Here is a 57,156-nt window from a genome sequence, read left to right as displayed (position 1 = left end):
AAACGGGCTGCAAGCGCTTTGTGATCGGTCATCGGATAGGCCCTTTCGTCATCCATCGAGCGTCAAAAGATGGAGAGCGGTTTAGACCAAGTCAGCAATGAGGTACAGCCGCAGGCACGCAAAATCTGCAACGTTTCAGCAGCGCGGTTAAGATATCCAAAGCGCTTTAGGTACACGAAAGTCGCCGCAACGGTTTCCCGGCGGCGGGAGAAACGACAGCCCGGCAAATGCGGATGGGAGTTGAGTGTGGTGGAAAGTCTTGCATCTGCCGGGCCACGCCTTGTTCGACCGGAATGCCGGTCCATCGGTGACAGACTTTTCACGACACCTACCGGATCGGCCCTTCCCGCTGCTGGCAATTGCGGGACGCCTTTCCGGAACGCGGTTTGCCAGAACCACGCTTGTCGATGCCGGCAGCCGGTCCGCGAAAGGCGCCGCGCGTATCGCCCTTCCGTTCCGGTTGCAGGGGAATGATGCAGCAAAATGGACGGGTGGGGACATGCGGGGAAAGGTTTTGCGGTAAGTGACTGGAAAGAAAGGAGGGGTGGCGCGGAAATGTTCTCGCCTTTGGCAGCAGACGGCGAGCATGCCCTCTAATCCGGCTATCGCAACCTTCTTAGTCTCATTTTATGGAATGTTATCTGCAGCATCGGGCCCGGAGACCGCACGGGGGCCGTACACCGCAGATACGACGTCATCCTCGGGCGTGTCGCGAGGATGACGGAGGAGAGGTTTTGCGGCTTTAACCAGCCTCTAGACGGGGGATGCTCCCCCGTCCTTTGTTTATGAACGTACCAGCCCGTCAAACGTAACGATTGACGACGTTCTCCAGATATTCCTGACGACCGGACTTCGGCTCGGGGTTGATATCCTGGCGCTCGACCAGCGCTGCGATTTCTTCGAGCTTCAGCTCGCCGCGCAACATCTTCTGGGCTTCAGGTGCGTCCCACTTCGCGTAACGCTCCGAAAGCGGCTTCGACAGCGCGCCGTCCTCGATCATCTTCGCCGCCGCCTTCAGACCGCGGGCGCAGCAATCCATGCCGCCGATATGGCCGATCAGCAGGTCCTGCGGATCGAGCGACTGGCGACGCAGCTTGGAATCGAAGTTGGTGCCGCCATTGGTGAAGCCGCCGCCGGCCAGTACGTGGTAATAGGCCAGCGCCATTTCAGGTACGTTGTTGGGGAACTGGTCGGTATCCCAGCCAGACTGGTAATCGTTGCGGTTCATGTCGATGGAGCCGAAAATGCCGAAGGCATTGGCCATGGCCAGTTCGTGTTCGAAGGAATGGCCGGCGAGGATGGCGTGACCCTGCTCGATATTGACCTTCACTTCCTTTTCGAGACCGTTCTTCTGCAGGAACGCATAAACGGTTGCGACGTCGTAGTCGTACTGGTGCTTGGTCGGCTCTTGCGGCTTTGGCTCGATCAGGATCGTGCCTTCGAAACCGATCTTGTATTTGTATTCCACAACCAGATTGAGGAAGCGGCCGAGCTGGTCCAGCTCGCGCGAAAGATCGGTATTGAGCAGCGTTTCGTAACCTTCACGACCGCCCCATAGTACGTAATTGGCGCCGCCGAGCCTCTTGGTGGCATCCATGCAGGTCTTCACCGTTGCAGCCGAGAATGCGAAGACATCCGGGTCCGGATTGGTCGCGGCACCCGACATGAAGCGGCGGTTGGAGAACAGGTTCGCCGTGCCCCACAGAAGCTTTACGCCGGTATCAGCCTGCTTCTGCGCGAAGTAGTCGACGATCTCGTTGAGGTTCCTGGTGTTTTCGGCAAAGTTCCTGCCTTCCGGGCGCACATCGGCGTCGTGGAAGCAATAGAACGGCGAACCGAGCAGCGAGAAGAATTCAAAGGCGACATCGGCCTTCAGCTTGGCGGCCTGCATGGTGTCTTCAAACCACGGACGCTGGAACGTCTGCCCACCGAATGGGTCGCCGCCCGGCCAGGTGAAGGTGTGCCAGTAAGCCACGGCAAAGCGCAGGTGATCTTCCATACGCTTTCCGGCAACGATCTCGTCGGGGTTGTAATGGCGGAAGGCGAGCGGGTTGGTGCTGTCGGGGCCTTCATATTTAATCTTGGCGATATCGCCGAAGAAGCCTGTGCTCATTAGATGGTTCCTCCTCTGGGGTGGGTTTAGATGGTGTTCAAAATTCGGGGTCTGCGCGGGCCGCTTACCCCCCTCTGTCGTACCGGACATCTCCCCCACAAGGAGGGAGATCAGCAAGTTGCGCTCAATCGCTTCGATCGCGACCTCACAGGAGGACGTGACCTAGCCGCTTGTCGATCTCCCCACTGTGGGGGAGATGCACGGCAGGGCAGAGAGGGGTGAACGGCGCACGCAAAACCTCAATGCGAAAGCGGCCGAATAGCGGGATAAAGCGCGTGATACCGCTGGTAAGCCTCCTCATAAGCATCGCCAAGCGCCACCACCGGCTCGATCGTCCGCGCCGTTTCCGGCTGCGTGCAGACTGCAACCGGATCTGCACCTGTTGCAGCGATGAGACCGAGGCGGGCGGCGCCGAAAGCGGCGCCGAAATCGCCCTCGGCCGGAATATCCACGGGCACACCGAGCGAAGTCGCGATCGAGGCCAGCCAATAGGCCGAGCGCGAACCGCCGCCGATGGCGGTGACGCGGGAGATGGAGGTGCCGGCCGACTTCAGCGCCTCGAGATTGTCACGGATGGCGAAAGTCACGCCTTCCAGCACGGCCTGCGTCAGCGCCCTGCGGTCACTTTCATGCGAAAGGCCAATGAAAGAGCCGCGAATGGCGGCATCGTTATGCGGCGTGCGCTCGCCGGAAAGATAGGGTGCGAAAGTGACGCCGCTCGGCGCCAGAAGCTCGTCGCCCAGTTCACCCGTCAGTTCGGCTGCGGACTTGCCGGTGAGGCGCGAATACCAGTTGAGTGCATCGGTAGCGGACAGGATGACGCCCATCTGGTGCCATGTGTTGGGAAGCGCGTGGCAGAACGCGTGTACGGCGCTTTCCGGCTTCGGCAGATAGGAGGCGTTGGCGGCAAACAACACGCCGGAAGTGCCGAGCGAAACGAACGCGTGGCCCTCTTTCACCGTGCCCATGCCGCAGGCGGAAGCGGCATTGTCACCCGCACCGCCGGCCACCACGGCCTTGCCCACAATGCCCCATTGCGAGGCGAGCTCGGCACGCAGCACACCTGCCTCCTCGGTGCCTTCAACCAGCGACGGCATGTGTTTTTCTTCAAGGCCGGTCGCCGCCAGAAGATCGGCAGACCATTTGCGCGCACCGGTATCCAGCCACGATGTGCCGGCGGAATCCGACATTTCCGAGATATATTCACCCGTCAGCCACAGTCGCAGGTAATCCTTCGGCAGCAGTACCTTGGCCACCTTTGCGAAGATTTCAGGTTCGTTCTTCGCGACCCAAGCCAGTTTCGGTGCGGTAAAGCCTGGGAATACGATGTTGCCGGTGATCTTGCGGAAGCGCGGATCGGCATCGAGTTCGGCAGCCTCGGCATAGGAGCGCGTGTCGTTCCACAGAATGCACGGCCGCAGCACATTGCCGCTCGCGTCTATCAGCGTCGCGCCATGCATCTGGCCGGAAAGGCCGATACCTTTCACGGCAGCGAGTTCCTTCGCAAACTTCTGCTTCAGACCTTCGACTGCGGTTTTCGTGGCGGCGATCCAGTCCGCCGGGTCCTGTTCCGACCAGCCGTGATGCGGGCGCGAGACCTCCAGCGAGCCGTTGGCCGAGCCGACGATCTTCTGATCGCCGTCCATCAGCAGGGCTTTGACACCGGATGTTCCAAGATCGAGACCGAGATACATGTAATTCTCCATTCCGGCGCTCCTTGCGCCACTTCAGCGGTTTTAAGAGTCACCGCATTTCCGGACGGAAAACCGGCGGCCACTTTTCCTGGAAATGCTCTCCTCAGGGCAGATTGTCCCTGAGGAATATGTCGATACGGATACGCTCCTGCGCGGCGATGACAGCGAGACCATCCGCGCGCGCTTTCAACACGCGAATGGCGCTGCGCACCTCATGCCCTGCATCCTGGTTGAGCACGGCATCAAGCACGCCTTCCCGCAGCGCATTGGCCGTGTTTTCGGTGAGCTCATGGGCGATGACGGATGGCGACCTTTCGCCCGATGACGCCCTGAGCGCCCGGATGAGGCCGCGATTACCGGCGCCGAGACTGTAGATGCCGGACAGCGCGTCGCTCGCAAGCGCCTTGTTGACCAGCGCCTCGACGGTGACGGGATCGTCCCGGCCTTCGAGGACCGGCAATAGTCGCAGGTCCGGAAATTCGCTTTCGATGACGGAGCGGAAGCCGTCTAGGCGTTCGCGATGGTCGCGCACCAGCATGGAGCCGGCAACGACCGCAATATCGCCGCCGCGCCCGGACAGGAAGCGCCCCATGAGGCTAGCCGCCGTGCGCCCGGCCGCAACGTTGTCGACGCCAGCATAATGGTCGCGGCGCGAACCGGAGAGATCGGAAACCAGCGTGACGGTGGCGATGCCATCTTCGGCTAGCCGGTCTGCGGCTTCGGCAACATCCTCAGAATCGGTGGCGACGAAGGCGACGCCCGACGGCTTTTCCCGCCGCGCGACTTCCAGCGCCTCCGTCAGTGCCTCGGCATTGAAAGGCGGCACCTCGATAACGCGGATCGCCGTGCGCTCCAGATGGGCACGGGCGGCTGCGGCACGAACTTCGGCTCGCAGCGTCGCCATGAAGGAATTGTCGTTGCCGGGAAGGATGAAGACCAGTGAATAATTGCGACCCTTGGCCAAATTGGCGGCGGCGATATCGCGCACATAACCAAGCTCGGCAATCGCCGCCTCTACCCGCGCTCGAGTAGCGGCGTGAACGCCGGGGCGCATGTTCAGCACCCGGTCGATGGTGGCAAGGCTGACACCCGCCCGCTCGGCGATATCGTGAACTGTCGGCTTCATGTTTCCTCCCGTGCCATTTGAATATCCAGCTTTGCCGCCGTCGTAAACCGAAAAATGATGTACGTACCTCACATTTTCAGCAAGATGATGATTTCGCTTTATTTCCATCTCTGAACTGCCGGCACGCGCCTTTGCCCGGCATCATCCCTCGGCTTTTCCCAAGGATTTAGACACATCAATAAAATCAACAGGCTGCAGATTATCAGGGCTGACCAACAACTTCCGTCATTTCAGCCCTGGGCCAAGGACTTGGGCTTACTGGATATCGGCTCAAGGACGGCATGAGGGAAAAGTATCGCGAAGCACACAAAAAAGGGGCCGTCATTTCCGACGGCCCCAGCTCTGCGGTGGATGGGAGGGGATTTTGTTCAGTGCGCCGCGTCTGGTGGCGGCGCCGCCTTGGGTTTCTGGATCAGCACGGTCATGAAGATCAGGCTGCCGAACAGCAGCGTCAGCGCGAAGAACACATCCGCAAAGGCGAGTATCCACGCCTGCTGCGAGACCATGCCGACCAGCTTCTTGATCGCGACGGAAGCACCGTCCAGCCCGTAGGAATCATAGTTCGCGCCGACATTGTTCAGCCACTCCAGCGCCTGTGGATTGGAATAGCTGACATGTTCCGCCAGCCGCACATAATGATCGTCGGTGCGCTGCGACAGCAGGGTGTTGATGACGGCAAGGCCAACCGCGCCGCCGAGGTTGCGGGTGAGGTTGAACAGGCCCGAGGCATTGCGGATGCGCGCGGGCGGAAGCGTGCCGAGCGCGATGTTGTTGATCGGCACCATACACATCATCAGTCCGAAACCGCGCAGGACCTGCGGAATCAGCAGCTCGTAGAAATCCCAGTCGGTGGTCACATGCGTCATGATCCACGTGCCGCAACCGAAGCTGATGAAGCCGATGGCCATCATGATGCGCGGATCGAGCTTGGTGGACACCTTGCCGGCAATCGGCGCGGTGAAGAACATGGCAAGACCGGAAACGAACATGGTCTCGCCGATCATCAGCGCATCGTAACCGCGCACGCGACCGAGATAGAGCGGGTAGAGATAGGTCAGCCCGTAAAGCCCTATGCCCATCACGAAGGAAAACAGCGAGCCGATGGAGAAATTTCGGTCCGCAAAGGCGCGGATGTCCACAACGGGGAAGTCCACCTTGAAGGCACGCCAGAAGAACACCACCGCACCGATGACCATGGCCACCGAACCGATGACGATATGCTCGTCGTTGAACCAGTCCTTGTTGTTGCCCTCTTCCAGCACGTATTCCAGAGAGCCGAGGAAGACGGCCATGGAGATCAGCCCCCACCAGTCGAACTTCTTCCAGAGCGAGGTTTCAGGCTTGTCGAAATCGATCAGGCTCCATGTCAGGATGGTGACGATGATGCCGGGAATGATATTGACGAGGAACAGCCAGTGCCAGGAGAAGGCATTGGAAAGATAACCGCCGACCGTGGGACCGATGGTGGGCGCAAGCGTGGCGACGAGACCGATGATCGGCGAGACGACCGAACGCTTGGAGGGCGGGAAAATGGTGAAGGCGGCCGCAAAGACCGACGGGATCATGCCGCCGCCGATAAAGCCCTGGATCGCCCGGTAGACGATCATCTGGTCGATATTGGTCGCAGTGGCGCAGAGCGCGCTCGACAGGGTGAAGCCGGCGGCGCAGGTGGCAAACAGCACGCGCGTGGACAGGATGCGCGCCAGCGTGCCCGACAGAGGGATCATGATGACTTCTGCAATCAGATAGGATGTCTGCACCCAGGCGATCTCGTCGGAGCCCGCCCCGAGACCTGCCTGGATTTCCGCAAGCGAGGCGGAGACGATCTGAATATCGAGAATGGACATGAACATGCCGAAGACCATCGCGAAGAACGCGATGAGCCTGCGCTTGTCCATGGGTGGATCGACGGGGACAGATACCCCGCCTGTGCCGACAACCGTAGCCGCCATGATCTTGCCCTCAACGACGCCCTGGTTGGCCTATGGGTTAACGTGCGCCGTTTTCGTGTTTTCCGGCGCCGTGCGGGTATCCACATCGACGACGACGCTCAGGCCCGCACGCAGATTGTGCTTGGCGAGGTCTTCCTTTGAGAAGACGATACGCACCGGTACGCGCTGGATGACCTTGGTGAAGTTACCCGTGGCGTTTTCCGGCGGCAGCATCGAGAAGACCGAACCGGAACCGGGCGAGATCGACTGGACCGTGCCCTCAATGGTCTCGTCGTCGAAAGCATCCACATGGACGCGGACCTTCGAACCGGGCACCACGCGGGCCAGCTGCGTTTCCTTGAAATTGGCGTCGATATAAAGCTCGTTCAACGGCACCAGCGAAGCAAGGCGCTTGCCGACCGAAACGAGATCGCCCGTCTGCACCGCCAGATTGCCGATAACGCCGTCATAAGGCGCTTTCAGCACGGTGAAGGCCAGATCGCGGGCCGCCTTGTCCTTGGAAAGCTGCAGCGAACGGATGGTGCTTTCGGCTTCCTCGCGCTGGGCGCGAAGAAGCTCGACATTGGCTTTCGCGGACGAGATCGCCGCCTCGCCGGCTACGACATTCGCCCTGGCCTGATCGAGCGCGACCTGCGCGCTGTCGGAAGCGGCAACGGTGCCGACATCCTTCGCCTGCAATTCGGTGGCGCGCTTCTGGGTGATTTCCGCACCGCGAAGCGCCGCATCCAGAGCGCCCTTCTGGGCAACGGCCTGTTCCTGCGCTGCCTCGCCACCGATGATCTGCGCGTCGATGCGCTTCAGCGACAGTTCCTCGGTGCGGATCTGCGCGTCGGCCTGTTCAAGCGCGATGCGATAGTCGCCGTCATCCAGAGTGACCAGCGGATCACCCGCCTTGACTTCCTGGTTTTCGACAACGTTCACCTTGGCGATGTAACCCGAAACCTTGGGCGCGATGACCGCGATATCACCCTGAATGTAGGCGTCGTCCGTCGAAACCATGAAGCGACCGTCGATCCACCAGTTATAACCGTACCAGCCGGCGCCGGCGAGAAGGGCGATCGCAAAGATCGGCAGAAGCGGCGAACGCTTCTTCTTCTTCGGTGCGGCGATTGTCTGTGGCGGCTGTTGCGGCGGGGCCTCCACCGGCTTTGCCGGAGAGGTCTCAGCCTTGGCGGAAACGTCCGCCTCTTCCGCATCGTTGACGGCGCGAACCGCGCTATTCTTCTGGGCCGACATGAGATTGTACCGTGATAAATTGAAGAAAGTTTTTCGAACTGAACCGTTCGGTTCGATTGACATAATCCCTTTCCTGACACATATCAAGTGTAATCGAACTGATTGGTTCGACGTTCGGTTAATTTTTTTTACGCCATTGCAGTGCTAGGAACCGGTAACGATGGCAGGTGAAGACATGGATATGGAGACGGAAACCGAAACGGGCTGTCCGGGAAACCCCGCCGGGCGTTTTGCTGCGGGCGAAGACCCGGCCAAGCGTGAGCAGATTGTTGCCGGCGCCTGGCGCGTGTTCAAGCGCAAGGGCTTCGATGCCGCCAGCATGAACGACATCACGCGGGAAGCCGGCGTTTCCAAGGGAACGATCTATGTCTATTTCTCCAACAAGGAAGACCTGTTCGCCGCCCTTGTCGATCATCACCGCCAGGAATTCGCGACCTCCATGCGCAACATTCTGGCCGGCACCGAAGAGGTGCGCGACGGCCTGAGACAGTTCGGCAAGGCCTTCGCCAACAAGATGATCTGCTCCGAAATGATACCGGCCATGCGCTCGGTGATCGGCGTCATCGACCGCATGCCGAAGCTGGCGCAGCGTTTCTTCATCGCAGCACCCAACAACGTGCGCACCGTTCTTCAGGATTTCATCGAGCATCAGGTCTCGCTCGGCCATCTCAAGGTCGATGACGTCGAACTTGCCGCCCGGCAATATATCGAGCTTTCCACGGGCACTTTCTTCAAGCTGCGCCTGTTCGGAGAACTCGAAGGCCCGGTTCCCGAAGAGGAGCTGGACCGGGTGATCGACAGCGCCATCATGGTGTTCATGGCGGCTTACGGAACCGACAAGGCCTGAAATCATTCAGCAACGGGCGACTGGACCGGCAACGGCACGGGGCCTGATACGCGGTTTGCGCGAAATTTCGATGAAATCTTGCCTATCACAGGCGCGGTCTCCTTGTTTCTCGCGTATTGCGCTATAAATTCCACGAACCGAATGTTTCGGGTGGCCTTGTTGCTGAAAGGAAAAATTCCCTGATGGAGTCCGTTCTCCCTCTTCTGTCCGACCCCGCTGCCTGGGTGGCGCTGGTCACCCTGATCGTCATGGAGGTCGTGCTTGGCATCGACAACCTGATCTTCATCTCGATCCTCACCAACAAGCTTCCGCCTGAACAGCGCGAAAAAGCCCGCAAGATCGGCATCGGGCTTGCCTTGATCATGCGCCTCGGCCTTCTCGGCACTGTGGCCTGGATCGTGCAGCTCACCACGCCGGTCTTCGAAATCTTCGGCCATGCCTTCTCGTGGAAGGACATGATCCTCATCGCCGGCGGTCTCTTCCTGATGTGGAAGGCCACCAAGGAAATCCACCACAATGTCGATCCTGAAGATCACAAGGAAGACATGGTGGGCGGCCCGGTTGCGATGAATTTCGGCGCCGCCATCGGCCAAATCCTGCTGCTCGACCTCGTGTTCTCTGTGGACAGCATCATCACCGCCGTTGGCATGACACCGCATCTGCCGATCATGATCGTGGCCGTGATCTTTGCCGTTGCCGTGATGCTGCTCGCCGCAACGCCGCTCGCCAACTTCATCGAGCGCAACCCGACAATCGTCATGCTGGCACTCGCCTTCCTGATGATGATCGGCACGACCCTGATCGCCGAAGGCATGGGCTTCCATGTTCCCAAGGGCTACGTCTATGCCGCCATGGCGTTTTCGGCGCTGGTGGAACTGCTCAACATGCTGGCGCGTAACGCCAGACAGCGCAAGAAAGCACAGGCGGCCAAACCGCACTGATTGCCCCGACCCGTCATGCCGGACTTGATCCGGCATCCCTTCAGCCCAAGCCCTTGGGCTGAACACTTTCCGCCGCGCCGACGCGCGGCGGCTGATACCGGCTCAAGGCCGGTATGACGCGAACGTGTGGAACGCGCCGGCCAGTCGGAACCGCATGCCCCGCCTCGCGTTCTTCGACATCCCTACCGGAAGAGTCCGTCCCGCCGTCTCTCCTTCGAAAGCATAAGCAAGCATGACGACCGACCAGATCCTCGCCTTTACCGTGATCGCCGGCATGATGGTCGCGTTCATATGGGACAGGTTCCGCTATGATGTGGTCGCGTGCAGCGCGTTGCTGGTGGCGGTGGCGGTTGGGGTCGTGCCTTTCGACAAAGCGTTCTCCGGTTTCTCGGACGATATCGTCATCATCGTCGCCAGCGCGCTGATCGTCAGTTCGGCCGTGGCGCGTTCAGGGGTCGTCGATATGACGATCAAGAAATATTTCCCGGAGATGCACTCCAAAACCCTGCAACTGGCCTTTCTGATGATCGTCGTCGCCATCATGTCGGCCTTCATCAAGAACATCGGCGCGCTTGCCATCATGATGCCGGTTGCTTTCCAGTTCGCCCGCAAATCCGGCAGCCCTGTTTCCTATTATCTGATGCCCATGGCCTTCGCCGCCCTTCTGGGCGGGCTTATGACGCAGATCGGCACCTCGCCCAACATCGTCGTTTCCAGGCTGCGTGAGGAAATGACCGGGCAGAGCTTCTCGATGTTCGATTTCACCCCGGTCGGTGCCGGGCTGACCGTGATCGGCATCATCTTCCTGACCTTCGGTTACCGCCTGCTGCCGGTGCGCAACCGCCAGCAGGCATCGATGGAGGATATTCTGGACCAGTCGGCCTATACCGCCGAAGCGACGCTTCCCGCCGACAGCACCTACGCCGACAAGCCGCTGCGGGAGCTGTTGAAACAGGCGGATGGCGACGTAATCGCCAGCACGATCCTGCGCGGGCCCCGGCGTATCTCCCCCTTCCCCGATGTCAATCTGAAGCCGGGCGACACCATTCTTCTCGAAGGCAACCCGGAGGGCCTCGACCGCATCGTCTCGCAGGCCAAGCTGCTGCTGTCAGGCAAGCCGCTCACCGAGAACGGCCAGAAGACCGCTGACCTTATTTCCATGGAAGCGGTTATCAGCAACGAATCCGTTCTCAACGGGATTTCCGCGCGCGAACTGGCGCTGTCCTACACCCGCGGCGTCAATCTGATTGCAGTGAGCCGTCGCGGCCAGCGCGTAAGCCAGCGGCTCTCCGACCTGACATTGCAGGCGGGCGACGTCATTCTCCTGCAGGGCAGCCGCAAGAACCTGCCACAGGTATTGCAGGAATTTTCGCTGCTGCCCCTGGCGCAGCGGGAAATCCTGCTTGGGGTGCAGCGCCGCGCGCTTTTGCCCGTCATCGTGCTTGCCGCGGCAATGATTGCCGCCGGCAGCGGGCTGGTGCCGGTATCCGTCGCCTTTTTCGCCGCCGCCTTCCTGATGATCGTCGTCGGCGCGATACCGCTCACCGAAGTCTATAAATCGATCGACGGGCCGATCCTCGTCATGCTCGCCGCCCTCATTCCCGTCAGCGACAGTCTGCGCACCAGCGGCGCCAGCGAGCTGATCGCCGCCTGGCTCGGCCATGCCGCACAAGGACTGCCGCCCTTCGCAGCACTCGGCATGATCCTGTTGACCGCCATGGCGGTAACGCCCTTCCTCAACAATGCTGCAACCGTGTTGGTCATGGCACCCATCGCCGCCGGTTTCGCCACCACGCTCGGCTTTCGGCCGGAGGCCTTTCTGATGGCGGTGGCGATCGGCGCCGGCTGCGATTTCCTCACGCCCATCGGCCACCAGTGCAACACGTTGGTCATGGGTCCGGGCGGTTATCGGTTCAGCGATTATCCGCGCCTTGGACTGCCGCTGTCGATCATGATCGTCATTGCCAGCATTCCGATGCTGCTTTATGTCTGGCCGGTGAATTAGGGGCGGTTTACGTCCGGGCGAAGACAGCGCAAGCGCCATATTTCCTTGACGCCTGCGGCATAATATGGCCTAAGCCGATGCCGAACGGAAATATGCAAAAGTGCGTTCAACACGCCTTTCCGCACCCTTTCCCGCCGCATTCAAACGAAAACTTCGTGATAGAAGGGTGAAGCCGCCCCGATGTCACCACCCCGTCACGACGAGTGAATTTCATGACCACTTCCGGCGTTCGCGTCCGCATCGCACCTTCCCCCACCGGCGAGCCGCATGTCGGCACCGCTTACATCGCGCTGTTCAACTATCTCTTCGCCAAGAAACACGGCGGCGAGTTCATCCTGCGCATCGAGGATACCGACGCCACCCGCTCGACGCTGGAATATGAGCAGAAGGTTCTGGAGGCGCTGCGCTGGACCGGCCTCACCTGGTCGGAAGGCCCTGACGTCGGTGGCCCCTACGGTCCCTACCGCCAGTCCGAGCGCAAGCTGATGTACTGGCCCTATGCCGAAGAATTGCTGGAAAAAGGCCATGCCTTCCGCTGTTTCTGCACGCCCGAGCGGCTTGAGCAGATGCGCGAAGCGCAGCGCGCCGCTGGCAAGCCGCCAAAATATGACGGTCTCTGCCTCCACCTGAAGGCTGAAGAAGTGACCACCCGCGTCGCCGCCGGCGAAGCCAACGTCGTGCGCATGAAAATCCCGACCGAAGGTTCGTGCGATTTCCATGACGGCGTTTACGGCGATGTCTCGATCCCCTGGGATTCGGTTGACATGCAGGTGCTGATCAAGGCCGACGGCATGCCGACCTATCACATGGCAAACGTCATCGACGACCATCTGATGAAGATCACCCATGTGGCGCGCGGCGAAGAGTGGCTGGCTTCAGTGCCCAAGCACATCCTGCTTTACCGTTATTTCGGCTGGGACCAGCCGACGTTCATGCATCTTTCGCTGATGCGCAACGCCGACAAGTCGAAGCTTTCCAAGCGCAAGAACCCGACGTCGATCTCCTATTATTCCGCGCTCGGCTACCTGCCGGAAGCGCTGATGAACTTCCTCGGCCTGTTCTTCATCCAGATCGCCGAAGGCGAAGAGCTGCTGACCATGGAAGAGCTGGCCGCGAAGTTCGATCCGGAAGCACTTTCCAAGGCCGGCGCCATCTTCGATATCCAGAAGCTGGACTGGCTGAACGGCCGCTGGCTGCGCGAAAAGCTCACGCCTGAGGACTTCATTGCTCGCACGCTGGAATGGGCGATGGAAAATTCCCGCCTGACCGAAGGCCTGAAGCTTGCCCAGAGCCGCATTTCCAAGCTCGGCGAATTGCCAAACCTTGCCGGCTTCCTGCTTTCGAGCGACGTTGGCCTGACGCCCGCCTCCTTTGCCGGTCTCAAAAGCAAGCCCGAGGAAATCCACGAAATCCTCACCACGGTTGCCACCGATCTGGAAAAAATGCCTGATTGGAACGTTGAGGCCATCGAGGCCGAGCTGCGCGACATTGCCGAACGCACGGGCAAGAAACTGCGCGTCGTCACGCCGCCGCTCTTCGTCGCCGTCTCCGGTTCCTCGCGCTCGCTGCCGCTGTTTGACTCGATGGCGCTGCTCGGCCGCTCCGTGGTGCGCCAGCGCCTGAAGGTCGCTATTGCCGTTGTGGCCACGATGGTTGGCAGCGGTGCTTGATGCCTGCCGGGGCGGGTTTTAAATCCACCCCTCATTCCTGCGCTTGTCACAGGAATCCAGCCACGGCGCGTCGGCGCCGTGAAAGAATGAATTGAGGTCTCCCGCGCCAAGGACTTGGGCGCACTGGATTCCTGTGACAAGCACAGGAATGAGGGATACGGGAGGCAATTGTCGCCGCGGCAACGCCGCAACAGGATTGAACAATGAACGACAAGACAACCGAAACCACCGCCCTTTCCTCCGACGCCACCGAAGTGCGCCGCCAGAAACTTGCGCTGCTGCGCGAGCAGATCGGCGATGTCTATCCGGCGCATTTCCATCGCACGCTGACCAATGCGGAGCTGGCGGAAAAATATGCCGATATCGAACCGGACACGGAAACCGGCGACACGGTAACGGTGGCGGGCCGCGTTTATTCGTCGCGCAATTCCGGCATGTTCATGGATATCCATGACGCCTCGGGCAAGGTGCAGATCTTCTCTCACAAAGACACGACGCCGGAAACGGCGCGCAATCTGCTGCCTATGATCGACATTGGCGACATCATCGGCGTAACCGGCAAGGTGCGCCGCACCAAGCGCGGCGAGCTGACGATCAACGCCGAAGAAATCACCATGCTCACCAAGTCGCTGCTGCCGATGCCGGAAAAATGGCACGGTGTCTCCGATATCGAGCTGCGTTACCGCAAGCGCCATCTCGATATTCTGGCGAACGAGGACTCCAAGCTGCGCTTCCTGCAGCGCTCCAAGATCCTGTCCGGCATCCGTCGCTTCATGGAGGCCGAAGGCTTCCTCGAAGTGGAAACGCCGATGCTGCAGACAGTTTATGGCGGTGCGACGGCTGATCCGTTCAAGACCTTCCACAATACGCTGAAGATGGACATGTATCTGCGCATCGCGCCGGAACTGTTCCTGAAGCGCACGCTGGTATCAGGCCTTTCCGACAAGGTCTTTGAAATCAACCGCAACTTCCGCAACGAAGGCGTTTCCACAAGGCACAATCCTGAATTCACCATGATGGAGTGCTATTGGGCCTATGCCGACTACGAAGACATCATGGGTCTCGTAGAGCGTCTGTTCGAGACGCTGGCGATTGCCCTGCACGGCACGACCGAGGTGGAATTCCAGGGCCAGACAATTTCCTTCAAGGGACCGTTCAAGCGCGTGCCCATGCCTGATGCGGTGAAGGAAGCGACCGGCATCGACTTCCTTGCGATCAAGACTGACGAGGAAGCCCGCGCCGCCGCCAAGGCTGCCGGTTTCGCCGTCGAGAAGGACTGGACCTGGGGCGAATGCCTTGCCTTCATCTTCGAAGAGAAGGTCGAAGGTACGCTTATCCAGCCGAGCCACGTCACGCATTTCCCGAAGGATATCTCGCCCTTCGCCAAGGAAGTGCCGGGCGAACCGCGCCTCGTGGAGCGTTTTGAGAGCTATTGCAACGCCTGGGAAGTGGGCAATGCCTTCTCCGAACTCAACGATCCCGAAGAGCAGCGCCGCCGCATGGTGGAGCAGCTTGAGCAGGCCCATGCCCGCGGTGAAAAGGACAAGCAGCTGGATGACGAATTCCTCGACGCCATCGATCAGGGCATGCCACCCGCCGGCGGCCTCGGCATCGGTGTCGATCGCCTGATCATGCTCCTGACCAACGCCCCCTCGATCCGCGACGTCATCCTCTTCCCGGCCCGCCGCAACAAGGCGGACTGATCGGACGAAACCCGAGGCGGCCCCACGGCCGCTTCGGCGGCCGATTTTTCGCCATGCTCCACCTTGTCCAACTTCTATCCAGTTTAAACGATGGGACACTGGGCATGACATTGAAGTTGGTGGCAGCGAAGGGTGCGTATTTCTCAACGTCATCCTCGGCCCTGTGTCGAGGATCTAATCACGTCCAATAAGGTTAGTCCGTTGCAGATCCTCGGGACAAGCCCGTGGATGACGTCAGAGTGTGTGGCGTGATTGCACTTAATCCCCTTGCCGGTTTTCCACTTGAGACGAAGACGCACCGAAGTAGTTATCCGGTTCCCCGGCCTGCGGATCGCATAGATTCACTTAACCCTTAGTAGAATATACTGGCGATACCGCCTCAACTTGTGATACCCATTCCCCATCATTTCGAATTGTGTTTGACGGCTTTCCGCTAACGGGGCTGTCGGGGAGATACGCATGCCCGAGAATGAGCTTCCCAAGTACCGGCCCGATATGTTCGCAACACCGGAAAAGGAATGCGACGTGGTGATGAAGGGCGGCATCACCTCCGGCGTCGTTTATCCCTATGCCGTTTTGGAACTGGCGCGCCGATACCGCTTCCGCTCGATAGGCGGCACGTCAGCCGGTGCGATTGCCGCCGCCTTTGCGGCTGCGGCTGAATATTCCCGTACCGTGAGGGACGATCCGGATGGCTTCGTCCGCTTGCAGGCCCATTGCGATACGATACCCAATATTCTGGGCAAGCTTTTCCAGCCGGAACGCCGTTTTCGCCCGCTGATGCGTTACCTGCTGTGGGCGCAGGCCGGCGGTTGGCCAGGCAAGATCCTGGGGCTCCCCATGGCTTTCCCGCTGGCCTCGATAGCCGGCATAGCCATCGGCGCCAGCCTGTTGTGGGCCACAGGCGGAGGCTACGCCGGGTCAATTCTCGGCGGGCTGGTGGGGCTGTTGATTGGAATCCTTAGTCAAATCCTGTGGCTGGTTTTCTATCGGTTACCGCAGGAGGGGTTCGGTTTCTGTTCGGGACTAACGGTTTCAGATGCGGATGGTCCGGGCCTGACGGAATGGCTTCATTCGTCGATCCAGGACATCGCTTTTGGTAACGAAGCCGCGACAGCGCCGCCGCTGACCTTTGGCCACCTCGCCAGCGACGACCCGAAAAAAAGTATAAACCTGAAGATGGTTACGACGAACCTGTCGATGCGGCGGCCGCACACGCTTCCGACCACGAATCTCATGGTGGCTTACGACCCGAAGGAATGGAGCCAACTGTTTCCGGCTGCCGTGATGAACTGGCTGAAGCAGGTCGCAACACCAGGCGGCCCGTTTCCCGAACTCAAGGCATTTCCGGAGCCTACCCAGTTACCGGTCATTATCGCCACGCGCATGAGCCTGAGTTTCCCGGTGCTGTTCAAGGCTATTCCGGCCTATACCAATGATCGCGGCACGCTGGATATTGTGCAGCGTATCAGTGGTGAAGCGCGGCCCGTCATGAAGGCGAAAATCTGGTTCTCCGATGGCGGGATCAGCAGCAACTTTCCCATTCACCTTTTCGACGCCCTGCTTCCGTCGCGTCCCACTTTCGCACTCAGCCTCGATGAACTGCCGAAATCCATCGCCAGCAGCAGCAAGCGCGTCACGATTCCGCAGGCGGCGGGCGAAGGGATAGGCGTGCCCGTTCACAAGATGGAAAAGATGAGCGGTTTCCTGGGCAGCATTCTCAGTTCGGCGAAGGACTGGCAAGATCAATCCCTTGCCACCATGCCAGGCCAGAGAGAGCGCATTGCCCGTGTCTTTCTCTCCAAAGAGGAAGGCGGGCTAAACCTTACCATGCCACCGGAGCGATCGGCGAAGCTCATGAGTTACGGCCTTGAGGTCGGATCGCTCTTCGCAAATGGCGCGCTGGATTTTGACGAGCATCGCTGGCGACGAACGCTTGTTGCCTATGATCGGCTGGAAGACACGGTGTTTGCGACGCAGCGCCTGTGGAGCGAGGGCAAATACGAAGAATGGCTGACGGGTTACATCGACAGGGTCGACAGCTACAAAAACGTGACGAAGGCTGAGCGGGAAAAACTGATTGCTCGAATTGCCGCCTTTGCCGCTCTATCGCAAAGCTTCTCGCCGGAGATTGTCAACAAGCGCAAGAAATTTCCAAATCCGGCCGGCCGCTTGCGTATCGGGCCGGACACCTGACCAAAACGCTTAGGGGAAACGGCATGCTCCTAATGCCCCGTCTTCCCCGCAGCCGGCTCTTCCGCAGGCGCGCTCTCGGCCAGCTTCTCTTCCGCCGCCTGCGCGGTCGTAGTGCCTTTTCCGAAGATCAGTGATTTCAGATAGCTGATGCTGAAGATGCTGCTGCCATCGGCTTCCGGGGTCGAGGTCAGAAGTTCTTCGTCGGCTACGGGTTCGCCGTGGGCTTCCGCACCGGGTCCGCCCTCATGCGTTTGCGCCGGCGCAGCGTCGTGGCCGCCGCCGCCTTCGCCCTTGGTTTCGCCGTGTCCGCCCGCGCCTTTTGCGGCTTTTCCGCCGTGCCCTTCGGGTGCGGCGTCCGAAGCGGGGGTTGCGCAGTCGGCGGCATCGCTCAGGCTTGCGGCCATTGCTTCGGCATCTTCCAGCGGCAGATCGATGCGCAGCCCGTAAAACTGGCCGCTGCCGTTTGATGCACCATCGTAATAAAAGGCGGAATAACGCTGGGCATCGGCGCCTTCGGGAATTTTCGCCGGGTCGGCAATGAAGACCACCTGGGCCGCGATGGCGCGGCCGCGCATTTCCGAGCGCAATTGCGGGCCGTTTTTATCCAGCACGGAAACCTGGACCAGATCGGGCTTCTGTTTGTCGTAAACTGCCCTGGCGACACGCAGCGCCGTTTTCAACCGGTCCGTGCCGTTGCCGCCGTCAGTACGAATGAATTTGCGGACCCACAGGGAACCGTTCTTGCGGATGTTGACTGTCTGGACTGCGTCGCAGGAAAGCCCGTTGGCGGAGGCATAGGTGGACCCGAGCAGCCGCTCGCTGCCGATAAACACGGCAGCAGAACCGGTCGCACCCGCCAAAAGCAGGATCCCGCCTCCGATCATAACGAGTTTGCGCGAAAACCGCATTCGTCCGAATACAGCCTTCACGCGCAAAATCCTGACATTCAGTACCCCGCCTATCGCCCTCACCCCGGAACGTGGCTCGAAGGATGAGGAACACACGCGGGATAAGCTCGGGACCTCGTTGTCCGAGCCTTGCGATAGTGCCGCTTTCTCATTGAAAAAAGTTTAATCCCCCCGGCGCCGTGCGGGCAAAAGCGCACCATTTTCAGACATTTTTGAAATCCGCTAAATTGCGAATGATTTGCAATAGCGTTGACAAGTGTGTTTCCATGACGGATGGTGTTGCGAGTTGATCGCAACAAAAATCGGTGACAGACGTGAATCTTCATAAAATCCGCCATGCCCTTTTTGCTTTTTCGCTTTTCCTGCCTGCTGCGGCTGTCGCGCAGGAAAAACCGAAGGTGGTGACCACCTTCACGATCATTGCCGATATGGCGCGCAATGTGGCGGGCGATGCGGCAGAGGTTGAGAGCATCACCAAGCCAGGCGCTGAAATTCACAACTACCAGCCGACGCCTCGCGACATTCTCAAGGCCCGCAAGGCCGATCTGGTGCTGCGCAACGGCCTCAATCTGGAATTGTGGTTTGAGAAGTTTCTGGCCAATCTTTCAGGCGTGCCTGATGTGACTGTCAGCGACGGCATCGAACCGATGGCGATCAATGGCGGGGCGTATCAGGGGAAACCCAACCCGCACGCCTGGATGTCACCCGATAACGCCTTGATCTATGTGGAAAATATCCGCAAGGGACTCGCTGGAATAGATCCCGCCCACGCCGAGATTTACGCCGCCAATGCCAAGGCCTATTCCGACAAGATCCGTGCCACCGTGCAGCCCATCCGCGATGAGCTTTCCGCGCTTCCTGAGAACAAGCGATGGTTGGTAACGAGCGAAGGGGCGTTCTCCTATCTCGCCCGGGATTTCGGGCTGAAGGAACTGTTCCTGTGGCCGGTCAATGCCGACAGCCAGGGTACGCCGCAACAGGTGCGCGGCGTGATCGACGCCATGCGCGAACATAATATTCAGGTCATCTTCAGCGAAAGCACGGTTTCCGCCGATCCCGCCCGGCAGGTGGCCAAGGAAACCGGAGCGGCCTATGGCGGCATACTCTACGTGGATTCGCTGAGCGAGGCCGACGGCCCTGTTCCGACCTATCTCGACCTGCTGCGCGTGACGAGCAGCACCATCGCCAAAGGACTGTCTTCATGAGAATGGGCAGCAAAAAAAGCGGCGGCGGCCTGACGGTTCAAAATGCGACAGTGACCTATCGCAACGGCCACACCGCATTAAGAAATGCCAGCTTTTCCATTCCACGCGGTACGATCACTGCACTTGTCGGCGTCAACGGCGCCGGCAAGTCCACGATTTTCAAGGCAATCATGGGTTTTGTGCCGCTGGCCGCCGGTTCCGTCTCTATTTTCGACCTACCCGTGAAGGATGCACTCAGAAAAAACCTCGTCGCCTATGTGCCGCAAGCTGAAGAGGTGGACTGGAGTTTTCCCGTACTGGTTGAGGATGTGGTGATGATGGGCCGTTATGGCCACATGAACTTCTTCCGTATTCCGTCGAAACACGATCACGAGATGGTCGAGAGAGCGCTGACGCGCGTCAATATGCTTGATTATCGCAAGCGGCAGATCGGCGAGCTTTCCGGCGGACAGAAGAAGCGGGTGTTTCTGGCCCGCGCGCTGGCGCAGGAAGGTCAGGTTATCCTGCTGGATGAACCCTTCACCGGCGTCGACGTGACGACGGAAGAACAGATCGTCGCGCTGTTGAAGGCACTGCGTGAGGAGGGCCGCGTCATGCTGGTTTCCACCCATAATCTCGGTAGCGTACCGGAATTCTGCGATCGCGCCGTCTTCGTCAAGGGCACCGTTCTCGCGTCGGGCAAAACAGCGGACACCTTTAACGAAGAGAACCTGCAAAAAGCCTTTGGCGGCAGCTTGCGCCACTTCGTTCTCGGCGGGGCCGAACTGCATGATGATGCCGATCCGCGCCGGGTGAAGGTGATTACCGACGATGAGCGGCCTTTCGTGATCTACGGAAAGAACGGCCAGAACGGACACGATCCGCAGGCTCCGAAGGAAAAAGCCGATGATAAACAGCCTTCTTGAGCCTTTCACCTATGGCTACATGCTGAACGCCATCTGGGTCAGCGCACTTGTGGGCGGCGTCTGCGGCTTTCTTTCCGCTTATCTTATGCTAAAGGGCTGGTCGCTGATCGGCGACGCGCTCTCGCACGCCATCGTTCCCGGCGTTGCGGGCGCTTATATGCTGGGGCTGCCCTTTTCGCTCGGCGCCTTTCTTTCCGGCGGGCTTGCGGCTGGCTCGATGCTGTTCCTCAATCAGAAAACCCGGCTCAAGGAAGACGCAATCATCGGCCTGATCTTCACCTCGTTCTTCGGGCTGGGGCTGTTCATGGTGTCGCTGTCGCCCACCTCGATCAATATCCAGACCATCGTGCTTGGCAATATTCTGGCAATTACCACCGAAGACACGATCCAGCTTGCCCTGATCGGCGGCATCAGCCTCATCGTACTGGCGCTGAAATGGCGCGACTTCATGGTGGTGTTCTTCGATGAGAACCATGCGCGCACAGTGGGGCTGAAACCGGAAGTGCTGAAAGTGATCTTCTTCACCCTGCTTGCCGCCTCCACGGTTGCAGCCCTTCAAACCGTCGGCGCCTTCCTTGTCGTTGCCATGGTGGTGACCCCAGGCGCGACCGCCTATCTTCTGACCGACCGTTTCGAGCGGTTGATCCTGATGAGCCTTGTGATCGGCGCGACCACCAGCTTCGTCGGCGCTTATCTCAGCTACTTCCTCGACGGCGCCACCGGCGGCGTTATCGTCGTGTTGCAAACAGCGATCTTCCTTTCCGCTTTCGTGTTTGCACCCAAACACGGGCTGCTCGCGTCGCGCGCCAAAGCCCGCAAGGCACTGGGAGAAGCGCAATGAGCGAATATCTCGAACTCGCCATCCTGCCGTTTCAGCTGCCCTTCATGCAATATGCCTTCATCATCACCCTGATGATTGCCGTGCCGATGGCCATGCTCTCGTGTTTTCTGGTGCTGAAGGGCTGGTCGCTGATGGGGGACGCGGTTTCGCACGCCGTGCTGCCCGGCGTGGTGATTGCCTACATTGTCGGAATTCCCCTTTCCATCGGCGCCTTCACCGCCGGTATGATCTGCGCTCTCGGAACCGGTTTCATCAAGGAAAACAGCCGCATCAAGGAAGACACTGTGCTCGGCATCGTCTTTTCCGGCATGTTCGGGCTGGGGCTGGTGCTTTACGTGAAGGTGCAGAGCGACATGCATCTGGATCACATCCTCTTCGGCGACATGCTGGGCATTGCGCCTTCAGACATGCTGGAGACCGGGCTGATCGCGCTTTTTGCCACCCTGTTTCTCGGGGTGCTGCGCAAAGACCTGCTGGTCAATGCCTTCGATCCGCAGCATGCCAAGGCAATCGGCCTGCCCGTTCGCATCCTGCATTACGGTCTGCTGATGGTTTTGTCGCTTGCCGTGGTCGGCGCGCTGAAGGCTGTGGGTATCATCCTCTCCGTCGCAATGCTGGTCACCCCCGGCGCCATCGCCTTCCTGCTGGCGCGGCGCTTTTCCGCAATGCTCCTGGTCGCCATCTCGGTTGCGGTTCTCTCTTCGCTTGCAGGAATATGGCTAAGCTTCCTGATCGACAGCGCGCCAGCCCCGACCATTGTACTGTTCATGAGCCTGGCATTCGTCGCGACATTCATTCGCACCAGCCTCAAGGCCCGCCGGATCGACGCCGCCAATGAAACGGTGGTGTAAAAGAACGATTTTTGCGGGCGCGTGGAACATTTTCCCCTTTTGCGCGTCATTTTCATGAGCTTGCCCTCAAGCGGCAAACTCATGAAAATTAAGCGAAAGGGGAAGCTCCATGCTGAAATGGGCTCTTATTTTCTTTGTTATTTCGTTGATCGCGGGCGTATTCGGCTTTACCGGCATTTCGGCAGCGGCGTCGGGCATTGCCCGTATCCTGTTCTTCATCGCCGTCGTGATCTTCCTGGTCTTCCTCGTGCTTGCACTGATCGCTGGAAGCGTGGTGGCGTAATAAAAAAGGCGACCGGCTTTTGGGCCGGTCGCCTTCTCCTCTCTCCCGTATAGAATTATCAGCCTGTCCAGCCACCGTCGATCACATGGATCTGGCCAGTGGTGAAACCTGCCTCGTCCGAAGCGAGATAGGTGACGAGTGCGGCGATTTCTTCCGGCGTGGCAATGCGGCCCATAGGCTGGCGGGCAATGAAGTCGGCCAGGGCCTGTTCGTAATTGCCGGTGGCGCGCAGGCGGTCGTGCAAGGACGGGCTATCCACTGTGCCTGGGCAAATGGCGTTGCAGCGAATACCCTTGGTGACGAAATCAGCAGCAATTGCCTTGGTCAGACCGACAACCGCCGCCTTGGAGGCGGTGTAGGCGAAACGGTTCGGCACGCCCTTCACGCTGGATGCGACGGAGGACATGTTGACGATTGCGCCCTTACCCTTTTCCAGCATGCCTGGCAGGAAGGCGCGGCACGTGCGGTACATGGCCTTGGCATTGAGATCGAAGGAGAAATCCCAGTCCTTTTCCTCGCAATCGAGAATGGTGCCGGAATGAACGAAACCGGCGCAGTTGAACAGAACATCCGCATGGCCGATATCGGCAGCAAAAGCCTTCACACCATCGCCATCCAGCACGTTCAGAACCCGCGTTTCCGCACCTTTCAGGGTCGAGAGCGCCTGCTCGTTGATATCAGTGGCGATGACGCGCGCGCCGAGCGATATGAATCGCTCCGCCGTCGCACGGCCGATACCCTGGCCGGCTGCGGTGATCACCACTGTCCGCCCGTTAAAATCCTGCACCATGAATAGCCTCCCGCTACGGCGCACCCGCCCGCTGGGGCCGAGCCGCTGAATTTCGCCAGTGAATTTCATTGATCTCAAATATGGATCGACAATTCATATGTAAACGCGGTATTCATGTAACGTCAAGCAGGCTTGCGCAAAAGGGCAGCGTGCGGCAACGGTATTTAAAAAGTGCATTTCCCGCCAGGCAATCCTGCAAAACGTCACCGAGGCAAGATGACCGAAGACGACAGCGAAAGATATCGCGCCCCCGCCCTCGACAAGGGTCTGGACATTCTGGAGCTTCTCGCCCGCACGGATGGCGGGCTGACGCAAATCGAGATTGCCAAGGCCATAGGCAAAACCCCGAACGAGCTTTACCGCATGCTGGACCGGCTGGTGCGCCGTGGTTACGTACAGCGGCTGGAGGGTGACCGGTTTTCGCTGACGCTGAAAATGTTCGGGCTCGCACATTTTCACGCGCCGGTGCGCCGGCTGGTCTCTTTCGCAGCCCCGGTGATGCGCGATTTTTCCGCAAGCGCCGAGCAGGCCTGTCATCTGGCAGTTTACGACCGCGGCAGTGTTGTCGTCATCGCCCAACAGGAGTCCTCCACCTATTGGGCGATGTCCATGCGGGTGGGCGCGCAGATGAGCCTCTTCCAGACCGGTTCCGGCCATGTGCTGCTGGCCTTCCAGAACGAGGTACAGCGCAAGATAATGATCACAGAGCAGGTGCGCGGTGGCGGGGAAACCGAGCCTTCAGACCTTGAGGAGCGGCTGGCGGAAATTCGCAGGAATGGCTTCGAATCCATGGACAGCATGCAGACCGCAGGCGTGCGCAATATTTCCGCCCCGGTGCTTACACTTGATGGTACCGCACTTGCCGTCATCACCTGCCCCTATATCACCCCGCTTGGCGGCAAGGCCCCGACGCGCGAGGCCTGCGAGGTACTGATCCGCGATGCGGCAAGGCGCATTTCCGAAGTGGCGACGGGTCAGGGAACCATCTGAGAAGCACAAAAAAACGCGACCGGCAGGGACCGATCGCGTTTAAAGTGACTGGAGATTTCTGTATCTTAAACGCAAAGGGGATCGGGATGGTTCCCCTTTTTGTTATCAGGCGGCAGCCAGCGTCAGTTCCTTGCGGACCATTTCGCGCAGCGTTACCAGATCCTTGGCGAACAGACGGATGCCTTCCGAGAGCTTCTCGGTTGCCATCGCGTCTTCGTTCATTGCCCAGCGGAACGCCTTTTCATCGAGCGACTGCAGCGGCTCGGCCTTCACGTTGTCGGGCGAAAGCTTGCGCTCCAGCGTGCCGGTGTCCTTGTCCAGCTCTTCCAGCAGCGCCGGGCTGATCGTCAGGCGGTCGCAACCGGCAAGCGCTTCGATCTCGCCGACATTACGGAACGATGCGCCCATGACGACGGTGCCGATGCCATTGGCCTTGTAATAATTGTAGATGCTGCGCACCGAAACGACGCCCGGATCGGTCTCGGCAGTGTAGGTCTCGCCGGTCGACTTCTTGTACCAGTCGAGGATGCGGCCGACGAAGGGCGAGATGAGGAAAGCTTTCGCTTCCGCGCAAGCGATGGCCTGTGCCTGCGAGAACAGCAGAGTCAGGTTGCAATCGATGCCCTCGGACTGCAGGACTTCCGCAGCCTTGATGCCTTCCCATGTGGAAGCCAGCTTGATGAGGATGCGTTCACGCTCGATACCGCGCTCCTTGTAGGAGGCGATGATGTGGCGTGCCTTGGTGATGGAGGCCTGTGTGTCGAAGGACAGGTCGGCATCGACTTCCGTCGATACGCGGCCGGGAACCAGACCTGCAAGGGCCGCACCAACGGAAATGGCAAGACGGTCGGCAACGGCCGCAACGACAGCATCAGACTGGCCGCCCTGTTTCTTGCCCCAGGCAACGGCTTCCTTCACCGCATCCGCAAAAGCGGGGGTGCCGAGCGCCTTCAGAACGATGGTGGGGTTGGTGGTGCAATCCACCGGCTTCAGGCGCGCAACCGCCTCGATGTCGCCGGTATCGGCAACCACCGTGGTGATAGCGCGAAGTTGTTCGAGTTTGGACGTCATGGCGAATGATCCTTCATGATCTCTTGTAAACTTGCACAGCCGTCTTTTCGTTCCCGCACCATGGTGCGCCCAAGGCCGAAATCACGGTTTTGTCCGGCTCCGACTATCGCAAGCGGCAAGGTCGAAAGTCAAGACATTTGCGCATCGCAATTGACATAAGTTTCATGCCTGCGATACTCCGCTCCATAAAGAGAGTGACAAAAACCGTGGCGAAACTGAGAAGAGAAACCCATACGGCCTATTCGGAAGCGGCTTCGCTGAGGCTGCGTGCCGCATGGCTCTACTATAATCAGGGTTTGACGCAGAAAGATGTCGCCGAGAAGCTCGGCATCAGCCGCTCCACCGTCATACGCCTACTGGACGAGGCGATGAAACGCTCCGAAGTGCAGATCTGGATCAACGAGGGCATCGAGGATTTCGTCGAACTGGCCGGCAGGCTGGAGGCAGCTTATGGGCTGGATGAGGCGGTGATCATTCCCTCCCCCGGCCCATCCCCCGGCAAGGCGAATGCCGAAGGCACGGCCAAGGCCGTTGGCCTGGCGCTCGGGCAATTCCTTTCCGAAGCGGTGCCGAACGACGCCACCATCGGCGTCGGCTGGGGCCGCACCATGACCGCCTCGCTATCCAGCTTTCGCCCGCCGCGCCGGGAAAACTGCAAGGTCGTCTCGCTGCTCGGCGGTATCGTCGCCGTGCACCAGACAAACCCGCTTGATTACACCTGGCGGCTGGCAAGCGCGCTTGGGGCGGAATGTTACATGTTCCTTGCACCGCTGCTGGTGGACTCCGTCGAGACCAAACGGGCGCTGATTGAGAAATGCGGACTTGCCACGCTTTATGATCTGGCCGAAACGCTCGACCTCGCCATCGTATCCTGCGGCGATATCGGCCCGCATTCCACTTCGCTTTCGGAAGGTTTCATTTCGAAGGAAACGCTTCAGGAACTCATCGATGCCGGCTGCGTCTGCGACACCATGTTCAACTTCATCGACGCGGAAGGCCGCTCCGTCGATCACCCGATCAACGAGCGCGCCATGGCGATCGATCTAGACACGCTGCGCAAGGCCAAACACATCGTGCTCGCCTCCGGCGGCGCCCACCGCGCCATCGCCATCCGCGCCACCATCAAGCGCATCGGATGCAATACGCTGATTACAGACGAGGCGGCGGCAAGAGCATTGATGGAACTGGTTTAGGCCTCGACAGGCGACCCAGGCTGTTCCTCATTTCTGCGCTTGTCACAGGGATGAGGGAGAGCTGCCTCACACCTTCCCTGTTTCCCATCCCAACATCGCCCGTTTGCGGGTAAGGCCCCAGTGATAACCCGTGAGCGCCCCGCTTTTTCCCACAGCGCGATGGCAAGGAACGACGAAGGAGACCGGGTTCGCGCCAACAGCTGCACCGACCGCACGGGAGGCAGTTGGCTGGCCGATATCGCAGGCGATGTGCGAATAGGTAACGGCGCGGCCCATGGGAATTTTCAGAAGGCTTTCCCATACCCGCACCTGAAAATCCGTGCCGAGCAGCACGACCCGCAATGGCCGGTCCGCCGACCACAGCGTCGGTTCGAAAATACGTGCGGCATAGGGCGCGGTGGCTTCACGATCCTCGACATAATCCGCATTCGGCCAGCGACCGGCCATGTCCTCGAAACAAGCTCTTTCCTCGCCGGGATCGGCGAAAGCGCAGCCGGCAAGGCCGCGATCGGTCACCATGACCAATGCAAGACCGAAGGGTGAAACATGGAAACCGTACCGGATCGTCAACCCACCGCCCTTGGCCTTCCATTCGCCTGGAGACATGGCCTCGTGGGTGACGAACAGATCGTGCAGGCGGCCGGGCCCAGACATGCCGACCTCGATCGAGGTTTCCAGCAGCGGCAGATCCTCTTCGCGCAACAGCCTTTTGGCATGATCGAGCGTTACGGCCTGCAAAAACGCCTTGGGGGAAAGACCGGCCCAGCGGGTGAAGGTCTTCTGCAATTGCGTCGGCGACTGGCCGAGCCTTGCGGCAATGGCTTCAAGGGAGGGCTGGTCGCGATAATCCAGCGTCAAAAGCTCGATAACCCCGCGCACCGTATCGTAATCCGAACCGATGGGGGTGATGTCTTCATTCAGCATGATATTGGCGTTCATCGCATGTCTCCTAACGCCTCACAGAAAACCATCAAAGCGCGTCGGTCTCCACCCGTTTCTTGCGCCGTACTCAGTTTCTGCCGAGATACCGGCCTCGAGCCGATTGACGGGTTTTAAGCGGAATTATCCGCTCACATCCGCCGCACCGTCGCCAACGCACCGCCGAAAGCCTTGGCGAAGCTTTCCCGGTCATCCGGATTGAGAAACGAGCCGATATCCGTTGCCTTGCCTTCACCCGTTACATGCATGGAGACGATGCCGATTTCCTCGTGCCGCTGAACCCTGAAGCGGGCCCAGAAGGGGTTGAAACGATGCTCGACGACGCGGCCAGTCGGGGAGAATTTGCGGATAGACAGGCTGGTGCGCGAGACGCTCACCTCTTCCCGCGCCTTCGCTGCCCGGTAGTTGGCGCGGAAGGCGACATAAAGCAGGAGAAAATCCAACCCGAGGAACAGGCCGACGGGCCATGCGCCAGTGGTGAGGAAAAAGCCGCCATGGAGGAGGCAGGCAAGCCCGGACAAGGCGAGAAGCAGCCGGAAACCTCTTCTTCCGAGCGAACGGTGCGGAACGAGTTCCGCCGCAAAAATCGGCTGATCGTTGAGCGTATCCACGTTGATTTCCTCAGGGCGGGCTGGCTATAGATAGGTCATGACAGTCGCCAAAAAACGATCCAGCACCCAAACATTGAAAAAGTCAAATGCGACATCCGCCCGCAGATCGGCGCGTGTGAAGACGATCTATTCGAAGGACGAGTTGAACGAGATCTTCCGCCGTTTCTCCATTCAGCGGCCGGAGCCGAAAGGCGAGCTGGAACATACCAACCCCTTTACCCTGCTGGTGGCTGTGGCGCTTTCGGCGCAGGCGACCGATGTGGGCGTAAACCGGGCGACGCGGGCGCTGTTCAAGGTGGCCGATACGCCGGAAAAAATGCTGGCACTTGGCGAGGAGGAGCTGATCGGCCATATCAAGACCATCGGGCTTTACCGCAACAAGGCCAAGAACGTTATCGCTTTGTCACAGATGCTGATCGACAATTTCGGCGGTGAGGTACCGAGGACGCGCGAGGAGCTGGTGACCCTGCCCGGCGTGGGCCGCAAGACGGCCAATGTGGTGATGTCGATGGCCTTCGGTGTGCCCACACTCGCCGTGGACACCCATGTTTTTCGTATTGCCAACCGGCTCTGTCTTGCGCCGGGGAAAACCCCGGATGAAGTGGAAGACCGGCTCGTCCGCATTATTCCCGAAGAATATCTGTTCCATGCCCATCACTGGCTGATCCTGCACGGGCGTTATTGCTGCAAGGCGCGCAAACCGGAATGCGAGCGCTGCGTGATTGCCGATATCTGCAAGTCACCGGAAAAGACCTTCGATATTCCAGCTCCGCTGGTGGAACTACCCGCGCAATTGTTCGGTGCGGCCAGCGGCGAATGACGGATCGCGCCGGCTGACGGCTTTGTGCAGATGCACCATCATCGAAGCCGCAAAAAGCGGCGTCAGAAGGTTGAGGAAGGGGATTGCAAGGAACGCTGCAATCACCAGCCCGGCCATGAACACGGTTGTGCGGTGTTTCAGCCGGAACAGCCGCGCGTCAGCGGGGGAACGGAAACGCATGGCCGCAAATTCGAAGAACTCCCGGCCCAGCAGATAACCGTTCACCAGAAAAAAGGCGATGAGGTTGACACCCGGCACCAGCAGCAACAAAAGCGCAATCAGGTTGCCGGCAATGACGACGCCAAAGAACTTGATCGATGACACCACGGCCTCACCGATGGGCATCGCCTTGCCCGGCGGATCATCGGGATAGGTCTTTTTCTCCACGACTTCGGCGACATCGTCGAGAAACAATCCGGCAATAACGGCAGTGACCGGCGAGATCAGCAAGGCCAACGCCAAAGCCAGCCCGATTCCGGCGAAAATGGCGAAAACGAAAGTCAGCCATCCCGCCCAGTCAGGCACGCTGGGGATCAGCGTATCCACCCACGGCAAGGCGAAATAGATGAAGACAGAGCGGATGGCGAACCACAGCGCTGCCAGCACCAGAAGCGTCAGCCCCAGAACCTTCCAGAACACCGACCGGGTCTCGGTGGCAAAAAGATTGCTGAAGGCAAGCCTCGCCGCATTAAAAATCATTCGGAACTCCTGTGACGCCTCTCGCGTTTTAAACTGGCGTTCAGGAGAGATAGGCGCCGCCCATCCGCTCCGCAAGACAGGAATGAAGACGTCGCTGCTGGGAATTAAACCGCTGATGGAATTTCCCTTGAATAAAAGACGTCTCTAAAATATAATAATCTATCTATTAGAATTCGCATTCCGGTCCGGTGGAGGACAAGGCCGGAAAAGCTCGCCCCCACCGACAAGTCGCGGTTCGCACGCTCGCCCGGGCGCGCGGATGCATCATCGTTCATAAATATAAAAGAATGAGGCGTTGGTGGAACAGCTACTGTTGAATCTGACCCGTGCCATGAAGGCCGGTACGCCTTCAGAGCGCAAGATCGCCAAATATCTGATCGAGCATCTGGACGAATTGCCGTTTGAGACGGCGCAGACACTGGCTGCCAAGCTCAGTCTCAGTCCGATGACGGTTGGCCGTTTTCTGCGCTCGCTCGGATACCGGCAATTCAGCGATATTCGCATCGATCTGCGCCACGCCGAAGAGACCGCGGGCGTGGACCAGCCCGCTATTGTTGAAAGCGGCGATCAGAAGTCCAATCCGTTTTCGCAACTCCTTTCCCAACAGATCCAGGCCATTCAGGCTGCTTTCGAAATGACGGACCAGCCGATATGGCGCGTCGCCATGAGCGAGATCGCTTCGGCGGCAGATGTTTTTCTGGCAACGTCACCGGAAGGCCTTGGCACCGGAAGGCACTTTCACGGGCGGTTGCTGGAGTATCGCAGACGCGTGCACTTCCTCGGCAGCGACAGCGCCGCCTATATCGCCCTTTGGGACTTCGATCCCGCAGAAGCGCTTCTCATCCTCATGGATTGCGGCGGCAGCATCACGCCCTTGCAGAGCCTTTCTGCGACGGCGCGAAAGAGCGGCTACAGAACCCTGTTGATCACCACCCGGTTCTATGAATGGGGACCGGAAAGCGCCGATATCTGTCTTGCCATGCCGCACACCCAGACCGGCGGACAAGGCCTGCTGCAGCTCGTTGCGCTGATGGAATTCACCCTCTGCAGCCTGATTGCCGGAGCCGACGAGCAGCGCACGGCACGCATGAAAAACCTAACCGGCCTGAAACGCTCGCTTGGCATCTGACCCTCGGCGGGAGGAAACGGATCGCGCCCGTCCGCCACGACCTTACCTGCCGTTGTAGGCAAAGATCAGAGGCTTTCCAGCTCCTGGCGATGGCGGTGCATGGCGAGAAAACGGCGATAATCCCGCTCGTAAAGCGGTGTGAGCGCCGGATTGCCTGGGATTTCCGTATTGCCCGGATACATGGCGGCACCCGCCGCTGCAAGGCCCGCATGCACACCGCCGGCGGCTGCCGCCGTCATTGCCGTGCCGAGAAGAACGGCGTCGGCTGTGGCAGGCACGACGATGCGCTTGCCGGTCACATCAGCGTAAAGCTCCATCAACAGCGGGTTCTTCACATGGCCGCCGGTAACGTGCAGGCTTTCGACGGCATAACCGAAACGCTCCATCGCATCGAGCACATGGCGCGCGCCAAGCGCAATCGCCACGGCAGTGCGCCAGTAGAGCCGGCAGAGACTGTCGAAGGATGTATCGAGCGTCAGCCCGCTGATGACGCCCACCGCATGCGGATCGGCGAGCGGTGAGCGGTTGCCGTGGAAATCCGGCAGTACATGCAGCCGTTCGGCAAAGGCCGCGCCCTCGAGCGCGCGCAATTCGGTAACCCGCGCAACGATGCGGGCGTGCAGCGCCGTATCCGGCTCTCCGCCCGCCGCGTGCATGCGCACGATATGATCGAGCAGCGCGCCGGTGGCAGATTGCCCGCCCTCCACCAGCCAGTGGCCGGGCAGCACCGCCTGCCAATAGGGACCCCACAGGCTGTGGCCTGGCATCTGCCGCTCGGACATGGCGACAAGGCAGCTGGAGGTGCCGGCGATCAGCGCCACATGTTTACCCACATCATCAGAAAGGCATCCGCCAAGCGCACCCAGGGTGCCAGCGTAAGCATCGATCATGCCCGCCGCCACCTGACAGCCGGTGTCAAGGCCTAGTTCGGCGGCAGCCTCGGGCGAAAGCGGGCCGATGGCTGTGCCCGGCATCACGGTCGTTTCGGGCAGGCCTGCCCGCTGTTTCAGATCGCCAAGCCCGGCAAGATTGAGATAATCCGCCTGCCAGCCGGGATTTTCCTGCGCCAGAAAATTCCACTTCGCCGTCTGCGTGCAATTTGAACGCTTGGTGGAACCGGTTGCCTTCCATGTCAGAAAATCCGCCAGATCGAAGGCGAAAGACATGCGCGCCCAGCTTGCCGGCAAATTCGCCTTCAGCCACATCAGCTTCGGCATCTGCATTTCCGGTGACACGCTTTTGCCGGCGAAATCCAGCACGCGGTGGCCGGATGCCGTCAGCCGGTCGGCCTCGCCGATTGCCCGATGGTCCAGCCAGACGATGGTGTCGAACCGGTCTTTGCCCGTGACGGAGACAGAAACCGGTTCCCCACGCTCATCACGGATAACGAGCGAGCAAGTGGCATCAAAACCAATGGCGGCTATGCTGTCCGGTAACACACCCGCATCGGCAATCGCTGCTCTCACCGCAAGGCAGACGGCGTTCCATATATCGGTGGAATCGTGTTCGGCGTGGTTTTCCTGCGGCCTTTGCATCAGGATGGGATGGGTTGAGCGGGCGAGAAGCCTGCCGGTCGGGTCGAAAATCCCGGCGCGGGCGCTCGCCGTTCCGACATCGACAGCGACGAGATTTTGACGCATCAAGACTTCAGTTCCATCCCTTGCGTAACGACCTCCGGGCGGTGGCAGGCACGGTTTCCTTCAGCCTGCGTCACGTTCCACCTGGCTGTCAAAACCGCCCTTCCCCATATAATCGCCGACAAGTTGAACCAAATCTTCCATGGCGTCAAACGTGGCATTGGCCCCGAGCTCCGCGATCTTTTCGCGAAATGCCGGAAACCGCGCATGCGAGCCGCCGGTGAAGGCAAAAACCGCCATGCCGGCTGCCTTCGCCGCCGCAATGCCCGCCGGGCTGTCCTCGATCACGATGCACTGACGCGGATCAGTGCCCATCTGCCTCGCCGCATGCAGGAAAAGGTCGGGTGCCGGCTTGCCGTTCTTCACCATGGTGGCGCTGAAAACATGCGGCTCAAATTTATCGATGAGGCCGGTCAGCCCCAGCGAGTAACGGATGCGTTCCGGTTGACTTGAGGAGGCAACGCAGCGTTTGAAGGCCACCAGCCTGTCCAGCGTTTCGGCAATGCCGTCGATGGGACGCAACTCGGTGCGGAAACGCTCAAACAGCGTCGCGCGCATATGCTCGAGAAAATCGATGTCGGTCTCGATACCGTATTCCTCAAACAAAGTCGTCGTCATGCTGGCAACGCTGCGACCGAGAAAGCGGTTGTAGGCCTCTTCCTCCCCCATCTCCACGCCAAGATGGGAAAGCATGTCGAGAAGAACCGAGATGGAGACCGGCTCGCTGTCGACCAGAACGCCGTCGCAGTCGAAAATCAGAAGAGGTCCGGTCCCGTCTCGCATCTCACGTCACTTTTCAGCCAGCTTGTCATCCAGATAAAGCTGCAAGGTCTTCGCCGTGCCTTCGTGCCACAGTGTCGTCAATGCATGAGAGAAGCGTTTACGGAAAAGCTCCGATTCGGCAACCTCCCCGAAGATATCGTCAAGCGAAAGGAAGGCCATCGGGTCGTCCTTGGCCTTTGTGGCTGCCGCCTGTAGCCGCTCGGCGCTGGCGTCGTTGAAGGTGATTTGCCTGCCGCTGTCGGAGGTGCCGTAGAAATAACGGCACCACAGTGCTGAAACCAGTGACAGACCGACGATATCTTCACCGCGCGCCAGACGGTCGGCGGTGGAGGGCAGGATGAATTTCGGCTGGCGGTTGGAGCCATCCTGCGCGAGGCGCGGAATGGTATCGCCGATTTTCGGGTTGAGGAAACGCCGTTCGATCAGGCCGAAATATTCGCCAAGATCGGTATCGGGTACGGGCGGAATGACCGGGATGATCTCTTCCTTTTCGAGCTTTGCCAGAAACGCCCGGATCAGTGGATGCTCCATCGCCTCATGCACGAAATGGATGTCGAGCAGCGCTGCCGGATAGGCGATCGCCGCATGGCCGCCATTGAGGATGCGGATCTTCATGTGCTCGTAAGGCGCAACATCCTTGACGAACTGAACGCCTGCCTTTTCGAGCGCCGGTCGGCCCGCCGGGAAATTATCCTCCATCACCCATTGCTTGAACTCTTCGCAGAAGACCGGCCAATTGTCCTCGATGCCGAAATCGTCACGGGCGATATTGCGTTCGCGCTCTCCCGTGGCGGGGGTGATGCGGTCGACCATCGAATTGGGGAAAGCGACGTTGTCGCCGATCCAGTTGGCGAAGGCCGGATCGAACAAGGCGGCGAGACCGACCACCGCGTTTTTGGTGACCTTGCCATTATGGGGAATGTTGTCGCAGGACATGACGGTGAAGGGTGGAAGCCCCTTGTCGCGCCGCGCCTTCAGCCCGGCAACGATAAGGCCGAACACGGTTTTCGGGGAAGACGGGTTCCTGCCATCCTCGGCAATCGCGGGATGCTGGGGATTGAAGGAGCCGGAAGCATCGATGAAATAACCGCCTTCGGTAATCGTCATCGAAACAACTCGGATTTTCGGATCTGCGAGCGTGTCGATAATGCCTTGGGTATCGCCAACCTTCAGAATGTCGATCATTGGCCCGGTGACGCGCGCACCGGTGCGATTATTGTCCTGCTCCACCACCGTGGTCAGGAAATCCTGCGCGGCAAGTTTTTCGCGCATTACCGCGTCCGATGGCAGTACACCCGCACCAATGATGGCGAAGTCGTGGTCCGCGCCGGTGTTGAACAGGTCGTCCAGATAGACCGCCTGATGGGCGCGATGGAAATTGCCGACGCCGAAATGCACGATTCCGGCGGAAAGATCGGCCCGGGAATAGGACGGAATCGCCGCGGTTTTTTTGGCTTCATCAAGCGTGGCGAGGGAGAGTTTGCATGTCATGTCACGATCCTCGAAGGGGAAACGTTGTTTGTGCCAGGACCGGATGACAGATACCCGGCACGCAGCGCGGATTTGCCTTCCGGTCTTCGCGTCATATCGCGATGCCCTTGTCATCGAACCTGTGGATTTTGGCATCATCGGGTGTGATGAAGACGGTATCGCCGTGTTTGCATTCGAATTCACCGTCGGTTCTGGCGGTGATGGGGCCGATGCCGGGGACGTCGAGGTGGAGGAAGGTGTCGGAGCCGAGATGCTCGGCGACCGTGACCTTTCCCTGCCACAGGCCGGTTTCCTTCGACAGCGTCAGGTGCTCGGGCCGCACGCCGGCGGTGGTCGCACCCTTTTGCCGGGCGTAATCGCCGGTCACCAGGTTCATGCGCGGCGAGCCGATGAAGCCGGCGACGAAGAGGTTGGCGGGCGAGCGGTAAAGCTCCATCGGCGAGCCGACCTGCTCGATATTGCCGCGGTTGAGGACCACGATCTTGTCGGCCATGGTCATGGCTTCCACCTGGTCGTGGGTGACGTAGATCATCGTCGTCTTCAGCGTGTTGTGCAGCTCGGAGATTTCCAGCCGCATGGTGCCGCGCAGCGCCGCATCGAGGTTGGAGAGCGGCTCGTCAAACAGGAACGCCTTCGGTTCGCGCACGATGGCGCGGCCGATGGCCACGCGCTGGCGCTGGCCGCCGGACAGTTGCGAGGGCCGGCGTTCGAGATAATCGGTGAGGTTGAGGATACGGGCGGCATCGTCGACCTTCTTGTCGATGACAGCCTTGTCGAGCTTGGCCATCTTCAGCGGGAAGGCGATGTTGTTGCGCACGCTCATATGCGGATAGAGCGCATAGGACTGGAACACCATGGCAAGGCCGCGCTCGGCCGGGGCCTTTTCGGTGGCGTCGTTGCCGTCGATGACTATTCTGCCGCCGGAGACGTCTTCCAGCCCGGCAATCAGGCGCAGCAGCGTTGACTTGCCGCAGCCGGATGGGCCGACGAAGACGACGAACTCGCCGTCATGGATATCGAGATTGATCGACGGGATGACTTTTGCCTCGCCGAAGAGCTTGGACACGTTCTGAAGGGAAATGCTGCCCATTATTGTCGTTCCTTATTTCACGGCGCCAAAGGTGAGGCCACGCACGAGTTGTTTCTGCGAGAACCAGCCGATGACGAGAATGGGGGCGATCGCCATCATCGAGGCGGCCGAGAGCTTGGCCCAGAACAGCCCCTGCGGTGAGGAGAAGGAGGCGATGAAGGCCGTCAGCGGTGCCGCATTGGTGGTCGTCAGCCGGATGGTCCAGAAGGATTCGTTCCAGGCAAGAATGACGTTCAGGAGCAGCGTCGAGGCAATGCCCGGAACCGCCATTGGGGTCAGTACATGCACGATCTCGTTCCAGAGCGAGGCACCATCCATGCGGGCTGCTTCCAGGATCTCGCCGGGGATTTCGCGGAAGTAGGTATAAAGCATCCACACCACGATCGGCAGGTTGATGAAGGTGAGCATGACGGTCAGCCCAATGCGGGTATCGAGCAGGCCGGCATTGCGGAAGATCAGGTAGATCGGCACCAGCACCGCCACCCCCGGCATCATCTTGGTGGAGAGCATCCACATCAAAATGTCCTTGGTGCGTTTGGTCGGCGAGAATGCCATGGCCCAGGCGGCGGGAATGGCGATCATGAGCGCGATGATCGTCGAGCCGAGCGACAGCACGACCGAGTTCATGAACGGCTTGAAGTAATCGCGCTGGGTCTGCACGGTGATGTAGTTTTCGAGCGTGCCCGAGGGAATGAGGCTGAAGCCTGCAATCGCCTCCGGCTCGGTCTTGATCGAGGTGAGGAAGGCGTAAAGGATCGGGAAGAACAGCAGCAACGCCACGGCCCATGCCGCGATGGTGAAGCCGATCTTTGCGCGTGTCGTTGTCTTGCGGGCCATGATCGCTTCTCCTTAACGGTCGAGGTTCTTGCCGACGGCGCGCATCAGGAAGATGGCGACGATATTGGCGAGCACGACGGCGATGATGCCACCGGCCGATGCGCCGCCGACGTCGTAGCCCAGAAGCGCCGTGCGATAGATGAGGAAGGCAAGGTTGGTCGAGGCATAGCCGGGGCCGCCATTGGTGGTGACGAGGATTTCCGCGTAAACGCCGAGCAGGAAGATCGTCTGGATGAGGATGACGACGGTGATGGCGCGGGCAAGATGCGGCAGCGTCAGGTAGATGAAGCGGTTGATGAAGTTGGCGCCATCCATCTCGGCCGCTTCCTTCTGCTCGCCATCGAGCGACTGGAGGGCGGTGAGCAGGATCAGCGTTGCAAAGGGCAGCCATTGCCAGGCGACGATGATGATGATGGAGAGCAGCGGAAACTGCGCGAACCAGTCGACCGGCTGCAGGCCGAAGAAGCGCGACAGATCGGCAAGCACGCCGTAACCGGGATGCATGATCATGTTCTTCCACACCAGCGCCGCAACAGGCGGCATGACGAAGAAGGGCGAGATGATCATGATGCGCACGATGCCCTGACCGAAGATGTCCTGGTCAAGCAGAAGCGCAATCGCAATACCGCCGATGACGGTGATCAAAAGCACGCCGCCGACGATGGCAAGCGTGTTGAAGATCGACTGGAAGAAGGCCGGATCGGTATAGAAATACTGGTAATTGAACAGGCCTGCGAAGCTGACATTGGCAGGGTTGAGGAGATTGTAGTTCTGGAACGAAAACCACAGCGTCATCGCCAGGGGCACGATCATCCACACCAGCAAAAGCAGCACCGAAGGCGCAAGCATAACCCGCGCCAGACCGCTCGTGTTTCGTGTTGCCATTGCACTAACCTCCCCATGGGCTCGGGCATCACGAAATGCCCCCGGCATATCCGGAAGAACCGGCTCATTCCAGTTTTGATTTGAAAGGCTTAAAGGCCGCCGCGCAGCTCGCGGCTTGCGCCCCCAAGGTTCGCTGCCCGGCATTGGCGCCGGACAGCGATCTTCAGGAGGATTACTTGATGTAACCGGCGCGGGTCATTTCACGCGTCGCTGTCGACTGGGCGCTGGCAAGCGCATCGTCGACACTGGACTGGCCGGCAACGACCGCCGAGAACAGCTGACCGACCGTGGTGCCGAGCGCCTGGAATTCAGGGATCGCCACGAACTGACCACCGGTGTAAGGCACGGGCTTTACGGTCGGTTTGGTGATGTCGGCGGCATCCATCGCAGCAAGCGTCGGCTTGGCGAAGGCGGCTGCTTTTTCATAGTCAGCATTCTTGTAAAGCGAGGTGCGGGTACCCGGAGGCACGTTTGCCCAGCCTTCCTTGGCAGCGACGAGTTGGGTATATTCCTTGCTGGTTGCCCAGGAGATGAACTTCTCGGCGGCATCCGCCTTCTGCGAGCTCTTCGGGATAGCAAGGTTCCATGACCACAACCAGTTGCCGTGGTTCTTCAGTTCGCCATGCGTCGGGAAGAGCGCATAACCGACCTTGTCGGCAACGGTCGAATCCTTCGGGTTTGAAACGAAGGAAGCAGCCACCGTGGCGTCGATCCACATGCCGCATTTGCCCTGCTGGAACAGCGTCAGGTTTTCGTTGAAGCCGTTGGAGGAAGCACCCGACGGACCGGCATCCTTCATCAGATCGACGTAGAACTGAAGAGCACTCTTCCATTCCGGCTGATCGAACTGCGGCTTCCAGTTCTCATCGAACCAGCGGCCGCCAAAGGAGTTGGTGAGCGCGCTGATGAAGGCCATGTTCTCGCCCCAGCCAGCCTTTCCGCGCAGGCACATGCCGTTGATATCCGTCTTGCGATCGGTAATCTTGCGGGCAGCGTCACCGATGAATTCCCAGGTCGGGTTTTCAGGCATCTTCAGGCCGGCTTTTTCAAACAGGTCCTTGCGATACATGATCATGGCGGATTCGCCGTAGAACGGCGCCGCATAAAGCTTGCCTTCGCTGGAAAGACCACCACGGATCGCCGGCAGAATATCATCCACGTCGTATTTGTCGCCAAGCTTTTCGAGCGGCAGCAGCCAGCCCTGCTTGGCCCAGATCGGCACTTCATAGTTGCCGATGGTCATGATGTCGTACTGACCGCCATTGGTGGCGATATCGGTCGTCACGCGCTCGCGCAGGACGTTTTCTTCAAGCGTGACCCATTCCACCTTGATGTCGGGGTTCTTGGTGGTGAAGTCGGAGGTCAGACCCTGCATGCGGATCATGTCGCCGTTGTTGACGGTGGCGATGGTCAGCGTTTCGGCGGAAGCAAGGGTCGAAAAGGCGAGTGCCGAGCATGCGCCCAGCAAAATGGTCTTCAATGTCATATCTTCCTCCCAGAAGAAATTTATGAGCATTCGCTTTGCTCTGGGGCATTTACTCACCCGCAGCCGAAAAAAGTCAAGCAACATCCTGTGCTGCGGCGCACATGGAAAAATCAAACCATTGATTTTAATGGATTAATTTTTGCTCAGCGTGTGAGCAAATATTCACTTGTCGCTTCGTCGGTGATGAGGCCGTTCAAAAGACCACCCCTCAGTGCCGCGAGAATCGAGGCATTCTTGCGCGCGCCCTGCGCCATGCCGATGACCGTGCAGGTCTCTCTGGACGGAATGGGAACGGAGGCGACGCGCTCGTTGACGGAATGGTCGAGAATGCGGCCGTTGGCATCATACATCCAGCCGCAGATTTCGCCGATCGCACCGCTTGCCATCAGGGCCTTCATCTCGTCGACACCGAGAAAACCATCAACGCAGAGCGGTGCATTTTCTCCCAGTTCGCCGACGCCGACGAAGGTGACATTGGCGGCTGCACCCAGCGCCAGCGTGGAGCGCACCATGGACTGGTCGTGCAGCAGTTCCCGCTCTTCCGCAGACGAGCAGAGAACCGGCAGCGGCATCGGGAAATGCCGCGCCTTGATGGCATCGGCCATACTGAAGATGACGTTGTAATAGGCGGCCGATCCATCCGGCCCGATATTGCCTGTCAGTGACACGATGCGGTGCTGCGGACATTCCATCGGCGGCAGTTGGTCCACAGCCGCCTTCAGCGTACGGCCGGTGCCGATGGCAAGCACGATGGGATCGGCATTTTTCAGCCAGCGCTCGATTTCCGCCGCGCCGGCCTCGGCAATGCCGACCGTGGAGGAAACGCCAGCGGGATCGCTCGGCACCACCTCGATATATCTAAGGTCGAATTTCTGCTTCAGCCGCTCCGCCTTTTCGAGACAGGCGGCGATGGGATGATCGAGCCGGACCTTGATCAACCGCTCGGCGACGGCCAGCGATACCAGCCGCTGCGCCGATTGCCGGGATATGCCCATGGCAGCGGCGATCTCGTCCTGCGTGCGGCCCGCGACATAATAAAGCCAGCCAGCACGCGCCGCATCATCAAGCCGTCCATGTGCGTCGTTCCGTCTGGCCATGCCGCCGCCCTCTAAGAATTATGCTCGAGCATTTGCTGGCATTTTTTCAGGCCGCCTGTCAAACGGCGCAGCGACTGAGCGAAGCGTTTGGCGGCACCGGGCACCTCTAAAGAAGATGCAAAACATTTCCTCCGTCATGCTCGGGCCTGTCCCGAGCATCTGCAATGCACCGATTTACGAGACATTGGCAGATCCTCGGCACAAGACCGAGGATGACGTCGTCAACACAGAGGCACCTATCCCTGCGCAGTTTCCTCTATATCAAGCCGCTTCCTGCACCAGATGCCCTGCCGAAACCTCGCGGTAATGGCGTTGCGGCGGAACATAGTTCACAGGACGGATCGGGCTTTTGATCTCGTCCGTTGCCATGTTGCGCCTGATCTGGCGCCGGGCCGGATCCGGCACCGGAACGGCGGACATCAGCTTTTTCGTATAGGGGTGCTGCGGATTATCGAAGACGGCGGCGCGTGGGCCGATTTCGACGATCTCGCCGAGATACATCACCGCGACACGATGGCTGACACGCTCCACCACAGCCATATCGTGGGAAATGAACAGGAAGGCGAGGTTGAGGCTCTGTTGCAGATCGAGCAGCAGGTTACAGACCTGCGCCTTGATGGAGACATCAAGCGCCGACACCGCTTCATCGGCAACGATGACCTTGGGGTCAAGCATCAGCGAACGGGCAATGGCGATGCGCTGGCGCTGGCCGCCGGAAAACTCATGTGGGAAGCGCCGCATCATATCCGGGCTGAGGCCAACCTTCTCCATCAGGTCCGCCGCCTTTTCACGCGCCTGCGCCTTCGGTCCAAGCCGGTGTTCGATGAAGGGCTCCATGATCGCCGTGCCGATGCTCATGCGCGGATCGAGACTGGCGAAGGGGTCCTGAAAGATCATCTGCACGCTGCGGCGCATGGTGCGCAACGTCGTCTTGTCGAGTTTCATCACCTCGTAACCGTCGAGCGTCACGTTACCGGAGGTCGGTTCGATCAGCCGGGTGATCGACCGCCCCGTGGTGGACTTGCCGCAGCCGGATTCACCGACCAGCGATAGTGTCTCGCCCTCAGCCAGATCGAAGGAGACCTTCTCCACCGCATGCACGGCACCGGACTTGCGGCCGAGAAGACCGGAGCGGATATCGAAGCGGGTCGTCAGGTCCCGGACCGAAAGAATGGGCGTGCGACCACCGGAAACCGTGTTCCTGACCTCTTCAACCGGTTGGCTTTCGCCGGTCTTGATATCGATGATCGGAAAACGGGCGGGCAGTACCCGCTCTTTCATCGAACCGAGCTTCGGCACCGCCGAAAGCAGGGCGCGCGTATAGGGATGGTTCCCGCGATGGAAGATATCGTCCGTCGTGCCGGTTTCCACCACGTCGCCGCGGAACATGACGATGGTGCGGTCCGCCACTTCCGCCACCACGCCCATATCATGGGTGATGAACAGGACCGACATGCCCTCCTCTTCCTGCAATTGCTTGATAAGGTCGAGAATCTGGCCCTGAATGGTCACGTCGAGCGCCGTCGTCGGCTCGTCTGCAATCAGGAGCTTCGGCTTGGAGGCAAGCGCCATGGCAATCATCACGCGCTGGCGCATGCCGCCGGAAAACTGGTGCGGATAGTCGTCGAAACGGTTCTTCGCATTGGGAATGCGGACTTTTTCCAGAAGCCTGACAACTTCGGCCTTGGCAGCAGATGAGGAAATATCCTGGTGCACGGTCAGCGCTTCGGCGATCTGCTTGCCGATCGGGAAGATCGGATTGAGGCTGGTCATCGGCTCCTGGAAGATCATCGAAATGTCCTTGCCACGAACCTTGCGCATCTCCTCTTCCGGAAGTGCCAGCAAATCGCGCCCGCCGAGCATGACCTTACCCTCGATGCGGCTCGTTTTCTTATCGAGAAGCCGCATGATCGACAGCGACGTCACGCTTTTGCCCGAGCCGCTTTCGCCAACGATCGCCACCGTCTCGCGGGGCGCAATGTCGAAACTCATATTGCGGACGACCGATTTCCAGCCGCCATCAACGCGGAAGGACGTGGTCAGATTTTGAACCGAAAGTACCGGGCTTACCGAACCGCCGGTCTGTTCCATGGATGTTGCCGCCAAAAGCATGCCGATCTCCTGAAAAGCGAAAGGCGGCCGTGAAGGCCGCCGGATGTCTTACGCAGCAAGCGCGGTTTCGGCCATCGAGACCCAGTAGCTGATGCCGTAAGGCAGGGCCTCGTCGTTGAAGTCATAGGCGGCATTGTGCAGCCCGGCCGTGTCGCCGTTACCGATGAAGATGAAGGCGCCGGGGCGTGCTTCCAGCATGTAGGAAAAATCTTCCGCGCCCATATGCGGGTTGGGATTGGTGTTGACGGCGTTTGCGCCTGCCACACCTGCCGCCACGCTGGTTGCGAATTCGGTTTCGTCATTGTGGTTGAAAGTAACGGGATAACCGCGATCGTATCTCACCTCCGCCGTCGCACCATGCGCCATGGCGGTGGCTGTCGCCACTTCCTTCAACCGTTTTTCGGCGAAATCGCGGGTTTCCGGCAGCAGGGTGCGCACCGTGCCGGTCAGCGTCACCGAACCGGGAATGACATTGCCCGCTGTGCCGCCGTGGGTAGTGGCGACGGTGACGACCAGCGATTTCAACGGGTCCGTTTCCCGCGAGACGATGGATTGCAGGGCGATGATGATATAGGCCGAGGTCAGCACCGGATCGACGGAAAGATGGGGGGCCGCCGCATGGCTGCCCTTACCGGTAATGACGATCTCGAAACTATCCGCCGCCGCCATCGTCGAACCCTTGCGGATGGCGAAATTGCCGACCGGAATGCCCGGCTCGTTATGCATGCCATAGACCTGAGAAATGCCGAATTTCTCCATCATGCCGTCGTTCAGCATGGCAAGTGCCCCTGCGCCACCCTCTTCAGCCGGCTGGAAGATGACGGCCACGGACCCTTTGAAATTACGGGTCTCGGCCAGATATTGCGCCGCACCCAAAAGCATGGCCGTGTGCCCGTCATGGCCGCAGGAATGGGCCTTGCCCGGAACCTTGGAAGCCCAGGGCTTGCCGCTGGTTTCGAGGATCGGCAGCGCATCCATGTCGGAGCGGAAACCGATGGTCGGGCCGTCTCCGTGCCGCCCCTTAATGATGCCCACCACGCCGGTCTTGCCAATGCCGGTTTCGACGATATCGCATCCGAAGGATTTGAGTTTCTCCGTCACGAATTTCGATGTTTCGAAGACGTCGTAGAGCAGCTCCGGCGTCTCGTGCAGGTGGCGCCTCCAACCGGCTACTTCTTCCTGCATCTCGGCCACACGGTTCAATATCGGCATTCCCATTTTTCCTTTTTTGTTCCCCGCCGGGTTGTCGGGAACCATATTGCGTTTGGAATTTCTGCTTTTGCAAGTATGAATTTCGCTAGATGAGTGAAAAATAGGCCCGAAGCCAATCGGCTCAAATTTTGTTCATCAATCAGAGTTTGGGGCTTGCATTTCAAAAAAACTGACAATAGCATCATTGGGAACGGAAGAATATTCGTTAGCAAAATCAAACACTTAAAACAAAAGACTTGCAAATGACGTTGAGGAAAAGCGTCAAACATTCAAACAGATAAAATCTTCAAAGGGGAAAATCACAATGAAGAAGCGCAGCGTTCTCTTTGCCAGCACGGTGGCGGCCTTGGCCATGGCAGGCTCTGCCGCCCATGCCGAGCGTGGCAGTGACGGCGAACTGAAAATCCTTTTCTGGCAGGCTGTATCGACACTCAACCCTTATCTTTCCGGCGGCACCAAAGAGATCTACAGCTCGTCCATGGTGATTGAGCCTCTGGCCCGCTACGACGAAAAGGGCGAGCTGGTGCCGATGCTGGTGAGCGAGATCCCGACGGTCGACAATGGCGGCGTCGCGAAGGATCTGCTCAGCATGACGTGGAAGCTGAAAAGCGACGTCAAATGGTCCGACGGCACGCCGCTTACCGCTGACGACGTCATCTTCACGTGGAAATATTGCACCGCACCCGACGGCGGCTGCGCGCAGGCGGCGCAATATGAAGGTGTGAAAAACGTTGAGGCTATCGATGCCCATACCGTCAAGATCAGCTTCACTGAACCCAAGCCCTACCCCTACTCGGCATTTGTCGGCGCGCAATCGCCCGTCATCCAGAAAAAGCAGTTCGAAAACTGTGTCGGCGCCGCGGCTCCCGGCTGCACATCCGCCAATTTCGGCCCCATCGGCACCGGCCCCTTTGTGGTCAAGGAGTTCAAGCCGAACGACGTCATCAGCTATGTCGCCAACCCCAATTATCGTGATCCGGCCAAGCCCGCCTTTGCAACGGCTACCCTGAAGGGCGGCGGTGACGCAGCTTCCGCTGCGCGTGCCGTGCTTGAAACGGGTGAATTCGACTACGCCTGGAACATGCAGGTGGAGCCGGAAATTCTGGCGACCATGGTGGCCGCCGGCAAGGGTAAGCTGGAAACCGCCTTCGGCACGCAGGTCGAGCGTATCAATCTCAACTGGTACAATGCCGATCCTGCGCTGGGTGACAAGCGCTCCACCAAGGAAGGCGGTCCGCATCCGGCCCTTTCCGACCCGGCCGTGCGCCGTGCACTCTCGCTCGCCATCGACCGCGACATTATCGATGAGACGGGTTATGGCGAGGCGGGCAAGCCGACCTGCAACATCGTGCCGGCCCCGGCGGCTGTTGCTTCGACGAAAAACGACAGCTGGTGCCTGAAGCAGGATCTGGAAGGTGCAAACAAGCTGCTCGACGATGCAGGCTGGGTGAAGGGGGCCGATGGCATCCGCGCCAAGAACGGTGTGAAACTGTCCTTCCTCTACCAGACCTCCACCAACTCCGTTCGCCAGGCAGCGCAGGAACTGGTGAAGGACATGTGGTCGCAGATTGGCGTTGCTGCCGAACTGCGCAATGTCAGTGCCTCCGTCTTCTTCGGCGGCGATCCGGCAAGCCCGGATACCTTCCAGAAATTTTATGCCGACGTTGAAATGTACACCAACAATTTCGACGGCACCGACCCGGAAAAATATCTGGCGGAATGGCTCTGCGACAAGATCCCCGCCCCCGCAAACGGCTGGCAGGGTCAGAATATTCCGCGTTATTGCAACCCGGAATTCGACAAGCTGGTGGGCGTACTTTCCAAGACGACGGACTTCGCCAAGCGTGGAGAAATCGCCAAGCAGCTGAACGACATGCTGACGGAAGAAGGCGCGCATATTCCGCTGATCCACCGTGGCAACGTCTCCTCGCATTCGCTGACACTCGAAGGCGTTCGCATGAACGCCTGGGATTCGGAACTCTGGAACGTCGCGGACTGGTCCCGCAAAAAGTAATCCGCAAATGCGCGGTCGCCCCTGACGGGGGGACCGCGCTCATTTTGCGAGACCCTGACGGTCTGGAGACTTTTCGATGTTTACCTTTACGCTCCGGCGGCTTGCCTTTGCCGTACCGACGCTGCTCGTCATCAGCTTCGTCATATTCGCCCTGCTCGATCTGGCGCCAAATGATCCGACCGGCGACCTGCCGCTGACCATTCCGCCCGAAGTGCGCGAGCAGATCCGCGCCTCCCTCGGCCTCGACCAGCCTTTCTTCATCCGTTACCTGATGTGGCTGCAGCAATTTTTCATCAATGAACCGCTGAACCTGTTCGAGAAGCTGACAGGCTGGCAGATCGGCGACGGTAGCCGCATGCGTGTGCTGTCCTGGGCAACGCGCAGCCCGGTGGTCGATCTCGTCATCCAGCGCATGCCGCAAACGCTTTGGGTCGTCGGCCTTGCCTATCTCTTCGGCGCGCTTCTGGCGATCCCGATCGGCGTCATTTCCGCCTACAAACAATATTCGATCTTCGATCAGATCGGCACCTTCGTCTCGATGGTGGGTTATTCGGTTCCCACCTTCTTCACCGGCGTGCTGCTGGTCGTCATCTTCAGCTCCTATCTGCAATGGTTCCCTTCCGTCTACGACACCAATCTGCAGGTGACTGACTGGGGAAGCCTCGTGGCACAGATCAAACAGATGTTCATGCCGGTTCTGGTGCTGACCCTTTACAACGTCTCGCAGATCAGCCGTTTCGTACGCGCCTCGATGCTGGACAATCTGCATCAGGACTATGTACGCACCGCGCGTGCCAAGGGCGTGAAGGAAAAATCCGTTCTGCTCGTTCACGTCCTGCGTAACAGCCTCATACCCGTCGTCACCGTCATCGCACTCGGCGTGCCGACGATCTTTTCCGGCGCCATCATTACCGAACAGATTTTCCGCGTGAACGGGCTTGGCCAATTGCTGATCACCGCCGTTCAAGGCGCGGATATTCCGCTGGTGCAGACGCTGACCTTCATTTTCGCGGTGCTTATCGTGCTCTTCAACCTGATTGCCGACGTGCTTTACGGCATTCTCGACCCGAGGATCCGCTATGACTGACGCCACCCTCGCAGCACCAGCCGTTGCCGCCACGCCTGTGCAATCGGCACTTGCCGATATCTGGAAACAGTTCCGGGTCCACAAGGGCGGCGTGGCAGGCCTGTTCGTTTTCATCTTTATTTTGCTTGCGGTCTATGTCGGGCCCTATATCCACACTGTCGCGCCCAATGCCATCAATGTGAAGGAACGCAACCAGTGGCCGTCGCTGGCGCATCCCTTCGGCACCGACAATCTGGGCAAGGACATGCTGGCGCAGGTGCTGGCGGGCGGGCGCATCTCGCTTGCCGTCGGCATCACCGCCATGCTGCTGGCGCTGTTTCTCGGCACGCTGGTGGGGGTGCTGTCAGGCTATTTCCGAAGGCTTGACGGGCCGCTGATGCGGCTGACGGACCTGTTCCTGGCCCTGCCGCTGCTGCCGCTGCTGCTCGTCATTCTCATGCTGTTCCGTGATACGCTGCGTGCCGCCTTCGGGCCGGAAACCGGTATCTTCATCCTCATCGTCTTCGTGATCGGGGTAACCAGCTGGATGCATACCGCACGCATCGTGCGCGGCGACGTGCTGACGATCAAAAGCCAGGAGTTTATCATGGCGGCGAAATCGAGCGGCATGCGCGAATACCGCATTATCCTGCGCCATATCCTGCCGAATGTGTTGAGTTCGATCATGGTCTCAGCCACGCTCGGCATAGCCTCGGCCATCATCACGGAATCGGCGCTGTCCTTCCTCGGCCTCGGTTTTCCGTCCGACTTTCCGACCTGGGGACGACTGTTGTTCGATGGCGCCAACTTCCTGCAGCTGACGCCCTCGCGCGTGCTGTGGCCTGGACTGGCAATCTCGCTGACGGTTCTGAGCGTCAACTACATCGGCGACGCCGTGCGTGATGCGCTTGATCCAAGGGCGCTTAAGAGCTGAGGCGAAGGGCGCGGTGGCTGCGCCCTTCCCTTTATCTCAGTGATAATTCATCTTTTCCGCGTCGAGAATGCTGTCTGCATCCAGCGCGGCAATCGGAATGTCGCCGCGCGCCGGAATATCGCCGGAAAGCTGCAAGGCCAGATAACGCCCGCAGCAGACTCGTAAAAACGAGGTGAAGTTGCCGAGATCATGCCCGGCATCGATCGATTCATTATAAAGCTTGGCAATGAGCTGCGCGCTGTTCATGCCATCGCGGCGTGAAATCTCGTCCAGAGTCGTCCAGAAGAAGTTTTCAAGTCTGACGCTGGTGACCATGCCATCGATCCGCAAAGACCGGGTATGGCTTTCCCAAAGCGTCGGGTCTGCCTTGATGAAAAGCTTGCACATTGTGTCCTCCCTCAGCAAGCTGCAGAAGATAGACGGGAAACGGGACCGGTAAAAGCCCCATTCCGCCGGCCTTATCTGCCGAGCACCGCCATGAATTGCGAAAGCCATGCCGGATGCGCCGGCCATGCGGGCGCCGTCACCAGCTTGCCGTCGGTAACAGCCGCATCAATGGCGATATCGGCATAGGTGCCGCCCGCCAGTTCCACCTCGGGGCGGCAGGCCGGATAGGCCGAGCAGGTGCGGCCCTTGAGGACACCCGCAGCCGCCAGCAATTGGGCACCGTGGCAGACGGCCGCGACCGGCTTGTCAGCCTCGAAGAAATGCTTCACGGCGGCAAGCACATCCGCATTCAGCCGCAGATATTCCGGCGCGCGACCACCCGGAATGACCAGCGCGTCGTAATCCGCGACCTTGATATCGGCAAAAGTTGCGTTGAGCGCGAAATTATGGCCGCGTTTTTCTGAATAGGTCTGGTCGCCCTCGAAATCATGGATCGCGGTCGCGATCGTCTGGCCAGCCTTCTTGCCGGGGCAGACGGCATGCACCGTGTGACCAACCGCAAGCAGCGTCTGGAACGGCACCATGGTCTCGTAGTCCTCGGCGAAATCGCCGGTGATCATCAAAATCTTCTTCGGCATGCTTGCTCCTCCCGTTTTGAATGCCCGGGGCACCGTAACAGGAGGGGTGGAGAAGCGGGTATTATGGCTATACTACAGGGCCGATAAAGACGCGATCAGCGCGCTTTGGGCGGCTCCGGCCAGCGCCGAACACCGCCGCCCCAATCCTCGAAGGCCTTGGAAAGCTTGAGCACGAGCAGATCCGCGTAACGCGGGCCGACGATCTGCAAGCCGATCGGCATCCCGGATTTCGAGAAACCGCAATTGATCGAGGATGCTGGCTGTTCCGACATATTCCAAGGGACGGTGAAGGCGATATGTTCGAAGGGTCGCTCGGGGTCGTTGGTGGGCGAGGCCCAGTCGGCCGGATAGGAGACGATGGGATTGACGGGTGAAATCACCACATCAACCGACTGCATCAACCGCCCGCAGGCTTTGCGCATTTCCATGGTCTGGTTGAAACCGAAAACGGCCCGCGCGCCGGAAACATCAGCGCCCTTCTGCGCCCATTCGTGAATATAGGGAAGGATCGCCGCGCGTCGTTCGTCACTCAGCGCCGCCATATCGCCCCAGAATTTCGCCCGCCAGAAATCATCCAGCCCATCAAGCATGTCCCGAGACAGCACCGGCTCGACCGGGACCACGATGGCACCTGCATCCTCGAACAGCTTTGCGGACGCCACAACAGCATCCCGCACCTCATCGTCCAGGGCCAAGCCGCAGCCGGCATCCAGCATCAGGCCGATCCTCAGGCCCTTTACGTCGATATCGAGGTCCATCCAGTTGATATTGTTGGGCGGCAGCGCGGTGCCGTCGCGCCAGTCCGGGCGGGAAAGCGTGGCCATGGCAAAGGCGGCGTCGACGACGGTGCGGGTCATCGGTCCGGCGCAGCGGCCGGTATAATAGGGATCGACGGGTATGCGGCCCTGGCTGGGCTTGAAGCCGAACAGCCCCGTCCACCCCGCCGGTAGCCGCACCGAGCCGCCAATATCCGTGCCGATATGCAGGGTGCCGTAACCCGCAGCACCGGCAGAAGCCGCGCCGGCACTGGAGCCGCCGGGGTTCTGTGTCGGGTCCCACGGGTTGCGGCTGAGCTTGTGAAAACTGGAAAGGCCCGATGACAACATGCCGTAATCCGGGCAGGTGGTTTTGGCGTAAATGATGGCGCCGTCCTCGCGGCAGCGGGCCGCAACCGGCGCGTCTTCCAGGGCCGGCACCAGTTCCACCGCTTTGGTGCCAAGCGGAACCGGCTGGCCTTTAGTGGCGATCAATTCCTTCAGCGACACCGGAATCCCATCGAGGGGCCCGAGCGTTTCACCTTTTTGCCAGCGCGTCGTTGAGGCCAGCGCCTGCTTGCGGGCATCCTCGGGATCATAGGCGTAAAGCGCGTTCACCGTGGGCTCGAATGCGTCGATACGGGCCTCTACCGCCTGCCAATATTCCGATGGCGACAGCTTCTTTTGCCCGTAAAGCGCCAGGATTTCGAGCGTGTTGAGGTGTATGAGATCGGTCATAAGCTTCGTCTCGTCAGAAAACAGATAATATGGGCGATATCGGCTTGAAGCGGTCAGCTGGTATCGCGTGGGTCCAGCAGGTCGCGCAGGCCATCGCCAAGCAGATTGAGGCCGAAGACCGCGAGCGCAATGGCAAGGCCGGGCGTGATGGCAAGCCAGGGTGCAGCACCTAGATAGGTCTGCGCATCGGCCAGCATCCGCCCCCAGGTGGCAGCCGGTGGCGGCATGCCGAGACCGAGGAATGAGAGTCCCGCTTCGGTAAGGATGGCAAGGCCGAGCTGGATGGTCACCTGCACGATGATCTGGTTGGAAATATTCGGCACGATATGAAACAGCGTGATCTTGGCGCGGTTCTGGCCGATGCTGGTGGCGGCGGTGACATATTCCCGCGACCATATCTGCAAGGCCGCACCCAGCGTCAGCCGCGCAAAGACCGGCACCATGAAGGTGGCAATGGCGATGATGGCGGTGAACCGCCCCGTACCGATGAACGCGCCGAGCATCATGGCCGACAAAATCGGCGGTACGGCGAAGATGATATCGCAGGCGCGCATCACCAGGGTTTCGGTGAAACCGCGCAGTGCCGCGACCGATACGCCAAGCGCCGTGCCAATGAGCGCGCCGATGGCAACGGCGGCGATGGAGGTGGAGAGCGAATTCCATGCCCCCGCCATCAGCATGGACAGCACATCGCGGCCAAAATGGTCGGTGCCAAGCCCGCCATAGGCAAAGGGCGATTTCAGCTTCTGGGCAATCTGTATCTTCGTCGGAGAAACCGGCGTCCAGACCAGCGAAAGCAGGGCAACCGCGACAAGAAAGAGAGTGACGGCGATGCCAAGGACGAAAGCGGGGCGGCGGCGGATCAGTCGCATCATCGTGCACCTGCCCGCAGTCTTGGATCGATAAAGAGATAGGCGATATCGACCAGAAAATTCATGACGATGACAAGCGCCGAGAAGAACAGCACGACGGACTGCATGACGACGATATCCCGCTGGGTCAACGCCTGATAGGCAAGCCGCCCGAGGCCCGGCAGGTTGAAGACATTCTCCACCAGCACTGCCCCGGCAATCAGGAAGGTGAATTGCAGGCCGATCATGGTGACAACGGGGATCATGGCGTTCGGCACCGCGTGTCGCCACAGCGCTACCCGCTCGCTCAGCCCCTTGGCGCGGGCGGTGCGCACGAAATCCTCGTTCATTACCTCAAGTACTGCCGAGCGGCAGACGCGGGTGAGGACGCCTGCCTGCGACAGCGCAAGCGCAATGGCTGGAAGCACAATCGCGATAAATCCGGCAGAAAAACTCGGACGCCAGCCGGGAAAACCGCCTGATGGCATCCAGCCGAGCGTGGTGGAAAAGACGATGATGAGCAGCAGCCCGACCCAGAAACCGGGAACGGCAATGCCGACATGGGAAAAGAGCCCGGCTGCGAAATCTACCGGCCCGTTTCGGCTTCTCGCTGCCGCGACGCCGAGCGGAATGGCGATGGCGACCGACAGGCAGACCGCGAGCAGCGCAAGCGGCAGGGTGACGGCAAGCCGCTCGACAATAAGCCCCGCTACCGGCACGCCGTAGGTGTAGGATTGTCCGAGATCACCGCGGAATACGCCTGCAAGCCAGTGGATGTAACGCAATGGCAAGGGCTGATCGAGACCCATCTGCTTTTGCAGCGCGAGAAGCGTATCCGGGCTCGCCGACGTGCCGAGCATGATGGCCGCCGGATCACCCGGCAACAGCCCCATGATGATGTAGATGATGAGCGACACCGCAAACAGCGTGACGATGAGGCTTGCAAGGCGCCGGACGAGAACGGCTAACATCTGGCATTCTTTCCTTGCGTTGTTTCGTTTCGGGATGTGGCGGATGGATTTATTGTCATCCCCGCACACTCTTCCCTCATCCCCGTGCTTGTCACAGGGATCCAGCCGAAGCGTGCCTGCGCGGCGGAAAGATTCCTTTCAGCCCAACGACTTGGGCTGGCTGGATTCCTATGACATGCACAGGAATGAGGTGGTGGGTAGGAATGCGCCTCGCCGTTCACAACAAACGTCACTCTTCCCAATGCACATCCGTCAGCACATTGGAGGGAATGGGTTCGTTTTCCCACAATCCCTTCAACTTCTTGTCCCAGACGCCGAGTTTCGGCATCACGAACAAGAACAGCGCCGGCACATCTTCGGCGAGGATTTTCTGCGCTTCGCCGTAAAGCTTTTCCTGCTCGGCCGCATCCGCCGTCTTTTCGACATTGGCGATGACCTCGTTGAAGGCAGGGTTCTTATAGTTGAAATAATAGGGATCACGGGAGTAGATATCGATATCCATCGGCTCAGCGTGGGCGACGATGGTCATGTCGTAATCCGCGCCCTTCAAAACATCCGCCACCCATTTTGCCGGAAATTCCGTGGTCTCGATGGTCATGGTGACACCGATTTCGGCTAACATCGCCTGGAGGATTTGCGAGGTCCGCTGGGCATAGGCCATTTGCGGGGCCTTGATCGTGAAGCTGAAACCGTCGGGGTAACCCGCTTCGGCAAGAAGCGCCTTTGCCTTGTCTATATCGTAAGAATGAACACCGGTCGTATCGATGTAACCGCGATCGTTCGGCGTGTAGTGGCTGCCGATGGCCGTGCCGTAACCCGACCATGCGCCTTCAATCACCGTGCCGCGGTCCACCGCCATCATCAGCGCCTGGCGCACGCGCTTGTCGTTGAAGGGTTTGCGGGCATTGTTCATGCCAGCCACGACCTTGAGTTCCGTATTGCCGACGAAGGTACCGAGACGCGCATCGCCGTCGAAGGACGTCATCAGTTCCGGCGCGCCGAATTCCGGGAAGGCATCGATATCGCCGGATTTCAGTGCCGCTGCCTGCGCCTGCGGATCGGAAACGAAGCGGAAGGTGGCCTTTTCAAGCTTCACCGCCACCGCCTTGTCCCAATAGGCCGCGTTCTTCTCCAACTCCACCTTGTCGCCCTTGGCCCAGTTCACGAACTTGAACGGGCCGGTGCCGATGGGCGTGGTACGGTTATTGTCAGCGCTCTTCGGCGCAACCATGACGGAGGCCGGCCAGCCGAGCCAGTAGATCAGGCTGCCCGCCGGCTGCTTCAGCTTCAGTACCAGCGTCGCGGCATCCGGCGTTTCTATGCTCTCGATGGCGTTGAAGAAGCGTTTTTGTGGGTTTACCGACGTTTCACCGCGCGCCCGGTCGAGCGAAAATTTCGCAACGGAGGAATCGAAGGTCTCGCCGTCGTGGAACGTAACCCTCTGCCGCAGCTTGAACGTATAGGTCTTGCCATCGGCTGAAATTTCCCAGCTTTCGGCAAGCTGCGGTTTCACCTTGCCGTCGTGGTCGATGGTGACGAGACCTTCGAATATGTTCTGCCAGCTGACCTGACCGATGGCGACGGGTGCCGCAATTGTCGGGTCGAGACCCGTCGGCTCCACTGTCATGCCCAGCGTCAAGGCGGTCTTCGGCGCGGCCGCGGCGTCCGTCATAGAAAGCGGCATCCAGAGCGCCGTCCCCAGTGCAAGCGCAAGCGCGGCGCGCCGCGTAACTTTCAGCGGCTGCGAAAAATAAGTGCGTGGCATCATTGTCCCCTGTCTGGCGGCCGAGGCATTTTTGCCTTTCGAAGACCACCCGTTGCAAAAAGAGTGTCATGTTGCAGGCGCACACACAATCGTGATTTTTGTGTGCTCCGTGTAGCTGAAATGGCTACACGTAAATACGGATGGAAATCAACCGGGATGGACAATTCTCCAGGCTGACGAATTCCCCTACCCCGCTGTCGCCTCGCGCATGAAACGCTCGATGAAATCGGCAAGTTTGGAGGCGGCGAAGGATAGTTGCCGGTCGGGCGCCACGCAGAGATCGATCTGGGTGTGGATGCCCTTCTTGCCGGAAAGTGGAACAGCAACCATCTGGCCGCTGCGGATTTCACGCGCCACCGACAAGGCCGGCAACAGCGTGGCCGCGGCATGGCCCAGAACCAGTTCCTTCAGCATTTCCAGCGAACTGGTGATAAAGACCGGATCAAGCTCGATACCGGCATCGGCAAACAGCGTATCGAAGGCCTGACGCGCCGCGAAACTCTTGTCCGGAAGGGCAAGCGGCAGGCTGGCCAGTTCCTTCAGCGAGACTTCCGCCTGCGCGGCAAGAGCATGGCCGGTCGGAAAGATAGCATCGTAACTGATACGGGTGCGCGAGCGCACTTTCACGCCGGAGACCTTGGGCGCAAAAAGGCTGACGACCAGATCCGCTTCGGCTGCACCCAGTGCTTCCATCGCCTGGCGCGCGCTGGTGATGTGCACCTCGAAGCGCAACTGCGGATATTTGAGGCTGAACTGCGCCAGCACCGGCGCCAGAAGGTTCGCAACCGTCGCGCCATTGGCATAAACGGTGACCCGGCCGCGCTGAAGCCCCTTCAGGTCATCGATCAGCTGGTGCACATGGTCGAGTTCGCGCAGCGTTTTGCCGGCGCGGGCAGCCAGCAATTCCCCCGCTGCCGTCAGCTTCACGCCCCGGCTGGAACGCTCCACCAAAGGCGAGCCAAAATAATATTCGAGGTTCTCGATCTGGCGGCTGACTGCCGTCGGCGCGACATTTAGATTTTCGGCAGCGGCGCGCATGGAATTGGTGCGGACAAGTTCGTCGAAATACATCAATGCGCGCAATTGCATGGTCGGGATACCCTTTTTTGGCCGACACTGTCCGTCATGCCGGGCTTGACCCGACTATAGCGGCAGCTCAAGCGCGCTTGAAGCCCTCGCTCGCCACCAGCAGCTGCCTGGTATAATCCGCAGTAAACTCGCGGCTTTCCAGCGCTTCCGCCTCCAGCATTTCCACCACCTTGCCGCTTTTCATCACCGCAAGGCGATCGCACATGTGGCTGATGACGCCGAGATCGTGGCTGACCATAACGAAGGTGAGGTTGCGGTCCTTGCGGGCCTGTTCCAGCAGATTGAGGATTTCCGCCTGAATGGACGCGTCGAGCGCCGACGTCGGCTCATCCAGTAGCAGAATCTTCGGCTCGACGATCAGCGCGCGGGCAATGGCAATACGCTGCCGCTGACCGCCGGAAAGCTGGTGCGAATAGCGGAAGCGGAAACCGGTGCCGAGACCCACCTCATCAAGCGCACGCGCGATGCGTTGCTCGCGATTGTCGAGACCGTGGATGACGAGTGGTTCCAGCAGCAGCGCATCCACTGTCTGGCGGGGATGCAGGGAACCGTAAGGGTCCTGAAACACCATCTGCACATCGCTATAGAAGCTCTTGTCGCGGTGCTTGCCCGAATAGGAGCGACCGGCCACCATCAACGAGCCTTCGTCGAAATGGTTGAGGCCGGCAATCGCCCGAAGCAGCGTCGACTTGCCGGAACCGGACTCGCCGACGATACCGAAGGACTCACCCTCGGCCACATCGATGCTGACGCTGTCGAGCGCGATATATCCGTCGAAATCGACCACCATGTCTTTGATAGAAAGAACCGTGTTCATGCGCGCCACTCCGCCTTGCGTTCCAGAACCGGCAGCGGATGCCGGTGGCCGCCAATTTCCGGCAGGCAGTTCAAAAGACCCTGCGTATAGGGATGCTTCGCCTCTTTAAGATTGGCAGAAGACAGCTCTTCGACGACCTTGCCCGCATACATGACCAGAACGCGGTCGCAGAAAGACGACACCAGCCTCAGATCGTGGCTGACGAAAATCAGCCCCATGCCGCGGTCGCGAACCAGCTTGTCGAGAATATCGAGCACTTCGAGCTGGACCGTCACGTCGAGCGCGGAAGTCGGCTCATCGGCGATCAGAAGTTCCGGGCCGCAGACCAGCATCATGGCAATCATGACGCGTTGGCCCATTCCGCCGGAAACCTCGTGCGGGTAAAGATCGAACACGCGCTCGGGATCGCGGATCTGCACCGCCTCCAGCATGGCGAGCGTGCGTTGGCGCGCCTCGCCAGAACCGATGCTCTCATGGGTACGCAGCGTTTCCATGATCTGGCGGCCGATGGGCATGACCGGGTTCAACGAATATTTCGGGTCCTGCAGGATCATGGCCAGGCGCTTGCCGCGCATGAGCCGCCGCTCCTTTGCCGAAGCACCGAGAAGATCGACATCTCCGAAGCGCAACACATCGGCCTCGATGCGCGCACTTTTCGGGGTCAGCCCCATGATGGCGCGGCCGGTCTGCGATTTGCCGGAGCCGGACTCGCCGACGATGCCTAGGCGTTCGCGTCCCAGCGTGAACGAGACGCCACGCACCGCCTCCACCAGCCCGGTGCGGGTGGGGAAGGAAACGCGCAGGTTCTCGACGGTCAGAAGCGGCGCGCTCATTGGTTCGCCTCCTTGGGGTCCAGCGCATCGCGCAGGCCATCGCCCAGAAGGTTGAAACCGAGGCTGACGATCAGGATCGCAATGCCCGGCATGGCGGCCACCCACCATTGATCGAGAATGAAGCGGCGTCCGGAAGCAATCATCGCGCCCCATTCCGGCAGCGGCGGCTGTGCACCGAGGCCAAGGAAGCCGAGACCGGCCGCGGTGAGGATGATGCCCGCCATATCGAGCGTGACACGCACGATGAGCGACGACATGCAAAGCGGCATGACGTGTTTCAGGACGATGCGAAACGGCGACGCGCCCATGAGCTTGACCGCCGCGATGAAATCGGAATTGCGGAAGGTCATGGTTTCGGCGCGCGCGATGCGCGCATAGGGCGGCCATGAGGTGACCGCGATGGCGAGCACCGCGTTTTCAATGCCCGGTCCAAGTGCGGCCACCAGCGCAAGCGCCAGAACCAGTTTCGGAAAGGCCAGAAAGATATCGGTGATGCGCATCAGAACGGCATCCACCCAGCCGCCGGCATAACCCGAGACGGTGCCGACGATGAGTCCGATGGGTGCGGCGATGATGGCCACCAGCAGCACGACGAACAGGGTCAGCCGCGAACCGTGGATGAGGCGCGAGAGAATATCACGCCCCTGATCGTCAGTGCCGAGCAGGTAACCTTCTGTCCCCGGAGGCAGAAGCCGGGCATTGCGCAGATCGCCCTGCACCGGATCGTGTGGTGCAAGCACATTGGCAAACAGCGCGACAAACAGCAGCGCAATGATGATGCCGAGGCCAAGCAGCGCCAGCCGGTTTTCCGAAAAGCGCCGCCAGATGACATAGGCACGGCCAAGCCGTGCCTGCCTGCGCGAGGCAGGCCGGTCGGAGAGCAGCCATTCGCGGCTGTAGGGTTTGAGTGTATCGGTCGAAATCGTCATCGGCTGCGCGTCCTTGGGTCG

51 protein-coding genes (2 of these 51 cut by a window edge) are annotated in these 57,156 nt (G+C 59.8%); 18 read left to right on the top strand and 33 right to left on the bottom strand.

Going from position 1 to position 57,156, the window contains the following annotated elements; genetic code table 11:
• From AC5SEO_RS16145 to AC5SEO_RS16120, 6 genes are all read right to left on the bottom strand, one after another.
• Positions 1 to 32, bottom strand: the beginning of a protein-coding gene (locus AC5SEO_RS16145; protein ID WP_076844785.1) for a GH1 family beta-glucosidase. Its footprint begins 1,348 nt before the window's first position; the window shows 32 of its 1,380 coding nt (coding positions 1-32); its start codon is at positions 30 to 32; its stop codon lies beyond the left edge, outside the window.
• 770 nt (positions 33 to 802) lie between these two features.
• Positions 803 to 2,113 (bottom strand): xylose isomerase, encoded by a 1,311-nt coding sequence (gene xylA, locus AC5SEO_RS16140; RefSeq protein ID WP_174069097.1) that lies wholly within the window; start codon positions 2,111 to 2,113, stop codon positions 803 to 805.
• Positions 2,114 to 2,352: 239 nt separating this feature from the next.
• Positions 2,353 to 3,807: a xylulokinase gene (xylB, locus tag AC5SEO_RS16135; RefSeq protein ID WP_019566962.1), complete on the bottom strand. Its 1,455-nt coding sequence runs from the start codon at positions 3,805 to 3,807 to the stop codon at positions 2,353 to 2,355.
• A gap of 103 nt (positions 3,808 to 3,910) precedes the next feature.
• Complete coding sequence (locus AC5SEO_RS16130; RefSeq protein ID WP_174069096.1) at positions 3,911 to 4,933, bottom strand: LacI family DNA-binding transcriptional regulator; 1,023 nt, start codon at positions 4,931 to 4,933, stop codon at positions 3,911 to 3,913.
• Between the two features lie 368 nt (positions 4,934 to 5,301).
• A complete protein-coding gene (locus AC5SEO_RS16125) occupies positions 5,302 to 6,885 on the bottom strand; it encodes a DHA2 family efflux MFS transporter permease subunit (RefSeq protein WP_013762324.1) in 1,584 nt (527 codons plus the stop codon).
• Between the two features lie 30 nt (positions 6,886 to 6,915).
• On the bottom strand, positions 6,916 to 8,121 hold the full coding sequence (locus AC5SEO_RS16120) for an HlyD family secretion protein (protein ID WP_019566960.1): 1,206 nt from the start codon (positions 8,119 to 8,121) through the stop codon (positions 6,916 to 6,918).
• A 160-nt stretch (positions 8,122 to 8,281) separates the two neighbouring features.
• Here AC5SEO_RS16120 and AC5SEO_RS16115 point away from each other — a divergent pair, with 160 nt between their 5' ends.
• The 6 genes from AC5SEO_RS16115 to AC5SEO_RS16090 all read left to right on the top strand — a co-directional run bounded on the left by AC5SEO_RS16115 (position 8,282) and on the right by AC5SEO_RS16090 (position 17,483).
• Positions 8,282 to 8,968, top strand: coding sequence for a TetR/AcrR family transcriptional regulator (locus tag AC5SEO_RS16115; protein ID WP_174006291.1), 687 nt, complete (start codon positions 8,282 to 8,284; stop codon positions 8,966 to 8,968).
• Between the two features lie 182 nt (positions 8,969 to 9,150).
• Positions 9,151 to 9,909 carry a TerC family protein gene (locus tag AC5SEO_RS16110; protein WP_003516210.1) on the top strand — a complete coding sequence of 253 codons (759 nt, stop codon included), beginning with the start codon at positions 9,151 to 9,153 and terminating at the stop codon, positions 9,907 to 9,909.
• A gap of 232 nt (positions 9,910 to 10,141) precedes the next feature.
• Entirely contained in the window at positions 10,142 to 11,914 is a 1,773-nt protein-coding gene (locus tag AC5SEO_RS16105) for an SLC13 family permease (RefSeq protein WP_174069095.1), read from the top strand.
• A gap of 212 nt (positions 11,915 to 12,126) precedes the next feature.
• Positions 12,127 to 13,584 (top strand): glutamate--tRNA ligase, encoded by a 1,458-nt coding sequence (gene gltX, locus AC5SEO_RS16100; protein WP_035200649.1) that lies wholly within the window; start codon positions 12,127 to 12,129, stop codon positions 13,582 to 13,584.
• Positions 13,585 to 13,787: 203 nt separating this feature from the next.
• Positions 13,788 to 15,287 (top strand): lysine--tRNA ligase, encoded by a 1,500-nt coding sequence (gene lysS / locus AC5SEO_RS16095; RefSeq protein WP_013762320.1) that lies wholly within the window; start codon positions 13,788 to 13,790, stop codon positions 15,285 to 15,287.
• Positions 15,288 to 15,782: 495 nt separating this feature from the next.
• On the top strand, positions 15,783 to 17,483 hold the full coding sequence (locus AC5SEO_RS16090) for a patatin-like phospholipase family protein (protein ID WP_414896265.1): 1,701 nt from the start codon (positions 15,783 to 15,785) through the stop codon (positions 17,481 to 17,483).
• 29 nt (positions 17,484 to 17,512) lie between these two features.
• Here AC5SEO_RS16090 and AC5SEO_RS16085 read toward each other — a convergent pair whose 3' ends face one another.
• Positions 17,513 to 18,391 (bottom strand): hypothetical protein, encoded by an 879-nt coding sequence (locus AC5SEO_RS16085; protein ID WP_174006355.1) that lies wholly within the window; start codon positions 18,389 to 18,391, stop codon positions 17,513 to 17,515.
• A gap of 314 nt (positions 18,392 to 18,705) precedes the next feature.
• Here AC5SEO_RS16085 and AC5SEO_RS16080 point away from each other — a divergent pair, with 314 nt between their 5' ends.
• The 5 genes from AC5SEO_RS16080 to AC5SEO_RS16060 all read left to right on the top strand — a co-directional run bounded on the left by AC5SEO_RS16080 (position 18,706) and on the right by AC5SEO_RS16060 (position 22,476).
• Positions 18,706 to 19,596, top strand: coding sequence for a metal ABC transporter substrate-binding protein (locus tag AC5SEO_RS16080; protein WP_013762318.1), 891 nt, complete (start codon positions 18,706 to 18,708; stop codon positions 19,594 to 19,596).
• Positions 19,593 to 20,501 carry a manganese/iron ABC transporter ATP-binding protein gene (locus AC5SEO_RS16075; protein ID WP_162694205.1) on the top strand — a complete coding sequence of 303 codons (909 nt, stop codon included), beginning with the start codon at positions 19,593 to 19,595 and terminating at the stop codon, positions 20,499 to 20,501. The genes AC5SEO_RS16080 and AC5SEO_RS16075 overlap by 4 nt, the downstream gene beginning before the upstream one ends.
• A complete protein-coding gene (locus tag AC5SEO_RS16070; protein ID WP_003516197.1) occupies positions 20,482 to 21,342 on the top strand; it encodes a metal ABC transporter permease in 861 nt (286 codons plus the stop codon). Before AC5SEO_RS16075 ends, AC5SEO_RS16070 begins: the two co-directional genes overlap by 20 nt.
• Entirely contained in the window at positions 21,339 to 22,193 is an 855-nt protein-coding gene (locus AC5SEO_RS16065) for a metal ABC transporter permease (protein WP_065688481.1), read from the top strand. The genes AC5SEO_RS16070 and AC5SEO_RS16065 overlap by 4 nt, the downstream gene beginning before the upstream one ends.
• 109 nt (positions 22,194 to 22,302) lie before the next feature.
• A complete protein-coding gene (locus AC5SEO_RS16060) occupies positions 22,303 to 22,476 on the top strand; it encodes a DUF1328 domain-containing protein (RefSeq protein WP_003516193.1) in 174 nt (57 codons plus the stop codon).
• Between the two features lie 58 nt (positions 22,477 to 22,534).
• Here the strand turns inward: AC5SEO_RS16060 and AC5SEO_RS16055 are convergent, their stop codons facing one another.
• Positions 22,535 to 23,266 (bottom strand): SDR family oxidoreductase, encoded by a 732-nt coding sequence (locus tag AC5SEO_RS16055; RefSeq protein WP_013762314.1) that lies wholly within the window; start codon positions 23,264 to 23,266, stop codon positions 22,535 to 22,537.
• A 216-nt stretch (positions 23,267 to 23,482) separates the two neighbouring features.
• Between AC5SEO_RS16055 and AC5SEO_RS16050 the strand changes: the two genes are divergently transcribed.
• A complete protein-coding gene (locus AC5SEO_RS16050; RefSeq protein ID WP_111799903.1) occupies positions 23,483 to 24,256 on the top strand; it encodes an IclR family transcriptional regulator in 774 nt (257 codons plus the stop codon).
• 105 nt (positions 24,257 to 24,361) lie between these two features.
• On the opposite strand, the gene tal is transcribed toward AC5SEO_RS16050, so the two are convergent.
• On the bottom strand, positions 24,362 to 25,327 hold the full coding sequence (gene tal / locus AC5SEO_RS16045; protein ID WP_013762313.1) for a transaldolase: 966 nt from the start codon (positions 25,325 to 25,327) through the stop codon (positions 24,362 to 24,364).
• A gap of 206 nt (positions 25,328 to 25,533) precedes the next feature.
• Here tal and AC5SEO_RS16040 point away from each other — a divergent pair, with 206 nt between their 5' ends.
• A complete protein-coding gene (locus AC5SEO_RS16040; protein WP_003516185.1) occupies positions 25,534 to 26,520 on the top strand; it encodes a sugar-binding transcriptional regulator in 987 nt (328 codons plus the stop codon).
• Between the two features lie 66 nt (positions 26,521 to 26,586).
• On the opposite strand, the gene AC5SEO_RS16035 is transcribed toward AC5SEO_RS16040, so the two are convergent.
• Both AC5SEO_RS16035 and AC5SEO_RS16030 read right to left on the bottom strand, forming a co-directional pair.
• The gene (locus tag AC5SEO_RS16035; protein WP_003516183.1) at positions 26,587 to 27,459 is read right to left on the bottom strand and encodes a methylated-DNA--[protein]-cysteine S-methyltransferase; all 873 of its coding nucleotides are present in this window, start codon (positions 27,457 to 27,459) and stop codon (positions 26,587 to 26,589) included.
• A gap of 131 nt (positions 27,460 to 27,590) precedes the next feature.
• Complete coding sequence (locus AC5SEO_RS16030; protein ID WP_003516181.1) at positions 27,591 to 28,070, bottom strand: DUF2244 domain-containing protein; 480 nt, start codon at positions 28,068 to 28,070, stop codon at positions 27,591 to 27,593.
• A 37-nt stretch (positions 28,071 to 28,107) separates the two neighbouring features.
• Between AC5SEO_RS16030 and nth the strand changes: the two genes are divergently transcribed.
• Positions 28,108 to 28,890 (top strand): endonuclease III, encoded by a 783-nt coding sequence (gene nth, locus AC5SEO_RS16025; RefSeq protein ID WP_112682908.1) that lies wholly within the window; start codon positions 28,108 to 28,110, stop codon positions 28,888 to 28,890.
• Here the strand turns inward: nth and AC5SEO_RS16020 are convergent.
• Positions 28,852 to 29,589 (bottom strand): sulfate transporter family protein, encoded by a 738-nt coding sequence (locus AC5SEO_RS16020; RefSeq protein ID WP_003516176.1) that lies wholly within the window; start codon positions 29,587 to 29,589, stop codon positions 28,852 to 28,854. The two genes, nth and AC5SEO_RS16020, sit on opposite strands and share 39 nt — an antisense overlap.
• Before the next feature lie 295 nt (positions 29,590 to 29,884).
• On the opposite strand from AC5SEO_RS16020, the gene AC5SEO_RS16015 reads away from it, so the two are divergent.
• The gene (locus AC5SEO_RS16015) at positions 29,885 to 30,718 is read left to right on the top strand and encodes a MurR/RpiR family transcriptional regulator (protein ID WP_025595058.1); all 834 of its coding nucleotides are present in this window, start codon (positions 29,885 to 29,887) and stop codon (positions 30,716 to 30,718) included.
• A gap of 65 nt (positions 30,719 to 30,783) precedes the next feature.
• Here AC5SEO_RS16015 and AC5SEO_RS16010 read toward each other — a convergent pair whose 3' ends face one another.
• From AC5SEO_RS16010 to AC5SEO_RS15965, 10 genes are all read right to left on the bottom strand, one after another.
• Complete coding sequence (locus AC5SEO_RS16010) at positions 30,784 to 32,358, bottom strand: FGGY-family carbohydrate kinase (protein ID WP_174006284.1); 1,575 nt, start codon at positions 32,356 to 32,358, stop codon at positions 30,784 to 30,786.
• Positions 32,359 to 32,418: 60 nt separating this feature from the next.
• A complete protein-coding gene (locus tag AC5SEO_RS16005) occupies positions 32,419 to 33,138 on the bottom strand; it encodes an HAD family hydrolase (RefSeq protein ID WP_003516170.1) in 720 nt (239 codons plus the stop codon).
• Between the two features lie 6 nt (positions 33,139 to 33,144).
• Positions 33,145 to 34,629, bottom strand: a complete 1,485-nt coding sequence (locus AC5SEO_RS16000) for a mannitol dehydrogenase family protein (RefSeq protein ID WP_112191688.1) — start codon at positions 34,627 to 34,629, stop codon at positions 33,145 to 33,147.
• Between the two features lie 91 nt (positions 34,630 to 34,720).
• Complete coding sequence (locus AC5SEO_RS15995; protein ID WP_495363724.1) at positions 34,721 to 35,719, bottom strand: ABC transporter ATP-binding protein; 999 nt, start codon at positions 35,717 to 35,719, stop codon at positions 34,721 to 34,723.
• Between the two features lie 12 nt (positions 35,720 to 35,731).
• A complete protein-coding gene (locus tag AC5SEO_RS15990; protein WP_003510506.1) occupies positions 35,732 to 36,556 on the bottom strand; it encodes a carbohydrate ABC transporter permease in 825 nt (274 codons plus the stop codon).
• Positions 36,557 to 36,568: 12 nt separating this feature from the next.
• Positions 36,569 to 37,441, bottom strand: a complete 873-nt coding sequence (locus AC5SEO_RS15985; RefSeq protein WP_013761441.1) for a carbohydrate ABC transporter permease — start codon at positions 37,439 to 37,441, stop codon at positions 36,569 to 36,571.
• A 172-nt stretch (positions 37,442 to 37,613) separates the two neighbouring features.
• Positions 37,614 to 38,927 carry an ABC transporter substrate-binding protein gene (locus tag AC5SEO_RS15980; protein WP_013762306.1) on the bottom strand — a complete coding sequence of 438 codons (1,314 nt, stop codon included), beginning with the start codon at positions 38,925 to 38,927 and terminating at the stop codon, positions 37,614 to 37,616.
• Positions 38,928 to 39,070: 143 nt separating this feature from the next.
• Positions 39,071 to 40,024: a sugar-binding transcriptional regulator gene (locus AC5SEO_RS15975; RefSeq protein ID WP_013762305.1), complete on the bottom strand. Its 954-nt coding sequence runs from the start codon at positions 40,022 to 40,024 to the stop codon at positions 39,071 to 39,073.
• A gap of 261 nt (positions 40,025 to 40,285) precedes the next feature.
• Complete coding sequence (locus AC5SEO_RS15970) at positions 40,286 to 42,136, bottom strand: ABC transporter ATP-binding protein (RefSeq protein WP_013762304.1); 1,851 nt, start codon at positions 42,134 to 42,136, stop codon at positions 40,286 to 40,288.
• A gap of 48 nt (positions 42,137 to 42,184) precedes the next feature.
• Positions 42,185 to 43,348: a M20 aminoacylase family protein gene (locus AC5SEO_RS15965; protein ID WP_025595062.1), complete on the bottom strand. Its 1,164-nt coding sequence runs from the start codon at positions 43,346 to 43,348 to the stop codon at positions 42,185 to 42,187.
• 304 nt (positions 43,349 to 43,652) lie between these two features.
• On the opposite strand from AC5SEO_RS15965, the gene AC5SEO_RS15960 reads away from it, so the two are divergent.
• The 3 genes from AC5SEO_RS15960 to AC5SEO_RS15950 all read left to right on the top strand — a co-directional run bounded on the left by AC5SEO_RS15960 (position 43,653) and on the right by AC5SEO_RS15950 (position 47,362).
• Entirely contained in the window at positions 43,653 to 45,362 is a 1,710-nt protein-coding gene (locus AC5SEO_RS15960) for a peptide ABC transporter substrate-binding protein (RefSeq protein WP_025595063.1), read from the top strand.
• A gap of 76 nt (positions 45,363 to 45,438) precedes the next feature.
• Complete coding sequence (locus AC5SEO_RS15955) at positions 45,439 to 46,449, top strand: ABC transporter permease (RefSeq protein WP_025595064.1); 1,011 nt, start codon at positions 45,439 to 45,441, stop codon at positions 46,447 to 46,449.
• The gene (locus AC5SEO_RS15950; protein ID WP_013762302.1) at positions 46,442 to 47,362 is read left to right on the top strand and encodes an ABC transporter permease; all 921 of its coding nucleotides are present in this window, start codon (positions 46,442 to 46,444) and stop codon (positions 47,360 to 47,362) included. Before AC5SEO_RS15955 ends, AC5SEO_RS15950 begins: the two co-directional genes overlap by 8 nt.
• 36 nt (positions 47,363 to 47,398) lie before the next feature.
• Here the strand turns inward: AC5SEO_RS15950 and AC5SEO_RS15945 are convergent, their stop codons facing one another.
• From AC5SEO_RS15945 to AC5SEO_RS15895, 11 genes are all read right to left on the bottom strand, one after another.
• Positions 47,399 to 47,749 carry a ribbon-helix-helix domain-containing protein gene (locus tag AC5SEO_RS15945; RefSeq protein ID WP_112192428.1) on the bottom strand — a complete coding sequence of 117 codons (351 nt, stop codon included), beginning with the start codon at positions 47,747 to 47,749 and terminating at the stop codon, positions 47,399 to 47,401.
• A 71-nt stretch (positions 47,750 to 47,820) separates the two neighbouring features.
• Positions 47,821 to 48,387 carry a DJ-1/PfpI family protein gene (locus AC5SEO_RS15940; RefSeq protein WP_003518089.1) on the bottom strand — a complete coding sequence of 189 codons (567 nt, stop codon included), beginning with the start codon at positions 48,385 to 48,387 and terminating at the stop codon, positions 47,821 to 47,823.
• A gap of 95 nt (positions 48,388 to 48,482) precedes the next feature.
• On the bottom strand, positions 48,483 to 49,880 hold the full coding sequence (locus tag AC5SEO_RS15935) for an amidase (protein ID WP_174069088.1): 1,398 nt from the start codon (positions 49,878 to 49,880) through the stop codon (positions 48,483 to 48,485).
• 53 nt (positions 49,881 to 49,933) lie between these two features.
• Positions 49,934 to 50,755, bottom strand: coding sequence for an ABC transporter permease (locus tag AC5SEO_RS15930; protein WP_035200162.1), 822 nt, complete (start codon positions 50,753 to 50,755; stop codon positions 49,934 to 49,936).
• A complete protein-coding gene (locus AC5SEO_RS15925) occupies positions 50,752 to 51,702 on the bottom strand; it encodes an ABC transporter permease (RefSeq protein WP_112192430.1) in 951 nt (316 codons plus the stop codon). Before AC5SEO_RS15925 ends, AC5SEO_RS15930 begins: the two co-directional genes overlap by 4 nt.
• A 229-nt stretch (positions 51,703 to 51,931) precedes the next feature.
• Positions 51,932 to 53,467, bottom strand: coding sequence for an ABC transporter substrate-binding protein (locus AC5SEO_RS15920; RefSeq protein ID WP_174069087.1), 1,536 nt, complete (start codon positions 53,465 to 53,467; stop codon positions 51,932 to 51,934).
• A gap of 186 nt (positions 53,468 to 53,653) precedes the next feature.
• A complete protein-coding gene (locus tag AC5SEO_RS15915) occupies positions 53,654 to 54,556 on the bottom strand; it encodes a LysR family transcriptional regulator (RefSeq protein WP_013762298.1) in 903 nt (300 codons plus the stop codon).
• 67 nt (positions 54,557 to 54,623) lie between these two features.
• On the bottom strand, positions 54,624 to 55,373 hold the full coding sequence (locus tag AC5SEO_RS15910) for an ABC transporter ATP-binding protein (RefSeq protein ID WP_065658493.1): 750 nt from the start codon (positions 55,371 to 55,373) through the stop codon (positions 54,624 to 54,626).
• The gene (locus tag AC5SEO_RS15905; RefSeq protein WP_003518096.1) at positions 55,370 to 56,206 is read right to left on the bottom strand and encodes an ABC transporter ATP-binding protein; all 837 of its coding nucleotides are present in this window, start codon (positions 56,204 to 56,206) and stop codon (positions 55,370 to 55,372) included. Before AC5SEO_RS15905 ends, AC5SEO_RS15910 begins: the two co-directional genes overlap by 4 nt.
• Complete coding sequence (nikC, locus tag AC5SEO_RS15900; RefSeq protein ID WP_025595070.1) at positions 56,203 to 57,135, bottom strand: nickel transporter permease; 933 nt, start codon at positions 57,133 to 57,135, stop codon at positions 56,203 to 56,205. Before nikC ends, AC5SEO_RS15905 begins: the two co-directional genes overlap by 4 nt.
• Positions 57,132 to 57,156 carry the end of an ABC transporter permease gene (locus AC5SEO_RS15895; protein ID WP_003518099.1) on the bottom strand. Its footprint extends 1,043 nt past the window's final position, so 25 of the gene's 1,068 nt are visible here — the last part of the coding sequence; its start codon lies beyond the right edge, outside the window; it ends in the stop codon at positions 57,132 to 57,134. Before AC5SEO_RS15895 ends, nikC begins: the two co-directional genes overlap by 4 nt.

This window comes from Agrobacterium sp. K11, from assembly GCF_059429395.1.
The sequence above is the reverse complement of the archived record's forward strand: the minus strand, read 5'-3'. Positions and strand labels throughout refer to the sequence as shown.

What these genes read in the sequence shown, in the direction of transcription:
- AC5SEO_RS16120 (WP_019566960.1), bottom strand. Translation starts at nt 8,121, where the DNA reads ATGTCGGCCCAGAAGAATAGCGCGGTTCGCGCCGTCAACGATGCGGAA.
- AC5SEO_RS15910 (WP_065658493.1), bottom strand. Translation starts at nt 55,373, where the DNA reads ATGAACACGGTTCTTTCTATCAAAGACATGGTGGTCGATTTCGACGGA.
- AC5SEO_RS16005 (WP_003516170.1), bottom strand. Translation starts at nt 33,138, where the DNA reads ATGCGAGACGGGACCGGACCTCTTCTGATTTTCGACTGCGACGGCGTT.
- lysS (WP_013762320.1), top strand. Translation starts at nt 13,788, where the DNA reads ATGAACGACAAGACAACCGAAACCACCGCCCTTTCCTCCGACGCCACC.
- AC5SEO_RS15945 (WP_112192428.1), bottom strand. Translation starts at nt 47,749, where the DNA reads ATGTGCAAGCTTTTCATCAAGGCAGACCCGACGCTTTGGGAAAGCCAT.
- AC5SEO_RS16110 (WP_003516210.1), top strand. Translation starts at nt 9,151, where the DNA reads ATGGAGTCCGTTCTCCCTCTTCTGTCCGACCCCGCTGCCTGGGTGGCG.
- AC5SEO_RS15985 (WP_013761441.1), bottom strand. Translation starts at nt 37,441, where the DNA reads ATGGCAACACGAAACACGAGCGGTCTGGCGCGGGTTATGCTTGCGCCT.
- AC5SEO_RS15930 (WP_035200162.1), bottom strand. Translation starts at nt 50,755, where the DNA reads ATGATGCGACTGATCCGCCGCCGCCCCGCTTTCGTCCTTGGCATCGCC.
- AC5SEO_RS16105 (WP_174069095.1), top strand. Translation starts at nt 10,142, where the DNA reads ATGACGACCGACCAGATCCTCGCCTTTACCGTGATCGCCGGCATGATG.
- AC5SEO_RS16055 (WP_013762314.1), bottom strand. Translation starts at nt 23,266, where the DNA reads ATGGTGCAGGATTTTAACGGGCGGACAGTGGTGATCACCGCAGCCGGC.
- AC5SEO_RS16090 (WP_414896265.1), top strand. Translation starts at nt 15,783, where the DNA reads ATGTTCGCAACACCGGAAAAGGAATGCGACGTGGTGATGAAGGGCGGC.
- AC5SEO_RS16020 (WP_003516176.1), bottom strand. Translation starts at nt 29,589, where the DNA reads ATGATTTTTAATGCGGCGAGGCTTGCCTTCAGCAATCTTTTTGCCACC.
- AC5SEO_RS15935 (WP_174069088.1), bottom strand. Translation starts at nt 49,880, where the DNA reads ATGACCGATCTCATACACCTCAACACGCTCGAAATCCTGGCGCTTTAC.
- gltX (WP_035200649.1), top strand. Translation starts at nt 12,127, where the DNA reads ATGACCACTTCCGGCGTTCGCGTCCGCATCGCACCTTCCCCCACCGGC.
- AC5SEO_RS15925 (WP_112192430.1), bottom strand. Translation starts at nt 51,702, where the DNA reads ATGTTAGCCGTTCTCGTCCGGCGCCTTGCAAGCCTCATCGTCACGCTG.
- AC5SEO_RS16050 (WP_111799903.1), top strand. Translation starts at nt 23,483, where the DNA reads ATGACCGAAGACGACAGCGAAAGATATCGCGCCCCCGCCCTCGACAAG.
- AC5SEO_RS16060 (WP_003516193.1), top strand. Translation starts at nt 22,303, where the DNA reads ATGCTGAAATGGGCTCTTATTTTCTTTGTTATTTCGTTGATCGCGGGC.
- AC5SEO_RS15970 (WP_013762304.1), bottom strand. Translation starts at nt 42,136, where the DNA reads ATGCTTTTGGCGGCAACATCCATGGAACAGACCGGCGGTTCGGTAAGC.
- AC5SEO_RS15950 (WP_013762302.1), top strand. Translation starts at nt 46,442, where the DNA reads ATGACTGACGCCACCCTCGCAGCACCAGCCGTTGCCGCCACGCCTGTG.
- nikC (WP_025595070.1), bottom strand. Translation starts at nt 57,135, where the DNA reads ATGACGATTTCGACCGATACACTCAAACCCTACAGCCGCGAATGGCTG.
- AC5SEO_RS16130 (WP_174069096.1), bottom strand. Translation starts at nt 4,933, where the DNA reads ATGAAGCCGACAGTTCACGATATCGCCGAGCGGGCGGGTGTCAGCCTT.
- nth (WP_112682908.1), top strand. Translation starts at nt 28,108, where the DNA reads ATGACAGTCGCCAAAAAACGATCCAGCACCCAAACATTGAAAAAGTCA.
- tal (WP_013762313.1), bottom strand. Translation starts at nt 25,327, where the DNA reads ATGACGTCCAAACTCGAACAACTTCGCGCTATCACCACGGTGGTTGCC.
- AC5SEO_RS16000 (WP_112191688.1), bottom strand. Translation starts at nt 34,629, where the DNA reads ATGACATGCAAACTCTCCCTCGCCACGCTTGATGAAGCCAAAAAAACC.
- AC5SEO_RS15915 (WP_013762298.1), bottom strand. Translation starts at nt 54,556, where the DNA reads ATGCAATTGCGCGCATTGATGTATTTCGACGAACTTGTCCGCACCAAT.
- AC5SEO_RS15990 (WP_003510506.1), bottom strand. Translation starts at nt 36,556, where the DNA reads ATGGCCCGCAAGACAACGACACGCGCAAAGATCGGCTTCACCATCGCG.
- AC5SEO_RS15965 (WP_025595062.1), bottom strand. Translation starts at nt 43,348, where the DNA reads ATGCCGATATTGAACCGTGTGGCCGAGATGCAGGAAGAAGTAGCCGGT.
- AC5SEO_RS15975 (WP_013762305.1), bottom strand. Translation starts at nt 40,024, where the DNA reads ATGGCCAGACGGAACGACGCACATGGACGGCTTGATGATGCGGCGCGT.
- AC5SEO_RS16125 (WP_013762324.1), bottom strand. Translation starts at nt 6,885, where the DNA reads ATGGCGGCTACGGTTGTCGGCACAGGCGGGGTATCTGTCCCCGTCGAT.
- xylB (WP_019566962.1), bottom strand. Translation starts at nt 3,807, where the DNA reads ATGTATCTCGGTCTCGATCTTGGAACATCCGGTGTCAAAGCCCTGCTG.
- AC5SEO_RS15905 (WP_003518096.1), bottom strand. Translation starts at nt 56,206, where the DNA reads ATGAGCGCGCCGCTTCTGACCGTCGAGAACCTGCGCGTTTCCTTCCCC.
- AC5SEO_RS16115 (WP_174006291.1), top strand. Translation starts at nt 8,282, where the DNA reads ATGGCAGGTGAAGACATGGATATGGAGACGGAAACCGAAACGGGCTGT.
- AC5SEO_RS16035 (WP_003516183.1), bottom strand. Translation starts at nt 27,459, where the DNA reads ATGAACGCCAATATCATGCTGAATGAAGACATCACCCCCATCGGTTCG.
- AC5SEO_RS15955 (WP_025595064.1), top strand. Translation starts at nt 45,439, where the DNA reads ATGTTTACCTTTACGCTCCGGCGGCTTGCCTTTGCCGTACCGACGCTG.
- AC5SEO_RS16075 (WP_162694205.1), top strand. Translation starts at nt 19,593, where the DNA reads ATGAGAATGGGCAGCAAAAAAAGCGGCGGCGGCCTGACGGTTCAAAAT.
- AC5SEO_RS15980 (WP_013762306.1), bottom strand. Translation starts at nt 38,927, where the DNA reads ATGACATTGAAGACCATTTTGCTGGGCGCATGCTCGGCACTCGCCTTT.
- AC5SEO_RS15960 (WP_025595063.1), top strand. Translation starts at nt 43,653, where the DNA reads ATGAAGAAGCGCAGCGTTCTCTTTGCCAGCACGGTGGCGGCCTTGGCC.
- AC5SEO_RS16010 (WP_174006284.1), bottom strand. Translation starts at nt 32,358, where the DNA reads ATGCGTCAAAATCTCGTCGCTGTCGATGTCGGAACGGCGAGCGCCCGC.
- AC5SEO_RS16085 (WP_174006355.1), bottom strand. Translation starts at nt 18,391, where the DNA reads ATGCGGTTTTCGCGCAAACTCGTTATGATCGGAGGCGGGATCCTGCTT.
- AC5SEO_RS16070 (WP_003516197.1), top strand. Translation starts at nt 20,482, where the DNA reads ATGATAAACAGCCTTCTTGAGCCTTTCACCTATGGCTACATGCTGAAC.
- AC5SEO_RS15920 (WP_174069087.1), bottom strand. Translation starts at nt 53,467, where the DNA reads ATGCCACGCACTTATTTTTCGCAGCCGCTGAAAGTTACGCGGCGCGCC.
- AC5SEO_RS15995 (WP_495363724.1), bottom strand. Translation starts at nt 35,719, where the DNA reads ATGGGCAGCATTTCCCTTCAGAACGTGTCCAAGCTCTTCGGCGAGGCA.
- AC5SEO_RS16065 (WP_065688481.1), top strand. Translation starts at nt 21,339, where the DNA reads ATGAGCGAATATCTCGAACTCGCCATCCTGCCGTTTCAGCTGCCCTTC.
- AC5SEO_RS15940 (WP_003518089.1), bottom strand. Translation starts at nt 48,387, where the DNA reads ATGCCGAAGAAGATTTTGATGATCACCGGCGATTTCGCCGAGGACTAC.
- xylA (WP_174069097.1), bottom strand. Translation starts at nt 2,113, where the DNA reads ATGAGCACAGGCTTCTTCGGCGATATCGCCAAGATTAAATATGAAGGC.